Annotated in this window: 53 protein-coding genes and 3 tRNA genes (2 of these 56 running past the window's edge); 15 read left to right on the top strand and 41 right to left on the bottom strand. The window is 54.7% G+C overall.

Features of this window, described 5'->3' with window-relative positions; translation table 11 throughout:
• From ACX5K5_RS04560 to ACX5K5_RS04505, 12 genes are all read right to left on the bottom strand, one after another.
• Window positions 1-425 carry the start of an NAD(P)/FAD-dependent oxidoreductase gene (locus ACX5K5_RS04560; protein WP_096257868.1) on the bottom strand. The gene continues 1,366 nt to the left of window position 1, outside the view, so the window shows 425 of its 1,791 coding nt (coding positions 1-425); it begins with the start codon at window positions 423-425; the stop codon falls past the left edge of the window.
• A gap of 113 nt (window positions 426-538) precedes the next feature.
• Window positions 539-1,651, bottom strand: coding sequence for a GAF domain-containing protein (locus ACX5K5_RS04555; RefSeq protein ID WP_459175093.1), 1,113 nt, complete (start codon window positions 1,649-1,651; stop codon window positions 539-541).
• 243 nt (window positions 1,652-1,894) lie between these two features.
• Window positions 1,895-2,629 carry a hypothetical protein gene (locus tag ACX5K5_RS04550; protein WP_346059635.1) on the bottom strand — a complete coding sequence of 245 codons (735 nt, stop codon included), beginning with the start codon at window positions 2,627-2,629 and terminating at the stop codon, window positions 1,895-1,897.
• Window positions 2,630-2,921: 292 nt separating this feature from the next.
• Window positions 2,922-3,656: a hypothetical protein gene (locus ACX5K5_RS04545; protein WP_459175092.1), complete on the bottom strand. Its 735-nt coding sequence runs from the start codon at window positions 3,654-3,656 to the stop codon at window positions 2,922-2,924.
• A gap of 72 nt (window positions 3,657-3,728) precedes the next feature.
• The gene (locus ACX5K5_RS04540; protein WP_459175091.1) at window positions 3,729-4,430 is read right to left on the bottom strand and encodes a VCBS domain-containing protein; all 702 of its coding nucleotides are present in this window, start codon (window positions 4,428-4,430) and stop codon (window positions 3,729-3,731) included.
• A gap of 88 nt (window positions 4,431-4,518) precedes the next feature.
• Window positions 4,519-5,334 (bottom strand): GNAT family N-acetyltransferase, encoded by an 816-nt coding sequence (locus ACX5K5_RS04535; protein WP_229677048.1) that lies wholly within the window; start codon window positions 5,332-5,334, stop codon window positions 4,519-4,521.
• Between the two features lie 25 nt (window positions 5,335-5,359).
• Window positions 5,360-6,526 (bottom strand): flavodoxin-dependent (E)-4-hydroxy-3-methylbut-2-enyl-diphosphate synthase, encoded by a 1,167-nt coding sequence (gene ispG, locus ACX5K5_RS04530; protein ID WP_096257874.1) that lies wholly within the window; start codon window positions 6,524-6,526, stop codon window positions 5,360-5,362.
• Between the two features lie 128 nt (window positions 6,527-6,654).
• Entirely contained in the window at window positions 6,655-7,209 is a 555-nt protein-coding gene (locus ACX5K5_RS04525) for an NAD(P)H-dependent oxidoreductase (protein ID WP_443449626.1), read from the bottom strand.
• Window positions 7,210-7,429: 220 nt separating this feature from the next.
• Window positions 7,430-7,729, bottom strand: coding sequence for a YciI family protein (locus ACX5K5_RS04520; RefSeq protein WP_096256772.1), 300 nt, complete (start codon window positions 7,727-7,729; stop codon window positions 7,430-7,432).
• 24 nt (window positions 7,730-7,753) lie between these two features.
• Window positions 7,754-9,100 (bottom strand): M50 family metallopeptidase, encoded by a 1,347-nt coding sequence (locus ACX5K5_RS04515; protein WP_459175090.1) that lies wholly within the window; start codon window positions 9,098-9,100, stop codon window positions 7,754-7,756.
• Window positions 9,097-10,320, bottom strand: a complete 1,224-nt coding sequence (gene dxr / locus ACX5K5_RS04510; RefSeq protein WP_459175089.1) for a 1-deoxy-D-xylulose-5-phosphate reductoisomerase — start codon at window positions 10,318-10,320, stop codon at window positions 9,097-9,099. The genes ACX5K5_RS04515 and dxr overlap by 4 nt, the downstream gene beginning before the upstream one ends.
• A 119-nt stretch (window positions 10,321-10,439) precedes the next feature.
• Window positions 10,440-11,594, bottom strand: coding sequence for an acyl-CoA dehydrogenase family protein (locus ACX5K5_RS04505; protein WP_096256769.1), 1,155 nt, complete (start codon window positions 11,592-11,594; stop codon window positions 10,440-10,442).
• Between the two features lie 218 nt (window positions 11,595-11,812).
• On the opposite strand from ACX5K5_RS04505, the gene ACX5K5_RS04500 reads away from it, so the two are divergent.
• Together ACX5K5_RS04500 and ACX5K5_RS04495 are read left to right on the top strand one after the other, a co-directional pair.
• Window positions 11,813-12,427, top strand: coding sequence for a TetR/AcrR family transcriptional regulator (locus ACX5K5_RS04500; RefSeq protein ID WP_346059629.1), 615 nt, complete (start codon window positions 11,813-11,815; stop codon window positions 12,425-12,427).
• 72 nt (window positions 12,428-12,499) lie between these two features.
• Window positions 12,500-12,964 carry a GNAT family N-acetyltransferase gene (locus ACX5K5_RS04495; protein ID WP_096256767.1) on the top strand — a complete coding sequence of 155 codons (465 nt, stop codon included), beginning with the start codon at window positions 12,500-12,502 and terminating at the stop codon, window positions 12,962-12,964.
• 331 nt (window positions 12,965-13,295) lie between these two features.
• Here the strand turns inward: ACX5K5_RS04495 and ACX5K5_RS04490 are convergent, their stop codons facing one another.
• From ACX5K5_RS04490 to pdhA, 12 genes are all read right to left on the bottom strand, one after another.
• Window positions 13,296-13,730 carry a hemerythrin domain-containing protein gene (locus tag ACX5K5_RS04490; RefSeq protein ID WP_205738288.1) on the bottom strand — a complete coding sequence of 145 codons (435 nt, stop codon included), beginning with the start codon at window positions 13,728-13,730 and terminating at the stop codon, window positions 13,296-13,298.
• A gap of 151 nt (window positions 13,731-13,881) precedes the next feature.
• The gene (locus tag ACX5K5_RS04485) at window positions 13,882-15,558 is read right to left on the bottom strand and encodes an ABC transporter ATP-binding protein (RefSeq protein ID WP_096256766.1); all 1,677 of its coding nucleotides are present in this window, start codon (window positions 15,556-15,558) and stop codon (window positions 13,882-13,884) included.
• Entirely contained in the window at window positions 15,555-16,613 is a 1,059-nt protein-coding gene (locus ACX5K5_RS04480; protein WP_096256765.1) for an ABC transporter permease, read from the bottom strand. The genes ACX5K5_RS04485 and ACX5K5_RS04480 overlap by 4 nt, the downstream gene beginning before the upstream one ends.
• 50 nt (window positions 16,614-16,663) lie before the next feature.
• Window positions 16,664-18,181 (bottom strand): ABC transporter permease, encoded by a 1,518-nt coding sequence (locus tag ACX5K5_RS04475; protein WP_096256764.1) that lies wholly within the window; start codon window positions 18,179-18,181, stop codon window positions 16,664-16,666.
• A 165-nt stretch (window positions 18,182-18,346) separates the two neighbouring features.
• Window positions 18,347-20,152 carry an ABC transporter family substrate-binding protein gene (locus ACX5K5_RS04470; RefSeq protein WP_346059628.1) on the bottom strand — a complete coding sequence of 602 codons (1,806 nt, stop codon included), beginning with the start codon at window positions 20,150-20,152 and terminating at the stop codon, window positions 18,347-18,349.
• Window positions 20,153-20,584: 432 nt separating this feature from the next.
• Complete coding sequence (locus ACX5K5_RS04465) at window positions 20,585-22,228, bottom strand: ABC transporter ATP-binding protein (protein WP_459175088.1); 1,644 nt, start codon at window positions 22,226-22,228, stop codon at window positions 20,585-20,587.
• A 2-nt stretch (window positions 22,229-22,230) separates the two neighbouring features.
• Window positions 22,231-23,244: an ABC transporter permease gene (locus ACX5K5_RS04460; protein ID WP_459175087.1), complete on the bottom strand. Its 1,014-nt coding sequence runs from the start codon at window positions 23,242-23,244 to the stop codon at window positions 22,231-22,233.
• Window positions 23,237-24,163, bottom strand: a complete 927-nt coding sequence (locus ACX5K5_RS04455) for an ABC transporter permease (RefSeq protein WP_459175086.1) — start codon at window positions 24,161-24,163, stop codon at window positions 23,237-23,239. The genes ACX5K5_RS04460 and ACX5K5_RS04455 overlap by 8 nt, the downstream gene beginning before the upstream one ends.
• A 187-nt stretch (window positions 24,164-24,350) precedes the next feature.
• Window positions 24,351-25,991, bottom strand: coding sequence for a peptide ABC transporter substrate-binding protein (locus tag ACX5K5_RS04450; protein WP_346059626.1), 1,641 nt, complete (start codon window positions 25,989-25,991; stop codon window positions 24,351-24,353).
• A 198-nt stretch (window positions 25,992-26,189) separates the two neighbouring features.
• Window positions 26,190-27,530, bottom strand: coding sequence for a dihydrolipoamide acetyltransferase family protein (locus ACX5K5_RS04445; protein ID WP_459175085.1), 1,341 nt, complete (start codon window positions 27,528-27,530; stop codon window positions 26,190-26,192).
• On the bottom strand, window positions 27,530-28,531 hold the full coding sequence (locus ACX5K5_RS04440) for an alpha-ketoacid dehydrogenase subunit beta (RefSeq protein WP_096256757.1): 1,002 nt from the start codon (window positions 28,529-28,531) through the stop codon (window positions 27,530-27,532). Before ACX5K5_RS04440 ends, ACX5K5_RS04445 begins: the two co-directional genes overlap by 1 nt.
• Window positions 28,528-29,646, bottom strand: coding sequence for a pyruvate dehydrogenase (acetyl-transferring) E1 component subunit alpha (gene pdhA, locus ACX5K5_RS04435; RefSeq protein ID WP_141392965.1), 1,119 nt, complete (start codon window positions 29,644-29,646; stop codon window positions 28,528-28,530). The genes ACX5K5_RS04440 and pdhA overlap by 4 nt, the downstream gene beginning before the upstream one ends.
• Window positions 29,647-29,798: 152 nt before the next feature.
• On the opposite strand from pdhA, the gene ACX5K5_RS04430 reads away from it, so the two are divergent.
• Entirely contained in the window at window positions 29,799-30,287 is a 489-nt protein-coding gene (locus ACX5K5_RS04430) for an Lrp/AsnC family transcriptional regulator (RefSeq protein WP_459175084.1), read from the top strand.
• A gap of 11 nt (window positions 30,288-30,298) precedes the next feature.
• Here ACX5K5_RS04430 and ACX5K5_RS04425 read toward each other — a convergent pair whose 3' ends face one another.
• Window positions 30,299-30,814: a MarR family winged helix-turn-helix transcriptional regulator gene (locus ACX5K5_RS04425; RefSeq protein WP_170947886.1), complete on the bottom strand. Its 516-nt coding sequence runs from the start codon at window positions 30,812-30,814 to the stop codon at window positions 30,299-30,301.
• Window positions 30,815-30,944: 130 nt separating this feature from the next.
• Between ACX5K5_RS04425 and ACX5K5_RS04420 the strand changes: the two genes are divergently transcribed.
• Entirely contained in the window at window positions 30,945-31,478 is a 534-nt protein-coding gene (locus tag ACX5K5_RS04420) for an NADPH-dependent F420 reductase (RefSeq protein WP_096256754.1), read from the top strand.
• 17 nt (window positions 31,479-31,495) lie between these two features.
• Window positions 31,496-32,539, top strand: coding sequence for an LLM class flavin-dependent oxidoreductase (locus tag ACX5K5_RS04415; RefSeq protein ID WP_096256753.1), 1,044 nt, complete (start codon window positions 31,496-31,498; stop codon window positions 32,537-32,539).
• 96 nt (window positions 32,540-32,635) lie between these two features.
• On the opposite strand, the gene ACX5K5_RS04410 is transcribed toward ACX5K5_RS04415, so the two are convergent.
• Both ACX5K5_RS04410 and ACX5K5_RS04405 read right to left on the bottom strand, forming a co-directional pair.
• Window positions 32,636-34,258, bottom strand: coding sequence for a monocarboxylic acid transporter (locus ACX5K5_RS04410; RefSeq protein ID WP_096256752.1), 1,623 nt, complete (start codon window positions 34,256-34,258; stop codon window positions 32,636-32,638).
• Window positions 34,258-34,602 carry a DUF485 domain-containing protein gene (locus ACX5K5_RS04405; protein ID WP_096256751.1) on the bottom strand — a complete coding sequence of 115 codons (345 nt, stop codon included), beginning with the start codon at window positions 34,600-34,602 and terminating at the stop codon, window positions 34,258-34,260. The genes ACX5K5_RS04410 and ACX5K5_RS04405 overlap by 1 nt, the downstream gene beginning before the upstream one ends.
• Window positions 34,603-34,800: 198 nt before the next feature.
• On the opposite strand from ACX5K5_RS04405, the gene ACX5K5_RS04400 reads away from it, so the two are divergent.
• From ACX5K5_RS04400 to ACX5K5_RS04380, 5 genes are all read left to right on the top strand, one after another.
• Window positions 34,801-35,988 (top strand): sensor histidine kinase, encoded by a 1,188-nt coding sequence (locus ACX5K5_RS04400; protein ID WP_459175083.1) that lies wholly within the window; start codon window positions 34,801-34,803, stop codon window positions 35,986-35,988.
• Window positions 35,989-36,008: 20 nt separating this feature from the next.
• The gene (locus tag ACX5K5_RS04395) at window positions 36,009-36,725 is read left to right on the top strand and encodes a LytR/AlgR family response regulator transcription factor (RefSeq protein WP_443447163.1); all 717 of its coding nucleotides are present in this window, start codon (window positions 36,009-36,011) and stop codon (window positions 36,723-36,725) included.
• Window positions 36,722-37,093 (top strand): hypothetical protein, encoded by a 372-nt coding sequence (locus ACX5K5_RS04390; RefSeq protein ID WP_229677046.1) that lies wholly within the window; start codon window positions 36,722-36,724, stop codon window positions 37,091-37,093. The genes ACX5K5_RS04395 and ACX5K5_RS04390 overlap by 4 nt, the downstream gene beginning before the upstream one ends.
• Window positions 37,090-38,559, top strand: coding sequence for a sodium/solute symporter (locus ACX5K5_RS04385; RefSeq protein ID WP_459175082.1), 1,470 nt, complete (start codon window positions 37,090-37,092; stop codon window positions 38,557-38,559). Before ACX5K5_RS04390 ends, ACX5K5_RS04385 begins: the two co-directional genes overlap by 4 nt.
• Before the next feature lie 554 nt (window positions 38,560-39,113).
• A complete protein-coding gene (locus ACX5K5_RS04380; protein ID WP_459175081.1) occupies window positions 39,114-39,713 on the top strand; it encodes a hypothetical protein in 600 nt (199 codons plus the stop codon).
• Window positions 39,714-39,787: 74 nt separating this feature from the next.
• On the opposite strand, the gene ACX5K5_RS04375 is transcribed toward ACX5K5_RS04380, so the two are convergent.
• The 6 genes from ACX5K5_RS04375 to rpsB all read right to left on the bottom strand — a co-directional run bounded on the left by ACX5K5_RS04375 (window position 39,788) and on the right by rpsB (window position 45,425).
• Window positions 39,788-40,360, bottom strand: a complete 573-nt coding sequence (locus tag ACX5K5_RS04375; RefSeq protein ID WP_382344636.1) for a DivIVA domain-containing protein — start codon at window positions 40,358-40,360, stop codon at window positions 39,788-39,790.
• Between the two features lie 143 nt (window positions 40,361-40,503).
• Window positions 40,504-42,015 (bottom strand): phosphatidate cytidylyltransferase, encoded by a 1,512-nt coding sequence (locus ACX5K5_RS04370; protein WP_459175080.1) that lies wholly within the window; start codon window positions 42,013-42,015, stop codon window positions 40,504-40,506.
• Window positions 42,015-42,572, bottom strand: a complete 558-nt coding sequence (frr, locus tag ACX5K5_RS04365) for a ribosome recycling factor (protein ID WP_096256744.1) — start codon at window positions 42,570-42,572, stop codon at window positions 42,015-42,017. Before frr ends, ACX5K5_RS04370 begins: the two co-directional genes overlap by 1 nt.
• Window positions 42,573-42,686: 114 nt before the next feature.
• The gene (gene pyrH / locus ACX5K5_RS04360) at window positions 42,687-43,409 is read right to left on the bottom strand and encodes a UMP kinase (RefSeq protein ID WP_096256743.1); all 723 of its coding nucleotides are present in this window, start codon (window positions 43,407-43,409) and stop codon (window positions 42,687-42,689) included.
• Between the two features lie 170 nt (window positions 43,410-43,579).
• A complete protein-coding gene (tsf, locus tag ACX5K5_RS04355; RefSeq protein ID WP_096256799.1) occupies window positions 43,580-44,416 on the bottom strand; it encodes a translation elongation factor Ts in 837 nt (278 codons plus the stop codon).
• 142 nt (window positions 44,417-44,558) lie between these two features.
• Window positions 44,559-45,425 carry a 30S ribosomal protein S2 gene (gene rpsB / locus ACX5K5_RS04350; protein ID WP_459175079.1) on the bottom strand — a complete coding sequence of 289 codons (867 nt, stop codon included), beginning with the start codon at window positions 45,423-45,425 and terminating at the stop codon, window positions 44,559-44,561.
• A 407-nt stretch (window positions 45,426-45,832) separates the two neighbouring features.
• Here rpsB and ACX5K5_RS04345 point away from each other — a divergent pair, with 407 nt between their 5' ends.
• Window positions 45,833-46,354, top strand: a complete 522-nt coding sequence (locus ACX5K5_RS04345) for a M23 family metallopeptidase (protein ID WP_096256798.1) — start codon at window positions 45,833-45,835, stop codon at window positions 46,352-46,354.
• Between the two features lie 94 nt (window positions 46,355-46,448).
• Here ACX5K5_RS04345 and ACX5K5_RS04340 read toward each other — a convergent pair.
• The 5 genes from ACX5K5_RS04340 to ACX5K5_RS04320 form a co-directional block, all read right to left on the bottom strand.
• Window positions 46,449-46,522, bottom strand: a tRNA-Ile gene (locus tag ACX5K5_RS04340).
• Window positions 46,523-46,621: 99 nt separating this feature from the next.
• Window positions 46,622-47,803 (bottom strand): glycosyltransferase, encoded by a 1,182-nt coding sequence (locus ACX5K5_RS04335; RefSeq protein ID WP_459175078.1) that lies wholly within the window; start codon window positions 47,801-47,803, stop codon window positions 46,622-46,624.
• Between the two features lie 53 nt (window positions 47,804-47,856).
• Window positions 47,857-48,771 carry a DMT family transporter gene (locus tag ACX5K5_RS04330; protein WP_096256740.1) on the bottom strand — a complete coding sequence of 305 codons (915 nt, stop codon included), beginning with the start codon at window positions 48,769-48,771 and terminating at the stop codon, window positions 47,857-47,859.
• Between the two features lie 91 nt (window positions 48,772-48,862).
• Window positions 48,863-49,702, bottom strand: coding sequence for a phage holin family protein (locus ACX5K5_RS04325; RefSeq protein ID WP_096256739.1), 840 nt, complete (start codon window positions 49,700-49,702; stop codon window positions 48,863-48,865).
• 532 nt (window positions 49,703-50,234) lie between these two features.
• Window positions 50,235-50,307, bottom strand: a tRNA-Asn gene (locus ACX5K5_RS04320).
• Window positions 50,308-50,531: 224 nt separating this feature from the next.
• On the opposite strand from ACX5K5_RS04320, the gene ACX5K5_RS04315 reads away from it, so the two are divergent.
• On the top strand, window positions 50,532-51,500 hold the full coding sequence (locus tag ACX5K5_RS04315) for a methyltransferase family protein (RefSeq protein WP_459175077.1): 969 nt from the start codon (window positions 50,532-50,534) through the stop codon (window positions 51,498-51,500).
• A 54-nt stretch (window positions 51,501-51,554) separates the two neighbouring features.
• Here the strand turns inward: ACX5K5_RS04315 and ACX5K5_RS04310 are convergent.
• The 3 genes from ACX5K5_RS04310 to ACX5K5_RS04300 form a co-directional block, all read right to left on the bottom strand.
• Window positions 51,555-51,627, bottom strand: a tRNA-Asn gene (locus ACX5K5_RS04310).
• Window positions 51,628-51,709: 82 nt separating this feature from the next.
• A complete protein-coding gene (locus ACX5K5_RS04305; RefSeq protein ID WP_096256738.1) occupies window positions 51,710-52,795 on the bottom strand; it encodes a glycosyltransferase family 4 protein in 1,086 nt (361 codons plus the stop codon).
• A gap of 47 nt (window positions 52,796-52,842) precedes the next feature.
• Window positions 52,843-54,114 (bottom strand): MFS transporter, encoded by a 1,272-nt coding sequence (locus tag ACX5K5_RS04300; RefSeq protein WP_459175076.1) that lies wholly within the window; start codon window positions 54,112-54,114, stop codon window positions 52,843-52,845.
• A gap of 318 nt (window positions 54,115-54,432) precedes the next feature.
• Between ACX5K5_RS04300 and ACX5K5_RS04295 the strand changes: the two genes are divergently transcribed.
• The 3 genes in view from ACX5K5_RS04295 to ACX5K5_RS04285 are tightly spaced (at most 13 nt apart) and all read left to right on the top strand, a layout consistent with a single transcriptional unit that may run on beyond the window.
• Window positions 54,433-55,953 (top strand): pyridoxal phosphate-dependent decarboxylase family protein, encoded by a 1,521-nt coding sequence (locus tag ACX5K5_RS04295; RefSeq protein ID WP_459175075.1) that lies wholly within the window; start codon window positions 54,433-54,435, stop codon window positions 55,951-55,953.
• The gene (locus ACX5K5_RS04290; RefSeq protein WP_459175074.1) at window positions 55,950-57,302 is read left to right on the top strand and encodes a lysine N(6)-hydroxylase/L-ornithine N(5)-oxygenase family protein; all 1,353 of its coding nucleotides are present in this window, start codon (window positions 55,950-55,952) and stop codon (window positions 57,300-57,302) included. Before ACX5K5_RS04295 ends, ACX5K5_RS04290 begins: the two co-directional genes overlap by 4 nt.
• Window positions 57,303-57,315: 13 nt before the next feature.
• Window positions 57,316-57,671: the start of a GNAT family N-acetyltransferase gene (locus ACX5K5_RS04285; RefSeq protein ID WP_459175073.1), read on the top strand. The gene runs 1,990 nt beyond the window's last position; 356 of the gene's 2,346 nt are visible here — the first part of the coding sequence; its start codon is at window positions 57,316-57,318; its stop codon lies off the right edge, out of view.

Raw genomic sequence — 57,671 nt, 5'->3', positions numbered from 1 at the left:
CTCATGCTCGAACCGTGCTCCGCCCCCAGTTCACGGCGGGCGCCGGCAGGTTCGGGATGTTCGCGCAGTGACTGCGCGGTACTGAGCAAGGTCCAGCAACGACCATCACGTAAGCGAAGGAGCCCAAGACCTTCAAAGGCATCGTTGTGAAAGGTAAACCAAGCTTCTATGACCCCGTCAGCATCCGCAGCACTGGTGATCTCCAGATTTCGCGGCCAGGCACCGCGTTCGACTCCCAGTAGCATCTTCGCAATGTCTTCCCGCCCTTCGCTGGTGTGCAGGTTCCAAGTCAGGGAGGTGAGGTCTCGCCAGTAGCATTCGTCATCGAACAATTGCACGGCTTCTTGAACATCCCCTGCGTCAAGTGTTCGCTGCAGGTCTTGGCACCACTGTTGAGCCTGCGTTAGCGGATCGTTGTTCGCCATTCTCATCACTTCAATTCTTCGGGAGTCCGGGAAATGATGCGGCAATATTGCCGCGCTGAAGCAAGGCTATGAGCTGGATCACAAAAAGAAAGTGTTGCAATAGGTTGCAACCATCAAATTAGACCCCCCCGAATTACTGGAACTACCAACCGATAAGGTCTGGAGGCGATCAGCCCAGGCAGCTTAGCGCGCAACCGTGAGAGTTCCGCACGAATCGTGACGCTAGCAGTGCCTGCCGGCCATAGATTCTGCAACGTCACGGAACTTACACCCGTTGGACAGGCCGCCAGAAGTTGCACAATTTGCCAATGCTTGGCACTGAGCCCAATACGCGTTGGTCCGCTGGTGCTATGCACAACCGCCTGGTGAATCAGCGAATCGTTGAGTTCCAGAGTGATCTCTTCATGTGCGCGCTGCAACAGCCAACCACCCAAGATACGTTGCACGTCCACGGCACCAACACCAGCAACCCATTGTCGTCCTTCCTCCATTCCGGCGGGGATCGAGATCCTTCCGTCAACGTCATAGCCCCGAGACGTGGCCACTGAGCCCTGAGTATCCACTAACAGATATTCAGTTTCTGGCAGTGAAGTTGTTAATTCGAGACGTTGCATCCGTAACAGATGCTCGGTACGTAGGACCGATTGCGCTTCACGCGCCACCGAGGAAACCAGTGCCAAAGAGTGTGGGTGTGCTGTCCGATATGACCCGGCCAAGGTCACCGCACCGACTAGAGAAGAGTTTCCTGGATTGCTCAGTGGCGCCGAGGTGCACACCCAGGAATGTTGTTCTTCACGGGCATGCTCTGGCCCAAAGATTTGCACTGGCGCCCGCTCAGCCATAGCGGCCCCAATACCGTTGGTTCCCACATCGCTTTCACGCCACCTTGCACCGGCGACAAATCCGATTCCGTCGCTGCGTCGACGAACCATCGAGGGACCAAGTACCCAGAGCACGTATCCTTGGCTGTCGGAAATCACGAGTTGATTGCCAGCCTGCGTAGCAAGCGGAAGGAGCCGATCTTTAAAAAGACCCACTAGCGAACTCAATTCGTCGTTTGATTCCCTCCGCTCCTGCAAGGCAACTGCCGCCAAAGGAACAATGTCGTTTACCTGCGCCCCGGCCCGCCCCCAAGAACGTGCGACCACCGGACGAACCACTGAGGGAATCTGTGTTCCTTCTGCCCACCGCTGATGCAGGGCTTTGAGATCTCTCGCCTTGATCATAGGATCTTCACCGGCAGTTAGCGCTGCTTGATATGTCGCTTCGGAGTGGCGGCGGTTCACAGTCATTTATTGAGAATGTCACGCAGCGCATTGGATGAGAAGGATTTTCTCTAAATTACGTTCTGTAGCCCGGATTCTGTGTGGCGACCGGTGCTATCAACTATTTAGTTAGTTCTCCGCAGACCAAAAATGCCGCCTGAACCCTTCAGCGGGCACAAGCGGCATTCATGAGAACTTTTGTAACTACTGAGCCTTGTTCAGCTCGGCAACAGCCACATTCAATTCTTTTGTTAGTTCATCTAGCTTGGTTTTCTCGTCTTCGACCTCGCCAGAGTAGGCGACAGAAACCATGTTCGGGCCAACGAAGCCCTGAAGCGTCAGGCTGCCCATGGGAACCTCCTTGCCATCCATCGAAATATTCGACTTGGTGGCGACAGTCAGGTCCGCATCCGAAGTAGCATCGAGAATTTCGGCAGTAGCGTTCAGCTTCATGCCCTGCATCTCCATGGAGAACTTATCGCACCCCTGTAGATCCTTAGTTTCCGCAGCCTTCTTGGCCGTCGCCAGCTTAGCGTCATCCTCGTAGGATGCAACGCTGTAGCTGGTTGATTCGCCAGTCTTTTCACCGGCAACGATGGCCGTAGCCATGTTAATGCCCGTGATATCTAGCGAGCTTTGCTGAACAACTAGATCGGCACATTCAGCTGGTTCGATCTTCATGCTCTCGACCAGTTTTTTGGCCTGAGGCAGGGACTCAGCGATCGCGGCACTATCGATGACCTGTGCGCCGGATTCATCAGCCACAAGCTTTTCGACAATCGTCTTGACTGCAGCCGCGTCCAAAGGTTCTGCCGCTACGGCTTCCTGTGTAGCCTGGGCGTCCCCCGAGGCTGCGGGAGCATCCGTGCCCGCATCGGCACAACCCGTTAGAGCGAGCGCGCCAGCAAGTGGAAGTAACCACAGTGAGCGTTTTTTCATGATTCAATCCTCACGTCGAGTAGCTGTCGCTTCCACTGTATTTGAATATTGGTTAGAAATAAAAGACATTCGTGGGTTTATTGCACCGATTTGATTTCGTCAAACGCTTCACTTCACTACAACGACAACGCTTCACGCAAAAAGGCTCTGGAACTTGCTTGAGGAATCCGAAAATTCACACTGGGCAAGTAGGAGTACCCAAAGTAATTTTTCAGGCTCCACACCGTATCCCGAGTTACTGTCTCAATTTCCGCATTTGGACATAGGTTAGAAATAAAGAAGCACTTCGCATTTATTGCAGTGCTTTGATTTCCTCAAATGCTTGATCCGCTAGCTGCATTGCTTCACCGGCAAGTAATGGCGCTTCCACAGTACCGCTAGAAAAAGTCACCAGTACGAAGTTGTTTCCTTCAAGGGCTTGAACCGCGACGGAATTCAAGTGCTGATCTGCCCCGACTTTCATCTGCGTAGCCATGGTCAGTGACTGATTCGCAGTGGAATCAAGCTTCAGGATCTGTCTGTCCGCGTTGACATCCTGCCCAGAAACACTCACCGTGATGGTTTCGCAGCCATCTATATTAGGTAACTTTAAGGCCTCTGAGATCTTTGTGCGCGTGGCGTCATCCGTAATCGAGAAAATTTGGATTACTTTACCGGTAGCGTCACCTTGGACTGTGGCTGAAGCCGCTACAGTCCCCGTCAGGTCGGTGACGCTATATTTTTCCTGCTCTTTGGCACATTTTTCAGGTTTGATTCCGCTCGCACCAGACATGCTCTTAGCCTGTTCCAACTGGGGTTTCATTACCTCGTTGTCCAAGATCTGGGCTGAAGAGTCATCCCCCACCAACTTAGTGACCACGTTCTCAACCTGGTCTGCTGACAGCGTCTTACCTGACTTCGGCTCTTGTTGCTGCGACGGCTGGGAGCTCGGTGCGGAGGATGCCGCATCGTCCCCACCGCTTGAGGAACAACCGCTCAGGGCCAGCATCGCAGCCAGGGGAAGTATCCATAGGGAACGTTTAGTCATTGGTCATCCTTAGAATGTGCCACGGGCTACAGCCGGGCTGGAAGTACAAGATTTTGTGAAGCCAATAAAAGGCTATTCGAGTTGCTCAAACAGCGCGTCTATACGTTCTGCGCCATGTTGAAGTTGTTCTTGAGTCTGTTTCGCCGAGGTTTGCTGCTGGAAACTAATCATGACGTTGCCACGAGCGGCACGGATTACCAGCTGCTGTTGCGTCGTCGATCCGTCACTGCTGGTAACCACATATGCGTCGTTTAGCTCGGCTTTGGTCTTCAAAGACTGTTTCGCCAAATGATAAGCACGTGTTTTTCCATCAATGGTCACCGAGTATCTAGCGCATTCACCACTAGCTTTCGATTCGCTTTCCCACTGGTTTTTTAGTGCTTGGACTTCTTGGTAGACGGCTACCGTTAGATAACGGTCATCAAACTGTACCGCTGCCATTTTTGAATTTGCTAGCTGTTCGGTAACCGGGGCAGCAAAGGTAACACCGCACTTACTCGGCGATACGCTCAGCCCTTCAATCCATGCTTGGGCTTCTGGGATGCTCTTCCGCAATTTCGCGTCAGAAATGACCTCTGCCTTGGAATCATCTTTGACGAATTCCTTCAAATGATTTTCAAGTTCGTCTGCGTTAATTTGCAAAGCGGTGCCGGAAGTTTCTTCGGTCGGTTCAGCCGGTGTGCTGCATCCGCTAAGCAACAGTCCGGCGAGGCAAAGCCCCGAGACAAAGTAGAGTTTGGTGCGTCTGGCTAGAGCCACAGAATTTCCCGTCACGATAGTTACTGTCCTCGAGTCTAGAAGACGGGAGCCTACTCATCGTGGATTGTGACCATAGAAGGTGACAGAAGGCCGTATTTAGGGGCTAGAAGAGGATAGTTGCAAAAGTTCCAACCTGCTCAAAACCAACGCGTTCGTAGGACCTGATAGCAGCTTGGTTGAAGTCGTTGACATAGAGACTGACAGTTGGAGCAAATCGTAGGGCGTAAGCAACCGTGGCCGCCATATATCCAGCGGACATGCCCTGACCTCGATATCGGGGACTGATCCACACTCCCTGAATCTGCACTGCAGCAGTGGTGACCGTGCCCAGATCCGCTTTGAAGATGATCTCACCGTATTCATCAGTGTCGATGAGCGTATGGCCTTCACGAATCAACTGGCGTACCCGGCTGCGGTAGTACCCTCCGCCATTTTCTAACGGAGAATATCCGAGCTCCTCTTCAAACATGGCAGCACTGGCCGGTAAGACGAGGTCAAAGTCCTGCAAAGTAGCCACACGCAGCGAACGTATCGCCACCGCTTCAGAACGGCGGCGGATACTCATCATTGGTTGATTTTCTCGTACGTCAAAAAAATCTTGCGGACCGGTAGCAAGCACTTCACGCATAGCCAAGACGGTTTGCGCTGGTCCGAACACCGAAGCGAAGCGTTGTCTTGTGTCTAACGCATATTGGGCGTAGGCACGAGCATGTTCATTGCTCATGGCGGTAGGCGCAATATTTGCACCCACCCAGCAGGCTGATTCCAACCCGTCCTCGCCGTTAATGCCCAGCAAGTGCGCGAACCCATCTGGGACGGCAGAACGGTGCAGAGCAAGCTGGGAACGAGTAAAGATATTGGCGACAGGGTCTTGATCAAGCAATGCGAGTAGGGCCGCAGTGTCCCTGCGGCCCAACACTCGAACTTCCCCCGGTGGGCTCTGTCTAGCTGACGGAGACCACGGGAGAACCCGAGGTAGGATTCTCGTCATTGTCCAGATCCATCTGTTCAGCTAAACGATTAGCCTCTTCAATGAGAGTTTCGACAATCTGGTCTTCGGGGACGGTCTTGATGACCTCGCCCTTGACGAAGATCTGTCCCTTACCGTTACCGGAAGCAACTCCAAGGTCAGCGTCACGAGCCTCGCCTGGGCCGTTGACAACACAACCCATCACTGCAACGCGCAAGGGAGCCTTCATACCCTCTAGGCCAGCGGTGACCTTTTCAGCCAACGTGTAAACGTCGACCTGTGCACGACCACACGATGGGCAGGAAACAATGTCGAGCTTACGGGGACGCAAGTTCAACGATTCAAGAATTTGGTTGCCCACCTTGACCTCTTCGACCGGAGGGGCCGAGAGCGAGACACGAATAGTGTCACCAATGCCACGCGAGAGCAAGGAACCGAAGGCCACAGACGACTTGATAGTTCCTTGGAAGGTAGGACCTGCTTCGGTCACACCTAGGTGCAAGGGCCAATCTCCAGATTCAGCCAAAAGCTCGTAGGCACGAACCATGATGACCGGATCGCTGTGCTTGACCGAAATCTTAAAGTCGTGGAACCCATGCTCTTCAAAGAGGGAAGCTTCCCAAATGGCTGATTCGACCAATGCTTCTGGGGTCGCCTTGCCATACTTTTTCAGCAGTTTCGGGTGCAGCGATCCACCGTTGACACCGATACGGATCGAGGTACCGTGATCTTTCGCAGCAGCTGCGATTTCTTTGACCTGGTCATCAAACTTGCGAATGTTGCCTGGGTTTACACGAACAGCTCCGCAGCCAGCCTCGATCGCAGCAAAAACATACTTCGGCTGGAAGTGGATGTCAGCAATGACCGGGATCTGCGATTTCATCGCAATAATCGGCAACGCCTCAGCATCTTTATCGGTCGGGCATGCGATGCGCACGATATCGCAACCGGCGGCCGTCACCTCGGCGATCTGCTGCAAAGTTGCGTTGATGTCATAAGTCTTGGTGGTAGTCATCGTCTGTACGCTGATGGGCGAGTTCGAACCGATGCCCACACTGCCGACATTAAACTGACGAGTCTTACGACGTGGAGTAATTACCGGCGGTGGTGCCGCCGGCATGCCGAGTTTGACCGACGTCAATGGATGCCTCCGAAGTGATTGTAGGTTTTTCTATACCAAGTATCGCACCGTCTGGCGTGCTAGTGGTAAGGATGCGAGAAAAGCCACGACGAGGCCGTGGCTTTTCTCGCAAATTCACGAATAAAAACTTAGTTAGCTTCGGCTACCGTGCGAATGTTTGCCAGTACTTCGGCAACCTGCCCAACAACTTCGGCGTCATCCTTCGGGTGAAGTTCAGCAAAACGAACAACAGAGTTAGGGATGGAAAGTTTTACGTCTTCCAAAACGTTTGCTCCGGCGATGGTCAGTGCCTTGCGAGCCTCATCCTGAGCCCATACGCCGCCGTACTGGCCGAAAGCGGTACCAATGACCGCAGATGGCTTGTCCTTCACAGCACCAGTGCCGAAGGGACGGGACAGCCAATCGATGGCGTTCTTTAGTACCGCTGGCATGGTGCCGTTGTATTCAGGGGAAATCAGCAAGAGCGCGTCTGCTTCACCGGCTGCAGCGCGAAGCGCCTGAGCAGCTGCTGGCACAGCACCCTCAACATCGTGGTCTTCGTTGTAAAACGGAAGGCTTTCAAGGCCCGAGTAAACGCTGACTTCAACGCCTTCTGGTGAGTTCAACACGGTTGCTTCAGCAAGCTGCTGATTTGTTGAACCTGCACGAAGGGAACCGACCAGGGTAAGGACCTTAGTAGCCATATTATGTTGCTCCTATTTAGCGAATCGAAAAGTAAATAAAGCTGACGCTTCATCTACTCCAACGAGTGTTTCGATAAATCAATTCCGTCGCCTCGCGTGACATAAAACACTAACCCGGTGTAAGTGGTGCGAAGATGACCAACAATTTGTGCAAGCAGCCACAGACACAAACCTCCACGATGCAGTTCAGTGCCATCGTGGGGGTTGGTAAAAACCTGAGCTAGGAAGCAAATGCGGAGAGCATGCCAATTACCGGGTTCCATTCGGTGATGGTGGTCTTTCCCAGACCGCCGACCTTCTTAAATGGATCGTTGTCCAGCACTTCGCTCAGTACCGCTTCACTCGTCGCGGCAAAAATCAGCAATGCGCCGTCAAGCACCGGGGTGGGACCCGAAGCCAACAGACGAACTTCACCTTCGTCTAAATACTCGGAGAGGAAAGCGCGATGCGCCGGACGGTGTTCGTTGCGCAATTCCGTGGAGTCCTGCGCATACGCGTATTCAACAGCAAAAACAGTCATAGCTACAGCTTAATTCCCTAGGTGCTAGAAGATGCTGATTGGCTTGAAGATGTCTGCGTATATTAAGAGGCCACCCATCAGCAGCATGGCGGCGGCCACGACATATGTCAGCGGCAGAAGTTTGATGGTATCCACCGGGGCCACATTTTTACGGCCGAAGATTCGTGCCACGGTCCGTTTCAATCCTTCATACAATGCACCAATCACATGCCCACCATCTAGCGGCAGAAGGGGAATCAGGTTGAAAGCGAACAAGGCAAGGTTCAAGCCGCCGGCGAGGGAAAGCAGCGAAGCAACCTTGTCCCCAACCGCGATTCCTTCGTGAGCGTTGATTTCTCCGGCGATGCGGCCCACCCCCACGATGGATACCGGACCATTCGGGTCGCGTTCTTCGGTACCAAAGGCAGCCTGTGCGACATCAACCATGCGCTGAGGCAGGTGCAGGATGACGTTGCCAATGGTCAGCAACTGGTTTCCCACCACGCTAGGAACTTCGGTGACTGGTTGGGCTATATTCTCAACCTGCGAGCTCATTCCCACGAAGCCGACCTGTGCAGTTTTCGTGGTTCCATTTTCATCAGTAACCGGGTAACCCTGGTCATCTAGCACCGGGCGTTCGGTCAAATGTGGCTTGAGTGTGGTCTGATGTTCCACTCCCCCACGGGTATAGGCCAGGCTGATGCTCTGACCAGGATGATCGCGAATCACTCCGGTGAGCTCGTACCACGCATCGTTTGCCACCGCGGTGCCATTTACCGAGGTGATGGTATCCCCCGGAAGCAGGCCTGCGGCGTAGGCGGGAGCCTCAGTGTCTTTAGCCGTGCATTCGGTCGCATCCACATTTTCTGCGCTTGCAATACACTGGTACACCTCGGAAACTGTAGTGGTTGTGGTGGGAACACCAAATCCGGTAATCACCACACCAATAAGCAAAAATCCTAGCAACAGGTTTACGAACGGGCCACCGAGCATAATAATAACGCGCTTGTAAATGGGCAGCTGGTAGAACAATCGCCCTTCGTCGCTACTTTCCACATTCTCGTTGGCTTGTGAGCGGGCGTCATCCACCATCTGGCCAAAGATCTTGTTAAAGAATCCTGGTTTCTTCTGCTGACCGGCTTCAGCAACCGGACGTGGCGGATACATACCCACCATGGAGATGTAGCCACCTAGGGGCAGTGCTTTGAGCCCGTATTCGGTTTCTCCACGCTTGAACGAAAAGATCGTTTTGCCGAATCCAATCATGTATTGCGGAACACGCAATCCAAATTTCTTGGCGGGAATCAGGTGGCCCACCTCGTGCAAAGCAATAGATATGGCAATGACAACGACCATGAAGAGCACGCCGCCAAGGAACATTAGTACGTTCATGCTTTTTCCTTCAGCAACGCGGTGGCGTGGGCGCGCGCCCACTGATCTGTCTGGAGAACTACTTCAGCCGAAAGCTCCGCATTAACAGGCGTATATGCGTCAAGCACGCGGTTAATGGTTTCAACGATATCCGTGAAACGAATCCGGCCTTCGTGGAAAGCTTCAACGGCGACTTCATTTGCCGCGTTGTACACAGCCATGTGGGTCCCGGAGGCAGCAGCTGCCTGTTTCGCCAACTTCACCGCGGTAAATACCGACTCGTCCAATGGCTCAAAGGTCCATGAGGACGCGGTGGAAAAATCGCAGGGTTTTGCGGCGCCAGCGACTCGGTGTGGCCAATTGATGCCCAGCGCAATTGCCAGACGCATATCCGGCGGAGAAGCTTGCGCGATCACCGAACCGTCGATGAACTCAACCATTGAATGCACAATAGATTGGCGGTGAACTAAGGGTTCGATGCGCTCTAGTGGCACATCAAAGAGCAGGTGGGCTTCGATAACTTCCAATGCCTTGTTGACCATGGTCGCCGAATTCGTGGTCACCATGCGTCCCATATCCCATGTTGGGTGCGCCAATGCTTGTGCTGGGCTCACCTCACGGAGTTGTTCATAGCTATATCCGAAGAAGGGTCCACCGGAAGCGGTGACAATCAATTTGGAAACTTCTTCTGGGGTCCCGGAACGCAGCGCCTGCGCCAGCGCGGAGTGTTCAGAGTCGACCGGAGAAATCTGTCCGGGCGCTGCGATCTGCTTAACTACCTGTCCACCGATAATCAGCGACTCTTTATTAGCCAGCGCCAGGAGGTGTCCGGCCTTGAGCGCAGCGATGGTTGGTTCTAACCCAATCGCTCCGGTAATACCGTTGAGAACTACGTCGGCTTCGCTGTATCCAGCTATTTGCGTCGCGGCATCGGCCCCACTGAGCAGCTGTGGCGCATAGCCGGTCACTCCTGCCTCTCGCGCGGCTGAAGAAATCGCGGTAGCCAGTTCGTCAACATTATCCACTGCGGCGCCAACCACCTCCGGGCGGAACGTGACTGCTTGCTCGGCCAACAGTGCCAGGTTGTAGCCGCCGCTAAGTGCTGTCACGCTAAATTGTTCTGGCGCATTCTTGATGACGTCTAGGCCCTGAGTACCAATTGACCCGGTAGAACCGATCAGTGTGACACGGCGGGGACCATCCGCAGTTTTAAAAGAAGATTGGGTGCTCACCCAATCCATTATGGGCGCTATAACTGTGAGGTCCCAAAGTGCCAATCCATTGGAGCATCAAAAAACAGTTCGGGCCGGTGAACAACCGCGGATAAGCGTTGTTCACCGGCCCGAGTACTGGGATACTTTTACAGTCCGAGGCTGCGGGCAATCAGCATCAATTGCACCTGGGTGGTGCCTTCACCGATCTCCAAGATCTTCGAGTCTCGGTAATGGCGTGCCACCAAGGATTCGTTGATGAATCCGTAACCGCCGAAGATCTGGGTCGCGTCTCGCGCGTTGTCCATCGCGGCCTCGCTGGCCACGAGTTTTGCGTGTGCGGCTTCGATCTTGAAGTCTTTGCCTGCCAGCATTTTCGCCGCAGCCGCGTAGTAGGCCAGACGTGAAGTGTGTACCCGTGATGCCATGCGGGCAATCATGAAGGAGATCCCCTGATTTTTACCAATGGCCGCGCCGAAGCTCTGGCGGGTCTTCGCGTAGTTTACGGCCTCATCAAGGCATCCCTGTGCAGCGCCGGTTGCCAGAGCTGCGATGGCGATGCGGCCCTCATCAAGGATCTCCAGGAAGTAAGCGTAGCCACGCCCGCGCTCCCCCAGCAGATTTTCTTCCGGCACCCGGGCACCATTAAAGCTGAGCGGGTGGGTGTCACTGGCGTGCCAACCGACCTTGTTATAGGCAGGCTCCACGGTAAATCCTTCGGTTCCGCTGGGAACGATGATTGTGGAGATTTCTTTTTTCCCGGTGGATTCGTTCACCCCAGTCACCGCGCTGACTGTGACCAGAGAGGTGATATCTGTCCCGGAGTTCGTGATGAACTCCTTCGAACCGTCGATAACCCATTGGCCATCCTCAACCTTGGCTCTGGTCCGTGAAGCCGAAGCATCAGAACCGGCGCCTGGCTCGGTTAGGCCGAAACCTGCGAGTTTTTTGCCAGCTGCTAGATCTGGTAGCCAAAGCTGTTTTTGTTCTTCATTGCCAAATCGGAAAATCGGCATAGCACCGAGGGACACACCTGCTTCGAGGGTGATGGCGACTGATTGATCGACTCGGCCTAGTTCCTCTAGTGCTAAGGCTAGAGCGAAGTAGTCGCCACCGGAGCCACCGTATTCTTCGGAGATCGGAAGGCCAAATAGCCCCAATTCACCCATTTGTGCGACCACGTCATAGGGGAAGCTATGTTCCGCGTCGTGCTTGGCACTGACAGGAGCAACGACTTGCTGGGCAAATTCACGCACGACATCGACCAGGTCTTGGTACAGTTCGTCGAGTTCGAGATCAATCACGGGCACTCTCTTCTTTCGAGGTTGTCCTCACCGAGGCGACCCTTGTGATGTCGTCTGCGGTGACGGGTTATACGGAACGCGGACGCAATACCTTGGAAGCTGACAGTCCGGCGCGTATGGTTAATTCTTATTAACTGTGTTTTCTACCTACATTTTGACATTAGTGGCGTAGATCATAGTTGTCCAGTTGTGGGCGGGGTTTCTAAGGAGTAAATGCATTGAGCAGATATCAATCTCTCACTGAGCCAACAGATCGCGAGCGCGCCAAGGCAGAACGCCGTGACGCGTTGTTGCGTGAAGCTACCCGGCTCTTTGCGTTGCACGGATATTCAGGAGTGTCCCTAGAAGATCTAGGTGCCGCCTGCGGTATTTCGGGCCCTGCTGTGTATCGGCATTTCGCAGGTAAGCAGGCTTTGCTTATTGCTTTGCTCGTGGACATGTCGAAAGATATCTACGCCGGCGGGCTGGAAGCTGCTGAAAACGGTGGGGATCCATTTCAGGTCTTGTCACGTTTAGTAGATTTTCACACCGATTTTTCACTTTCTCGGCCCGATATCCTTCAGGTCCAGGACCGAGATTTGAAGGCATTACCAAAGTCGGAACTCGCTTTAGTTCGTAAACTTCAAAATAGTTATATCTCTTTATGGACCGAGCAGCTGGCCAAAATGCACCCCACCGGCAGTCCGCAATCGCACCGATTCAGGGCTCATGCGGTCTTCGGGTTGCTGAACTCGACGGCGCACTCCGCACACTCACCACGTACCAAAAAATCAGGGTTAAAACCGTTACTGTCCAATATGGCACTCGCGGCACTAACATCCCCGGTAGTCTAGAACCTAAGTCCCACACATCTTTGGGCGCGTTCAATCGGGCGCGTACCACCTCACGAAAGAAAGGTCTTTATCGTGCAACTACGTGAAGTCCGCCCTTCCGACTTGGACGCCTTCTTTGCTCATCAGCAAGAGCCCGAGGCGAACCTCATGGCCGCATACCAGGCGCGTAATCCGTCAGATCGTGCGGTATTTGATCACCACTGGAGCTCCATCCTCAACGACGAATCGGTGCTGGTTCGCACCATCGAGCACGAGGGTGAAGTTGCCGGATCAATCTTGGTTTTTGATGGCGCGAAGCCAGAAATCAATTTCTGGACCTCCACCAAGTTCTGGGGTAAGGGAATCACCACCAGCGCGGTAGACGCCTTCTTGGCAGAGTTCACCAAGCGTCCGTTGACCGCTCACGTTGTCCAGGACAATCTTGGTTCGCTGAAGGTCTTGGAGCGTCGCGGATTTAAGCAGGTTGGCACGGAGCAGATCTTCTCCAACGCACGCGCCGCAGTTGTCACCGAGATCGTTTTAGAACTCAACGACTAATTTTCGGAGCTTTCAAACTAGCCGTGGTTCACTCAATGACGAGTGAACCACGGCTAGCTTTTAAGCTGCTTCAGGGAAACGAGCAGCCCGTTCATCGCCCACAATGCTCTGGTGCTCGGTGCAAGGCATTAGCCGTCTGTACATCGCATTCCTCCAGGCCTAGGGAGTTGCTCCTTAGTCCTCTAAAATCAAGAACAAACGGCTACGCACACAGCACTACTCTCACGCGACGATGAGAATCAATACAAATCCCCAAAATCCACTGTTCTAGTGGCGAGCAAACCGTATTAGGCGTCTTGACAGACCCAGCCTTCGGGAAGCGCTCCCCCAGCTAAAGATGGGCAACCTTTTGTTGCTCCTGCACACTGAGCGCGGTATCCATCTGCGGATAGATGATCGGCTCTTCTTTAGAATTATGGTTGTCCAACAAGGACAACAATTCTTGACAGTCCGCCATCAACTGTTCATCGGCACTTCCGCTTTGCAATGATTCTTCTAGGGCGTCCATCCGGCGCCACAGTTCACCGTGTTCCCGGTGCATCACCATCAACGGCATCATAAGCGTGGCGCGAGGTAGGTCGGGAAACACTACCTCTTCTTCAAGATAAATATGTCGTCGCAACGCGCTGACTGCTTCCAGCAACATCTTGGCCCGCTGTTCTGGGCCCTCATGAGTCGAAGCCAGGTAGTTCTCAATCGCCGCATCAATATCATGATGCTCTTTGGTAAAAGCTTCGGCCAATGATCCGTCGGGAACACTCGACACGTTTACAGGCCAAACAACCTCACTCCAGTATTTAGCCAGTGGCCAGCGAATTCTGCTTCAACTCTAGGCAGACAGAGACAAATACGAAAGGGACTGGCTTGTCGAGTAATGCCTCGGCAAACCAGCCCCTTATCCACGCACAGCTCTTCGGCTACTTAGTGCTGTTCAAAATTCTCCATGCATCACGACGTACGGCCTGCTCGATCGGGTCTGGCACCGGAGCGGCGGCCAACAAGCGACGAGTGTAATCGTGGGTAGGTGCGTGCAATACGGTATCAACACGCCCTTGCTCTACGGCCTTGCCGTTTTGCATGACGACCACTGAATCGGCGAGCATATCCACCACGGCCAGATCATGGCTGACGAAGAGGCACGCAAAATTGAAGTCGCGCTGCAAATCTTGGAGCATCTCCAAGACGACTGCTTGAACAGATACGTCCAAGGCACTGGTTGGCTCGTCAGCGATTAGCAATTCTGGATTCATGGTTAGCGCACGAGCGATACAAATACGCTGGCGCTGACCGCCGGAAAGCTCATGTGGGTAACGGTTGATCACGTTGCGTGGCAGCTTGACCGCATCCAGCAGCTCCAAGGCACGCTTGGTCCGAGAGGCCTTGTTTCCGACCTTGTGCACCACCATGGGTTCGGTAATGCAGTCACCAATCGGGAAACGCGGATTTAATGACGCGGCAGGATCCTGGAAGATCACACCGATGTCCTTACGCACAGCACGTGCCTGACGTGTCGATAGCTTAGGCAGGTTATGTCCCTTGACCGCCAGCGTGCCTGCGGCCACCGGAAGCAGTCCGAGTACTGCCTTAGCAATGGTCGACTTACCCGAGCCGGACTCGCCCACGATACCCAGTACCTCGCCCTTAGCGACGTCGAAGCTGACGTTTTCCACCGCACGGAAGATCTTGCCACGCATGTTGTATTCCAACACCAGATCTTTGGCTTCCAGCACCAGCTCGCGTTCCGCCGGGACGGTCGGCTCACTGCGTGGGGCGTTCTCATCGATGATCACCGGAGAAAGCCGGGGTACCGAGGAAAGCAAGCGCTGAGTGTACTCGTGTTGCGGGTGGAGCAAGACTTGCTGAACGTCGCCGGTTTCCACCAAGTTGCCTTGGAACATCACCGCAACTTGGTCTGCCATATCTGCCACGACACCCATATTGTGGGTAATCAGCAAGATACCAGTGTTCAGTCGGTCTTTGAGCTCACGCAGCAGGTCAAGAATTTCTGCCTGCACGGTGACGTCCAACGCGGTGGTTGGCTCATCGGCGATAATCACCTTCGGATCACAGGAGATCGCCATGGCGATCACGATGCGCTGACGCTGACCACCAGAGAACTGGTGTGGGTACTGCTTAATACGTTTGGCTGGATCTGGGATGCCTACCAGGGTGAGCAGCTCGATTGCCCTGTCGGTAGCTTCCTTACCGTATGCCACGTCATGCAGTTCTAGTGCTTCGGTGAGCTGGCGTTCAATGGTCAGCACCGGGTTCAATGCCGTCATAGGTTCTTGGAACACCATGGCGATGTCGGTAGCACGCATCTTGCGCATCTTGCCTTGGTCCAGGCCCACCACGTTTACGTTTCCAACTCTGGCTTCGCCAGTGATGTACGCGTTCTCCGGAAGCAATCCCATGGCGGCGGTGGAGGTGACGGACTTACCCGAACCGGACTCGCCCACCAAGGCAACAACTTCGCCGGGGCGTACAGCTAGGGACAAACCCTTCACCGCGTGTACGTCAGGTCCGGCGGTTTCAAAGGTGACCTTCAGGTCGGTGAAGCTCAGTGCATAATTTTCTGCTGCTTCGGTGCTCATGGCTTCTCCTTACGAGTTGGCAGGGCGAAGAGCCCAGCTCGGCGGCGGCGCTTCTTGCCAGTGTGGCGTGGGTCAAAAGCATCTCGCAGGCCATCGCCGAGGAAGTTCACGCTCAGCGCGATGGCAACGATAATCATGCCTGGCCACCAGAAGAGCCACGGACGAGAGGTGAACGCATTCTGGTACTGGCTGATCAGTAGACCCAGTGAGGATTCCGGTGGCTGGACACCGAAGCCTAGGTAGGACAGCGAGGATTCCAGCAGGATCGCGCCGGCGATCGCGAAGGTCGCGTTGACCACGATCACACCGATGGTGTTTGGCAGCAAGTGTTTGAAGATCACACGCGAGGTCTTGGAACCCATGGCTTGGGCTGCCGCCACGTATTCGCGTTCACGTAGCGAGAGGATCTCACCGCGAACCAGACGGGCCAAGCCCGTCCAGGTGACCAGACCCAAAACGAAGGCCAAGGTGATAATAGAGCCTGAGCTCGCACCGGCGATCTGGCCCAACACAGCGGCCAGCACCAACAGTGGGATCACGATGAACAGATCGGTGATGCGCATCAGTACTTCATCAACCCAGCCGCGGAAGTAACCGGCAACCGCGCCGATGACTGCACCGAGGAATGTGGAGACCAATCCGACTACCACGCCGATGATGATGGACTTCTGTGTTCCTGTCATCACCAGTGCAAAGTAATCTTTGCCAATGGAATCCTGGCCGAAGGGATTTTCTCCCCAGCGGATTCCTTCGCCACCTAACCAGGTAGGCACCAGGCTAAGCGTTGGCTTGCCACCATTGATTACTGCACCAGCGTCTAGATAAGACTTGTCCCACCATCCGGGGATTACTCCCCACCCTACGGAGCTGAAAGCAAAGATGGTGATAAAAACTAGGATCACGCTGGAGGTCATGGCGAGCTTATGCTTGACGAACCGTCCAATGACGATGCGGCCTTGGCTCTTTGAATCTTCGGACTGGCGAGCCAGCTTCGCGTCCTCTACCTCGGCTACGGAGGTGAGGTTCTGCGGCAGATTGTCGTTGGTGTTACTCATCGTTTGTCCTTAATGTCCCAGACACGATTGCTGATGATTGTCATGGCCGCCTAGACGCGAATGCGTGGGTCGAGCATGGCGTAGACAATGTCTGCCAGCAGGTTGAAAATGATCGCTGCGGTACCGGTGACCAAGAAGAAGGCCATTACCGGGTTGGCGTCCACATGGTCCAGGCCGGTGGCGAACATTTCGCCCATGCCCTTCCAACCGAAGACGCGCTCGGTAATCACCGCACCACCGATGAGCCCTGCGAAGTCGAAGGCCGCGATGGTGGCGATAGGGATCATCGCGTTGCGGAATGCGTGACGGAAAATCACCGTACGTTCGCTTAGTCCCTTAGAGCGGGCGGTACGAATGTAATCCTGCTGCTGTACTTCCAGCATTGAAGAGCGGGTGTAGCGCGAGTAGCTTGCCAGCGAAATGATTGCCAACAAAATGGTGGGCAGCAGCAACTGGGTGCCGTTATCCAAGAAGTGATCCCAATAACCGCCCTCAAAGTTCGCGGTAGAGGAACCAATAGTGGAAATTGGGCGGCCCTTGTTGTCCAAGAAGCCCGGCCAAGCACGGAATATGTGGTCGATAACGGTGAGCGCGGCGCCGACAAAACCTGTCACCATTGCTACGCTGGCCGCGTTCTTACGAAGTCGTCCACCCATAAGGCGTCCAACAAGCGCCGGGATCGCTACGGCGAGGATCAGCCCGCCCAAGAGGATCCAGGTGTTCGGTTCGGACATCAGGTAGAAGGTCGCGTAGTAGGCGGCAAGCACGAGCACCACGGTGATCAGCGCCGGATAAAGTACACGTTTTTCCTTCAGGCCAGCCGTCATCGAGGTGGCGGATAGTGCCACCAGCAAGGTCAAGACGACCACGATTGCTGGGCCCATTTGCGGGAAACGGTAGAAGTTCAGCCAGAGCGAGTATTGCAGTACCAAGGGCACAAAGATCGCTACAGCGACGAAGGTCAGAGCACGACGTTTGAGCGAGCCGGCTAAGAACATCTGCATAATCAGGCCCAAGACTATGCCGATGAGTATGGAGGTACCCAAGGATATGTCTGGCGAGGCTATCCAGTCATTAAATCCAATGGCCAGGTATTCCTTCAGCAATACAGCTGCCCAGAAGACTGGAAGTGAGAAGAAGAGGAAGGTCAGGAAGGTGACGATGTAGTCAAGGCCGGAGTATTGACGCACCGCGGTGAGCACACCGATGGCGATACCGAGGATTGCGGCGATCACCGTGGCGATGAGCACCAGGCGCAAGGTCGAGGCGGCAGCGTTGGCAAGGAGTCCCGAGACTTCCACGCCGTTGATATTACGGCCTAAGTCGCACTGTCCAACGAAGCACTTGGAAACGCCGGTCAGCCAGTCCCAGTAGCGAAGGTACCAGGGCTGATCTAGCTCCATGTATTCGATACGTTGTGCCATCAGGTATTCGCGGTTATCTGCGTTACTTTCACGCAGGTCTTTCAGCGGGTCACCCGAATTAATGACCAGGATGTACAGCAGCAGCGAAGCTGCAAAGAGCACACCGATGGCCGATCCAAGTCGTTTGGCGATGAATTTCAACACGGCGTTTATGTCCTACTTTCGTTTCTCACCGGACGATTCGCTTACCTTGGGTGGTGGCGTCAACGAATCATTGTGGGGATGTGGTGGACACACTGCGGGGCCCGACGGTCTATCGGGCCCCGCAGTCGTTCACTCACGGTGTCTGAGCTCAGTGCCTAATGGCAGCTACTCTGCACGTACCCACTGCTCGGCGTTCCAGACGATTCCATTCTGGGTCGCGGTGTGGCGGACATTCTGAATATCTGCTCCCGAAGCGCTCAAGCCCGGGTGGGCGAATACTGGGATGCCGTACAGGTCATCCCACAAGAGCTTCTCAATCTTCTTGATCTGCTCCTGGTGTACCGCTGGATCCAGCGACCTTGCCAGGGTCTCCCATTCGGCGTCCACCTGCTCGTTGGAGTACTGTCCGTAGTTCTGTGGCTTGCCGGTGGCGTAGATGTTCTGGCCCGAAGAAATCTGGCCCGAACCGGCCCAAGCGAACAGTGCTACGTCGTAGTCGCCGCGTTCCTGGGTTCCGCCCGGTGCGAAGAACTTCGGATCTCCGGCATCTTCCACCTTGAATCCGGCCTCATCACAGGAGGACTTGATGGCAGCAACTTCGTTGGTGCGACGCTCGTTTGGTGCTGAGTAACCAATGCGCACCGTGGTGCCCACGGCGTCCTCGGCTTCGAGGATCTTCTTCGCGCCTTCGAGGTCGACCTGATCGTAGCGTCCATCATATGAAGCTGAGACAACATCTTCGTAGTTGTCCTGGAATGGGAATACTTCGCGAGCATTCATGACCACTGCTTCTGGGTTCAGTGGCTTGACCAAGTTGTCAACGATGTTCTGACGTGGAACACACATGGCGAAGGCCTTGCGCAATTCCAGGTTCTTGAAGGCATTCTTGCCGCGGAAGTTGAAGTCCAGGTGCTCCCAGGTCAGGGTGTCACCCTGCTGGATGTTCACCTGATCGCCTAGGGCTTTAAGCTGAGCCAAGGTATCAACCGTTGGCTGTGGGCCGATGACGTCGATGTCCTTGTTCTGCAGAGCCTGAACCATGGCTGCGTCCTCAACGAAGCGGAAGTTCAGTTGTTTGGTGGCGGCAGGAGCTCCGTAGTAGTCCTCGTTCGCTACCAGGGTGACCGATTCTCCGGCCTTCCAGGAGCCGAGCTTGTACGGCCCGGAGACAGGCATGATTTCTTCCTTTGGAAGGGTGCCCGGGTTAGTGGTCCAGCCTTCGTTCCAGAACTTCGCGGCCTTCTTCAGCTTGTCTGATTCACCAGCGAGAATGGCGTTGGCCAGTTCTTCGGTGCTCATGCCAGCTTCCTTGGCAACCACGTGTGCCGGCTGCAACATCCAGGACTGCAGAGCCCAGTCCGGGTCCGGATCCGAGAATTCAACGGTGAATTCCTTGCCGGCAACGTCACCCTGTGGGCCCTTTGGCACGGTGTCACCGAGGTCAACGGAGACCGAGTTGAAAAGTGGCTTTTCCTTGGAACCCTCGTTGAGGTTCAAGTTCTGTACACCCCAGGCCAAGACCGAGTCTGCCACGGTGATTGGGGTGCCATCTGACCATTTGGCGTTTTCACTGATGGTGTACTTGATCGTCAGCGGATCGTCGCTGATCTTCTCGTAGGAGCCGAGATCTTCGTTCGGGTACAGTGCTCCGTCAGTACCGAAGTACGAGAAGCCTGCGAACATGCGGTCCGTGATGGCGGAGTTGTAGGTCGAGTAGGTGTTCGGGGTGAACCCGTTGTAGCTGATGAATTCTGGGGCGCCCACAGAGACGGCAATGGTGTCGTCCTTCGTGGTGATGTCACCGAGATCTGCGAGACCACTGTTGGTTACCTCGGCCGAGCCGTTGCCGCCTTCAGCGCCGGACTCCGAAGCTTTCGGATCGGTGCCGCTGCCGCCTGGTGCACATGCCGACAGGGCCAAAGCCATTGCAGCACCTACTACTACTGCCTTCGAAACACGTTGGAATCGCATTTCGCCTCCTTGAGAATATGAACGATACGAGTTCTGAACCATGCGGTCCACTGTGGAACACATCACACGATGGAACCATTGAGCAATAGACTAACTGGCTTTTGTCATCTTGGATATAGAAAGATGCGCTTCATATCTCTAAGGAACGCTTCCAAAACTTTCGATTCACGGTCCGCTTGTTACCGGCGAGTTTAGCGATCCTGCTCACGTCCCCCGAGATTTCAAGGATTTCTTTCACATTGGGTTTTTTCAATCAGAAGCGGTGGTTGGCCCCGGTGTCTGTCAAACGCGTTTATAACGTTTTTGCAACATTTATTTCAGATCTGAAAAAACTGAAACATTTCTTGAATAAGTCACTTTTTAACGCACTCAGGGCAGTGACTCTATGAAGGAATCACTGCCCTGAGTTGGCGGCAAAAAGCCGTAGAATACTTAAATTAAGCTGGCACCTGGGATGGCCGACAGCAGGTTTCGGGTGTAATCACTCTTCGCATTATCGAAAATCTCATCCACCGTTCCCTGCTCCACAAGCTGCCCATGCTCCATCACACAGACGTTGTCTGCGATCTGGCGCACAACAGCCAAGTCGTGAGTGATGAACAGGTAGGTTAGCCCCAGCTCACGCTGAAGCTCATCGAGCAGCTCCAATACCTGAGCTTGAACCAACACGTCCAACGCCGAGACTGCCTCATCACAGACGATCATTTCAGGCTGAAGAGCTAACGCTCGCGCGATTGCAATACGCTGTCGCTGACCGCCTGAGAGCTCGTTCGGGAAGCGGTGCATGGTCGAGGCCGGCATGGATACCTGATCCAGCAGTTCCTTGACCTTCTTCTCCCGTGATCCCTGATTTCCGATACCGTGGATACGCAGTGGCTCCTCGATGGTGCGGTAAATCGAGTACATCGGATCCAAGGAACCATATGGGTCCTGGAAGATAGGTTGCACACGACGTCGGTACTTAAACAGTTCGCGTTCGCTGAGCTTGCCGATAGCTTGCCCGTCGAAGACGATGTCTCCGGAAGTTGCATCCAGCAGGTTCAGCACCATCTGGGCAATAGTCGACTTGCCCGAACCGGACTCGCCGACCACTGCGGTCGTCGTGCCCTTGGGAATCTCGAAGGATACCTTGTCCACCGCGGTGAACTTATCCTTACGCCCGAAGCCCTTACGAATGTCGAAGACCTTCGTCAAATTCGAGATCTTCAATAGCGGTTCGGACTTTTCCGCCACTACTTCGTCCACTGCCATCTCATGCTTGTCACCACGCTGCGCGGCCAACGACGGCGCAGAGTTGATCAGGCGCTTGGTGTACGGATGCTGCGGGTTGCGTAGCAGTTCCAAGGCGGGGCCCGACTCGACAACCTGCCCCTTGTACATCACGATGACCTTCTCGGCGCGCTCTGCTGCTAAGCCCAAATCGTGGGTGATCAGCAGGACGGCGGTACCCAGTTCGCTGGTCATGGTGTCCAAGTGATCCAGGATCTGCTGCTGCACCGTCACATCCAACGCGCTGGTGGGCTCATCAGCGATCAGCAGGCGTGGACGACAGGCCAAACCGATAGCAATCAGCGCACGCTGTCGCATACCGCCAGAGAACTCGTGCGGGTACTGATTCATCCGAGTTTCCGGATCAGGCAGGCCAGCATCAGCCAAGACCTGCGCTACGCGCTGCTTGGGATTGTTTCCAGCCAGTCCATTGGCTTTCAAAGTCTCCTTGACCTGGAAACCAATTTTCCACACAGGATTTAAGTTGCTCATCGGGTCCTGAGGGACCATGCCGATGTGGTTACCGCGCAACTCAACAAACCGCTTTTCGCTGGCTTTGGAAATATCCTCGCCATCAAAAAGAATCTGGCCAGCGGAGACTTCGCCGTTGCTTGGCAAGAGGCCGATGGCCGCCAGCGCGGTAGTGGACTTGCCCGAGCCAGATTCGCCCACAATGGCCACAGTCTCGCCGGGCATCACCGTCAAGTTGGCGTTGCGCACGGCGTTAACGGGACCATCGGGAGTACTGAAGGTGATGGCCAAGTCTTTGATTTCTAGCAGGGGCTTGGGTTCTGAATTCTGTACCACAGTTAGTTCCCCTTTCGAGACTTAGGATCCAGCGCATCACGCACTGCATCGCCGAGCATAATGAAGCTCAAAACAGTGACTGACAAGAACATTGCAGGCCACATCAACATCATCGGGTTATTACGCAGCTGATCCTTAGCCGCGGAAATATCGTTACCCCAGCTCATCACGGTGCCTGGAAGTCCCAGACCAAGGAAGGATAGCGTCGCCTCGGCGACAATGTACACACCAAGGTTTACGGTCGCGACCACGATCACCGGTGCCATAGCATTCGGGATCACGTGCTTGAGCAATGATTTACCGCGAGACAGTCCCAAAGCGCGAGAGGCCTTAACAAAGTCTGCATTGCGGGCTTCGAGCACCGCACCACGAGTAATACGAGCGACCTGCGGCCAACCAAAAATGGAGAGCGTGATGATAACTGTCCATACACTTTTATTGTCGCGGAATGCGGGAAGCTGCATCACAATGATGGCTCCAAGCACCATTGGAAGTGCAAAGAAGATGTCACCTAGACGAGCGAGAATAGTATCCAACCAGCCACCGTAGAATCCGGCGAGGGCGCCGATGGTGCCACCGAGCAGAACCACAAAAAGCGTGGTGAAAATACCGACCATCAGCGAGGCGCGCGTTCCGTGGATGGCACGTGCGTAGACGTCGCAACCTTGGAAGTTATAACCCATCGGGTGGCCGGCGCTTGCGCCTTCATTAGAAAATTGAAGGTCACAGAATCGCGGATCAGCCGATGAGAATACCCCAGGAATCGCCGCAATAACGACCACCAAAACAATTAACACGGCGGAAATGATAAACAGCGGGCGTTTGCGTAGCGAACGCCAGGCTTCTGCCCACATGGATAGTGGCTTACCGGTTTCCTTGACCGCATCGACACCGTGTAGCGGCGTCTCATCAAGTGGTGCAACGAAGTGCGGAATAGCGTATTTAGAAACTTTTCCGGCACGGATCTTGCTGATAGGCAATCCGGCCTCAGGATTTTGATTCTGGTTCTCAGGCATAACGGATCCTTGGGTCAAGCAGGGCGTAAAGCATGTCTACGATGAGGTTGGCGAGCACGAAGACGATCACGAGCACACCGACCACTGCGACCACCGTGGGGGTTTCACCCTTCAGGATTGCGCGGTACAGCAGGTTACCGACTCCGGGAACGTTGAAGATACCCTCGGTCACAATCGCGCCACCCATGAGCGATCCCAAGTCGGCACCCAAGAAGGTGACGACCGGAATCAGCGAGTTTCGCAGGATGTGTACGTTAATTACACGTCCGCGGCTTAGTCCCTTGGCTGTTGCGGTGCGGACGTAGTCCGCGTGTTTGTTCTCGATAATCGAGGTACGGGTCAGACGCAGGACATAGGCGAAGGAGACTAGACCAAGTACCACGGCGGGAAGAATGAGTTCGCCCCACGTTGCTCCACCGGACACCGTTGGCTTGGCCCACTCAAGCTTCACACCCACAACGAACTGCAACACAAAACCGAGGACGAAGGTAGGAATTGCGATCACAATCAGCGAAAGAATCAGCAATGTGGAGTCAAAGGCCTTGCCTTTGCGCATGCCGGCGATAACACCGAAGAAAATGCCGAAGACTGCTTCGATGGCCAATGCCATCACTGCCAGTCGTGCGGTAACTGGGAATGCACGGGCCAGGAGGTCTCGGACTTCCTGGCCAGAGAAGGACATACCCAGATCCAGGGTAACCAAGTTCTTCAAATACAAACCGTATTGAACCCAGAATGGCTGATCAAGGTTGTACTGGGCACGTAGCGCAGATTCGACGGCCGGCGTCATTGGCTTGCCACCGGATAGTGCGGAGATTGGGTCTCCGGGGGTCGCGAAGACCAAGAAGTATACGAGCAGCGTGGCACCGATAAACACCGGAATCAGCTGCAAGAATCGCTTGAGCGTAAAAGCTAGCATGAGTGCGTCTCACCTCGAGACGTTGCAAGGCACGTGGCCATTTTTATTTCCTCTTTCCGTCGGAATTAACCAGACGTTCAGATAGAGAGGGAGGACTGACACGCCAAAGGGAGACCCTGATGTTGCCGGGTCTCCCTGAGACATTTTCAACTGAGTCGGACCTAACTAGGCGACTTAGCTAGTGAATCTATTTGCCGGTGATGGCGTTGTAGATTGGAACACCGTTCCAACCGAACTCGACGTTTGAAACATTCTCGCTCCAACCGCCCTGGACTGCCTGGTACCACAGTGGGATAGCTGGCAGATCCTTGAAGAGGATTTCCTGCGACTCGTTGAAGATCTTCGCGCCCTCGGCCGGATCGGTTGCGGCAAGACCTTCCTTGAGCTTGTTGTCGAAGTCCTTGTTCGAGTAATCGCCATCGTTGGAACCTGCACCCGTGCCGTAGAGCGCACCGAGGAAGTTGTACATCGATGGGTAGTCTGCCTGCCAACCGGAGCGGTGTGCGCCGGTCATCTTCTTCTTGGTAACGTCATCGCGCAACGCCTTGAAGGAGGTGTAAGGCTTAGCTACAGCATTGATGCCCAAGGTGTTCTTGACCTGGTTAGCTACAGCTTCAACGAATTCCTTGTTACCGGCTCCGTCAACGTTGTAACCGATGGAGAACTCTTCTGAGTCATCCCAGCTTTCAATGGCGTTGGCTTCATCCCACAGCTTTTTGGCTGCGTCGGCATCGAAGTCGAGAACTTCGCTACCTGGAATGTCGGCACTGTAGCCTTCAAGCACAGGTGCGGTGAATTCTTCGGCCTTTACCTTGCCACCGAAGTAGACCTTGTCGATGATCTGCTGACGGTCAATGGAACGTGAGATCGCTGCACGACGCAGGTTACCTTCTTCGCCCTGCTTGAAGTGATCCAAGTAACCAGAGATGGTGATGGTTGCGTTACCTGCATATGGAGCGTTGACCGAACGGTCACCCAGATCGGACTGGTAGTTCGCCAGTGCTGATGGTGGAATCTGGTCCAGTACGTCCAAGTTACCGGCCATGATGTCCTGGTATGCGGATTCCGTGGACTGATAAACCTTGAAGTCGATACCGCCGTTGGCAGCCTTACGAGGTCCTTCGTAGGACTCGTTAACTTCAAGCTTCAGGTTGACGTCATGGTTCCACTCGGTCAACTTGTATGGTCCGTTGCTGACAGGCGCTTCGCCGTATGCCTTTGGATCCTTGAAGGCTGCTTCTGGAAGAGGCATGAAGGCGGTGTAACCAAGACGTAGCGGGAAGTCAGACTCCGGCTGGCTCAGTTCAACGGTGAAGGTATTGTCATCGACAACCTTCAACCCTTCCATCTCCTCGGTCTTCGCATTCTCAGCGCTGACTTCGTCGTAACCCTTGATGGATTCGAAGAAGTAGGAGTTCAACTGCGCGTTTTTAGCGGCTGCACCGAAGTTCCAGGCATCTACGAATGAAGCAGCGGTGACTGGGGAGCCGTCGGAGAAGGTGTGACCTGGAACGAGCTTGATGGTGTAGTTCTGGGAATCTGTTGTTTCAATCGATTCCGCGATCTCATTAACAGGCTTGCCCTTGGCGTCATAGCTGACCAGTCCGGTGAAGATCAGGTCCATCACACGGCCGCCACCAACTTCGTTGGTGTTTGCCGGCAATAGGCCGTTCTGTGGTTCGGTGGTGTTAGCGGTGATGACCTTGGTGGCATCGCCCTCGGAACCGCCGTTGGCAGATTCCTCCGGGGTCCCTCCGCCACAGGCGGTTAGTGTCAATGCCAAGGCAGCGGACAAAACCAGCGCCTTCGATGCGTGCGAGTATCGCATCTTTCTTCTCCTCAAAAGTTCGTTGCTGCTTCTGCAATTCACAGATGCCGTGCGCCTCAAAAGTGAGCTATAGCACGTAGTGAACGAGATTACATCAAATATTGCGAAACAACCAATGAATAAATATGAAAGTAGTACTTGAGGTTGATCTGATCAACCAGATATTTTAATTTTCATCACATGAAAGGTCAGGAGGAATTAAATAAAAATATTCATCATCCCCGGGTCCTCCAGCACTGCGCCGAGGCCAGCGAGGAACTCGCTAGCTTCCTTGCCATCGACTACTCGATGGTCGAAGGACAACGCCAACGTTGAGGTGTGGCGTAAGGCCACTTGATCCTCGAACTCCCACGGACGGCGCTTGACCTGTCCAAGGGCAAGAATTCCGGACTGCCCCGGAGGTAAAATCGGGGTGCCGGCGTCCACGCCAAACACTCCAACGTTCGTAATCGAGAAGGTTCCGCCGCTAAGTTGCGCCGGAGAGAGCTTCCCTGCCCGGCCCAATTCAATAATTTGAGTTAGCTCTTCGGCTAAATCATGCAAGGATTTTGACTGCGCATCCTTGACCACCGGCACTAGCAGTCCACGATCACTGGCCACAGCCATACCCAAATGCACCGAGCCGAACTCGATAATCTCTGCGTTTGCTTCATCCCACCGTGAGTTGAGCGCGCGGTAGGTGCCCAGCAAGCGGGTCACGATCAACGAAGTCAAGGTCGTGATGTTGAGCTTCACGTCTCTGAGCAAGGGGTGCCTGCGCAGCTTCTCGACAAGCTTCATTGACTCGGTCAGATCTACGGTTAGAAATTCGGTGGCATGCGGAGCAGTGAATGCCGACTCCACCATCGCCTTTGCCGTGGCACGGCGCACCGCGCTAATTTTTATTCTTCGGTCCCCAGCCAGAACTGCAGTAGCTTCAGCTGGCTGGGACGCAGCCTGCTCAGGCATTCCAATCAAGGCTTCAATATCGCTGCGCAACACGGCGCCGTCGGCACCAGTACCTGCGACGGATGAAATCTCGATGCCATGATCCCTGGCAAGCTTGCGCACCGGCGGAGTACTGCGCGTAGCAGTCCGGCGAGCGCCTGTATCCGCCGACTTCACCTGTTGCGCCGTATCCGGGCTCGCGGTGGCCTGCGACTCCAGCGTGACCGGCTGATTCCGTACCGGGCGTGATCGGCGAGACGGGCGGCTTCCGCTGCTTGCTGGTGCTCCGTAGCCCACAAGTGTCGGGGTCCTGCCGCTATCCCCGGTGACATCCTTATCCGCATTTGGAGTATCGGTCTCCGCGTCGGGTGCCTCATCTCCAAAAGTCACCAATGGTCCACCCACAGGGACTACCTCACCGGCGGAGGCATGCAATTTCTGCACGATTCCGGCAAATGGCGAAGGAAGCTCGACGACGGCTTTCGCGGTTTCTACCTCGGCGATGATCTGGTTCAGCGTGACATGCTCGCCGACCTGAATTTTCCAGTTCAAAACTTCGGATTCGGTTAATCCTTCACCTAGATCTGGCAACTTAAAAGTATTGGGAGCCATCACTTGGCACCTCCGGTGTGTGTCTCGTCGCGGCGCATGACCTTATCCACGGCATGCATTACCTTGTCCAGGTCTGGCAAATGATGTGATTCAAGCCGTGAAGGTGGATACGGAATATCAAATCCAGTCACGCGCAATGGTGCATGTTCTAGGTAGTCGAAACAGGTCTCGGTGATTTGTGCACAAATCTCCGCACCAATTCCCGAAGTCCTGCTCGCTTCGTGGACCACCACAAGTTTTCCGGTGTGCTTGACCGATTCGGCTACGGTGTCCATGTCCAATGGGTCCAGGCAACGTAGGTCGATAACCTCTAGGCTCACGCCTTCATCTTCGGCTGCTAACACCGCATCGTTGAGGGTATAAACGGTGGGGCCATATCCCACCACGGTGACGTCTTGTCCCTGATGAAGCACCTTTGCCTTGGGCGAACCGGTCTTCTCCGGGGTCTTTAGGTCAATGTCTGCTTTTTCGTGATACCGGCGTTTTGGTTCAAAAAAGATCACCGGATCATCGCAAGCAATCGCTTGACGCAACATCACGTAGGCATCTTCCACGCTGGACGGCGCAAAAACTCGCAATCCTGCGGTGTGGGAGAAATAAGCTTCCGGAGATTCCGAGTGATGTTCCGGAGAGCCGATTCCGCCGCCATATGGAATACGCACGGTCACCGGCATTTTCACCCGGCCCCGTGAACGGAAGTGCATCTTTGCCAGCTGTGAAACCAACTGATCAAAGGCGGGGTATGTGAATCCATCAAATTGGATCTCCACCACTGGACGGTAACCACGGTAGGCCAAACCGATGGCGCTACCGACGATCCCGGATTCGGCAAGTGGTGTGTCAACCACCCGATGCTCGCCAAATTCGTCTTTCAGCCCGTCGGTAATGCGGAATACGCCGCCGAGGGTGCCAATGTCTTCGCCGAGCAGTATGACCTTTTCGTCTTCGGTCAGCGCGTCACGCAAGGACTGGTTTAGCGCCTTCATCATTGAAACGCTCATAGTCCACCATCCTGGAAATTTGTTAGGTACTGCAGGTAGGTGTCCCGCTCCCTGCGGCTTGGTTCATGCTCTTCGGCATACACATGATCAAAAAGTTCATGTGGTTCAGGATCGGGCATCGTGGTGATGGCCTCACGTAGCTCGGCAGCTAGTTTGTCCGCTGCATTCTGGGCTCGCTGCTGGTAGGACTGCACATCAGCGCCGAGCACCGTCAGGTGATTGACCAATCGATCAATAGGATCCTTGGCCCGCCACTCTTCAACCTGCTCATTTTTTCGGTAACGAGTGGGATCATCGGCGGTGGTATGCGAACCCATACGGTAGGTCACTGCCTCGATAAAGGTTGGGCCTAGTCCATGACGAGCGTGTGCCAGCGCGGCCTTGGTGGCTGCATAAACCGCGAGTACGTCGTTGCCGTCCACCCGCCAGGTCTTGACGCCAAATCCACTGGCACGGTCAGCAATCTGCGTGCGGCTCTGCAAGCCGACCGGCTCGGAGATGGCCCACTGGTTGTTCTGGCAGAAGAACAGCACCGGCGCCTGGTAGCTCGCGGCGAAGACCAGCGCTTCGTTGACGTCGCCTTGGCTGGTCGCCCCGTCCCCAAAGTAGGCCACTGCAACTTCTTTACCACCATCAAATTTGATGCCCATGCCATACCCGGCGGCGTGCAACGCCTGAGATCCAATGACAATCTGCTGGCAAGCAATATTTACCTCATGAGGGTCCCAACCGCTGGCGGTGGCACCGCGCCAGACGCTGAGCAGATCTTCGGCTTTAACGCCTCGGGCCCAGGCAACTCCGTGCTCACGGTAGGAAGGGAAAATGAAGTCGGTATCTTCGGTGGCGCGGATTGAACCAATTTGGGCAGCTTCTTGGCCAAGCAATGGCGCCCAGAGGCCCAACTGTCCTTGGCGTTGCAGCGCCGTGGCCTCATTATCTAGGCGACGCAAGACAACCATGTCGCGGAGGAAATCTGCCAGGTCTTGCTCGGTGAGCCCGGTCAGATGATGGTCTAGTTCTTCGTCTGGAGTTCGTTCTCCAGAGACGTTGAGCAGCTGGTGCGTGGGTAGGCATCCGGCGGCTACGTCGATGTGCTGGGTGGACACGATCGGCATCCTTACTCTCGCGTAGTCAGTGGTGGACGGCTAATTCAGCGCGACCACTTACCTGTGATGCTACTCACATGGCGCAAGTTGCACAATGGCAAGAAAGTAAATAAAGCAAAACGCACTATCCAGACCCGTGAGCGGGTGCTAATGTGCGCATTATGCAACCTTTAGACACCACTGATCGACGAATCCTGCTCTCGCTATCAAAGCTCACCCGAAGAACCGCTTCATCGCTGGCAACAGCGCTTGGCTTGGGCAGAAATACCGTGCAGTCAAGACTCAATCGTTTAGAAACCGAAGTCCTCTCCCCCATAGATCGACGGATCCCACCGACGGTTCTGGGCTTTGGCTTGTTGTCCTTTATTGAGCTGCACGTGGACCAACGTCATTTGGAGGAGATTGCCAAGAAGTTGGCGCAGATCCCCGAAGTTTTAGAAGCTCATGGGCTGACCGGTTCGGCCGATGTTTTAGTGCGTGCCGCAGCCGCAAACGCCGAGGAACTTTTCCGCGTGCATGGGTTGCTGTTGAATATCGAAGGAGTCAACCGCGCCGATTCGGCCCTATCCATGGCTGAGCTAGTTCCTTATCGCACCACTAAACTCATTGAGCTCTCGCTGGCCCAAGATTTGGAGGGCAAGCGCGGCTAAGAAGGCACTAGTTACCCCAGCGCATCCATCGCTTCGCAAGGGTTCATCCCCGGTTGCGCCCGATGAATACTTGTCGAAAGCTCCGAGACCAGATGCGCTAATTGCGCGGATTGCTCTACATTCAGGCCTACCAAAAGTTCTGCCTCCGCCTCACGCACTTTATTTTCGAGTTCTTTCAACCGCTCTTTACCGTGTGGTGTTGCAATAATCTTGCGCGCTCGTCGATCACTCGGTGCAGGCACTCTTTCCACCAGCAGGGCCTCAACGAGGTCATCGATGAGATAGGTCAGCACTGTGCGGTCAATTCCAAGATGGGCACCGAGCGCCTGTTGGTTGGCGGGGTCACGATGGACCACCGTGGAGAGCAGCTGAAACCCACGCACCGAACCTGGCAGATCCCCCACGCAGTGCGTAAGCGCCAGTTGGTGTCCACGCAAGATCATTCCGAGATGCCACCCAAGGTCTCCGGGCAGGAAATCGCCGAGGGCGGTGTCGTTATGGTGCGCGGCAGTGCGTGAGGTACTCATGATCACCAGCATATCCGAATTTACGGGGTTGCACAGATGTTCTGTTATCAATATAGTCTGCTTTACAGAACAAATTGCTGAAAGGCGGCTCAGCTCGTCATGCAAGAAACCGGTCGATCAACACAAACCATTGGCATCCTCGGCGCCGGGCGCGGAAGCGGTCTCGGCAGGCGAAGTAGCCTCCACCGACATAGTGATTATGGCAATGCCGCTGCATAAATACACGCCGCTCGATGCCCAAGCGTTGCATGGGAAAACCGTCGTAGACGCCATGAACTACTGGGCTGGAGCCGACGGCCAGATTGCAGATTTTGCCCAGCCACTTTTGCCTTCCAGCCAGGTCGTCGCAGGACATCATTCCGGCTCCCACGTTACAAAGTCCTCTCACCACGTTGGTTACCACGAGCTGGAACCTGATGCCTCGCCTGCGCACACCACAGGCCGCCGGGCTCTTGCCGTCGCCGGAGATAATGCACAAGCTAAAGCTAATGTCCTGGACTTCATCCACCGACTCGGATTCGACTGCGTTGATGCCGGAGCGCTCAGTGCTGGCCGCCAATTCGAACCGGGCAACCCACTGTTCAACGGCCGCGTTGATACGGCGCAGTTATCCGCACTGTTCGCGGACTCAAAATCTCAATCTGATGACCAATTCGGCGAGTAACCAAGGACGGCAAACTTATGGAAATCGGCTCTTACAGTTTCGGTGATACTCAACGAAACTCTGACGGATCATTAGGTTCAACAGCCCAAGCCATCACCAACCTTTTCCAAGCGATCAAGGTGGCTGACCAAAGCGGACTGGATTACTTCGGTATTGGTGAACACCACACCACTACGATGCCAGCTTCTTCTCCTGGCGCACTGATCAACGCCGCCGCGGCAGCAACTAAGCAGATTATCCTAGGAAGTGCCGCCAGTATTATCAGTACCGATGACCCGGTGCGCGTATACCAACAGTTCGCCACGGCAGATATCATCTCCGGCGGCGGACGCGTTGAAATTACCGCCGGCCGTGGCTCTTCGGTCGAGACGTTTCCGCTCTTTGGATATGACCTCCAAGAGTATGACGAGCTCTACGCTCAGAAGCTTGACCTGCTGATGACCATCAACAATTCAACGAATGAAAATGTCACATGGTCTGGCAGTAAACGTCCGGCGTTAGCCGACCTCGCCGTGGTACCTCGCCCAGTTCAAGGAACGCTGCCCATCTGGCTAGCCACCGGCGGAAACGCGGCATCTTCTGCTCGCGCCGGTCAATTAGGTCTACCCATCTCCTACGGAATTATCGGCGGGGCACCACACCGGTTTGCCCCGCTCGCTGAGCTCTACCGGAAGTCTGGTGCTGCTGCCGGACGCAATGAACAAGACCTGAAGATTTCCGTCGCTGCCTTGGGACTTGTCGCACCCACAAAACAAGAAGCGCTGGATCGTTTCTACCCGGGTTGGTACAACTTGAACGTGGAAATGGGCAGACTACGGGGCTGGCCGGCACCGGATAAACGCGCCTATGATTCCCAAGCCGAAGCCCCGGGCGCCTACTACGTCGGGTCCCCCGATGAGGTAGCCGAACGAATCGTGCATTTGCACGGCTACCTCGGACATATGCGCCATTTCTTACAGACCGACATTGGTGGCCTACCGCAAGAACACCTCTTAGAATCCATTATCTTACTGGCCACCGAGGTTAAACCACGGGTCCAACGCTTATTGGCCCAAAAGTAGATTTTCTCCACAGCACAAAGCAGTGGCCGGGACCGGTCTTGACGACTGGTCCCGGCCACTACCGGTTGTTCACCTACAAACTAGATTGTTGATCGTTTAGTGATCAACTGCCTTCTCGGCACCCACACCGGTCAGCGAACGAACTTCCATTTCTGCCTGCTTGGTGATGTCTTCGGTACCTGGATCGGTAATCGAACCCAACCAACCGAGAATGAAGGCCAATGGGATGGACACAATGCCCGGGTTAGCCAGCGGGAAGATGGAGATATCGATGCCTGGAACCATCGCAGTTGGCGATCCGGAGAATACTGGGGAGAAGATGATCAGCAAGATTGCCGAACCCAAACCACCGTACATGGACCACACCGCGCCACGCGTCTTGAAGCCCTTCCAGAACAGCGAGTACAGAATCGTTGGCAGGTTTGCCGAGGCTGCTACGGCGAAGGCCAGCGCCACCAAGAAGGCGACGTTCTGTCCCTGAGCACCGATACCACCGGCGATAGCGAAGATACCGATCACGATCACCGTGCGACGGGCAACCTTCATTTCCTTTTCCGGGGTCGTCTTGTCCTTGGCAATCACCGAAGCGTAGACATCGTGTGCGAAGGATGCCGCGGCGGTAATCGTCAGACCAGCGACCACTGCAAGGATCGTCGCGAATGCGACCGCGGAAATCAGACCCAGCAGCAGGGTGCCGCCCAGTTCATAGGCCAGCAATGGAGCCGCGGAGTTCACGCCGCCCGGAGCGGCCTTGATCTTGTCTGGGCCGATCAGCGCGCCGGCGCCGAAGCCAAGAACCAGGGTGAACAGGTAGAAAGCGCCGATCAACCAGATCGCCCAAACTACGGACTTGCGAGCTTCCTTCGCGGTAGGAACCGTGTAGAAGCGCATCAGCACGTGCGGCAGGCCAGCGGTACCAAGCACCAGGGCCAAGGCCAAGGAGATGAAGTCGAGCTTCGAGGTTTCGGACTTACCGTACTGCATACCCGGGTTCAGAATTTCTGGGTTGCCAGCTACCTCGGCGGCTTTGCCCAGCAGAGCTGAGAAGTTGAAATCGAATAGTGCCAGAGTCCAGATGGTCATGACCAATGCGCCGGCGATCAGCAGGCAGGCCTTGATGATCTGCACCCAGGTGGTGCCCTTCATCCCGCCGATCAGTACATACATGATCATCAATGCGCCCACGACGATGATGACCAGTGACTGGCCAAACTTCTCATCGATGCCCAGCAACAGCGAGACCAGCGCACCGGCGCCAGCCATCTGTGCCAGCAGGTAGAACACGCATACGGCAAGAGTGGAGATCGCCGCGGCAATACGTACCGGACGCTGCTTGAGGCGGAAGGAAAGCACATCAGCCATGGTGAACTTACCGGTGTTACGCAGTAGTTCGGCCACCAGCAGCAGTGCGACAAGCCATGCGACGAGGAAGCCAATGGAGTAAAGGAATCCGTCATACCCGTTGATCGCGATCGCGCCAACAATGCCCAGGAAGGAAGCTGCCGAAAGGTAGTCGCCGGCGATGGCGGTACCATTTTGGGTTCCGGTGAAGGAACGACCACCGGCATAATAATCCGCCGCGGTTTTGTTGTTCTTACTTGCCTTCAGCACAATCACCAGAGTGATGCCGACAAAGGCTGCGAAAATCGCAATGTTTACTAGCGGGTTACCCACCTGGGTAGCCTCGGCCGCTTGGGCCAGGATCAGCGAAGAATTCATTAGTTCACGCCCTCTTTTTCAAGGCGCTTACGAATTTTCGCTGCCTTAGGATCAAGCTTTTTGTTGGAGAAGTGCACATACATGCCGGTAATGACGAAGGTTGAGACAAACTGCAACAGGCCAAGAAGGATACCCATGTTGACGTTGCCGAAGACCTTGATGGACATGAAGTCGTGGAAGTAGTCGGCAAGTAAGACGTAAGCGAAATACCAGACGAGGAAAAAGATTGCCATGGGGAAAACGAAGCTGCGGTGAGTCTTGCGCAGTTCCTGGAATTCTTCCGAATCCCTTTCCGCCACAAAATCAATGTCCTCTGAGACATCGGGTTGCGGTTCAGCACTCATTGGTGCCCTCCTTGAGCGAATTGCAAAATAGTGATGATGCACACATGTGCGTTGTGACTAAGTTCACTATTGGCTATTTGTGTCCAGCTCACTAGGGGTTGCGTAACATACGTGGCCTAACGGATAAATTCTTGCGCCCAACGGCAGGTTGCCTAACGACGAACGGTTAGCGGTATTGGGTGGCTTTAGGATGGGCTTATGTCTCCCGCGTTGCAGATCACCCTCATCGTCACCATCGTGATTGTTGGCATCGCCATTGTTGGCTACCTTGGTTTTAAGATTTCCCGCTCCACTAAGGAGCTGGGTACCTACGCCGAAGAAGCTACCTTCCAGGCCCTGCACCATATGTCTGTAGCGGTACCGCACCTAGGACGCGGCCTCACCGAAGAAGGGGCTGCAAAAAGTGCCAAGGCGTTACGTAAACTTCTGGGCTGCTCAGCATTTGTGATTAGTGATTCCCAACAAATTCTCGCTACCGACTCGGCTATTGACTTTACGCCCGGGCTTGAAGAGCGCACTCAGGCTATCGGCATCTCGGCAATCACTAGTCAGAAAACGCAAGTTCATCGCACCCCCGGCTTTGATCTTGTGGCCGCCCCCATATTGGCCGGTGGGCAAGCAGTAGGCACCGTGACTGCGTTGTCCGAACGCGCTGGAGCAAGCTTCGTACGCGCCGTATCTGAGGTAGCGGTTTTCGTTTCTGCCCAGGTCAGCACCGCAGAACTCGACGAGTCAAAAGCGAAGTTGCTCGAGGCGCAGATGCGTGCGCTACGTGCGCAAATCTCCCCACATTTCATCTACAACTCGCTGAACGCCATTGCCTCATTTATCAACACCGATCCGGCCAGGGCACGTGAGCTAGTGATTGAATTTGCTGACTTCACCCGGTATTCGTTCCGCCGGCGTGGTGAATTCACTACTTTGGCCGAAGAGCTCGAGGCAATTGACCGGTACCTGCTGTTGGAAAAGGCGCGTTTTGGGGACCGCATCAAGGTCTCCTTGCAAATCGCTCCCGAAGTACTTACCACCCAAATCCCCTTCCTCTGTCTACAGCCATTAGTGGAGAACGCCGTCCACCACGGATTGGAAGCACGCCCCGATGGCGGGAGAATCTCGATTACCGCCACCGAGGACGGACTACACGCGGTGATCAGCGTCGAAGACGACGGGGCAGGTATGGATCCAGAGCAGCTAGCCTCTGTTTTGGCCGGAACTACCGTCAATATGCATGTGGGACTGCGTAACGTGGATGTCAGGCTACGTCAGCTCTATGGCAACGCCAATGGCCTGATTATCGATACCGCGCCAGACGAGGGAACGCTTATCACCTTAAGAATCCCGAAGTTCCGCCCCCCACAGACCTTAGAACCAGACGTAATGCCCTAAGCAAAGGTAGAGTTTTAGGCATGATTAATGTGGTCGTTGCCGATGATGAACTTCCAGCGGTAGAAGAAATATCTTTTCTGCTCGGACAAGACTCGCGAATCGGAAAAATTCACCGAGCAACCTCCGGCGCCGCAGCGCTCAAAGCCTTAGAAGAAAACGATGTAGATGCCCTGTTCTTGGACATCCACATGCCAGCACTGTCTGGACTGGACATTGCCCGAGTAATCTCCCGTTTCACTCATCCGCCACTGATCGTATTTGTCACCGCAGACGAAGACCAAGCCTTAAAGGCCTTCGAACTGGCGGCTATCGACTACGTGCTTAAACCCATCCGCCCGCAGCGACTGGCCGAATCCGTCCGCCGCATCTGCGAATTGGTTGAAGACGAACCGGCAAAGCCGGAAATGATCACCGTTGATCAAGGTGGCATCACCAAGCTCATACCGCGTGACGAAATCGGTTTTGTACAGGCTCAAGGTGATTACGCCCGGCTACACACTCGCGAGTCCAGCTACCTGATTCGTGTACCGCTCAACGATTTGGAACAGCAGTGGGCAGAATCCGGTTATGTGCGCATTCACCGCTCCTATTTGGTCTCCATGGACAAGATCGAGACTGTGCGGTTGCAAACCGGTAAGGCTGCGGTAGTGGTCAACGGCGTTGAACTGCCGATTTCGCGCCGGGCGCTGCCCTACCTTCGCGAACGCCTAGCCGCAAACCGGGTTCGTCCATTGTGAGCGAACCTTTAGGTCGCTTTGCCCAGCAACGTCCGCAACGTGTGCGGGTACAGGCTCCGCAGGACGCAAGCCTAGACATCCCCGCTACGCGGCCCGAGCAGAGCGCCGAGAACTTTTATGTACGCCAGTTGATCAGCTCCCAGCTACGTCTGGCGGTGGCCGTAGCTGCTGGGTTACTGATCATGCTGGTGGGGATCTCCGCGATCTTGGTTTTTTGGCCTGTGGTCTCGCAGATCATGCTCTTTAATATTCCACTGCCTTGGTGGATTTTGGGTGTAGGTATTTACCCATTGATCATCATTGCCGGCTTGCTTTATAACCGGGCAGCAACACGTAACGAACGGCGCTACCGGAGTATCTCTCGATGACTAACTTGTTTTCCGTGTTGGCTTTGGTTCTTGTCAGCCTGACCACCATGCTGATCGCCTTCTACGGGCTGCGACTATCTCGCACCACCAGTGACTTTTATGTTGCTTCGCGTACCGTGCGACCGTGGTGGAATGCGTCTGCCATCGGTGGCGAGTACCTCTCGGCCGCCTCATTCTTGGGCGTCGCAGGACTGATTGTGCTCAGTGGACAATCCGGGCTGTGGTTCCCGATTGGCTACACAGCCGGATATTTGATGCTCTTGTTATTCGTTGCTGCACCGTTGCGCCGGTCGCAGGCTTATACGATTCCGGACTTTGCCCAGATCCGCTTCGAAGATTCGATCATGCTACGTAAAATCACCACCTACTTGGTGGTGATCATCTGTTGGTTATATATCGTCCCCCAGATGCATGGGGCGGCATTAACGCTGTCCATTACCACCGGGCTCCCTGGCTGGATTGGCCCACTTATTGTCGCCGCGGTGGTGTGTCTGACGGTGGTATCCGGTGGCATGCGTTCGGTGACGTTTGTGCAGGCATTCCAATACTGGTTCAAACTTGCGGCCTTAGTGATCCCCACACTTTTTGTACTCTTCCAAGTCTTGCCCGAGTATTCGGTCCCCGAGCGAGCCGCGGCGGTTGCTGGGCAATTAAAATCGATCAGTTCGATGAGCCTGTATGAAACCATCTCGATTATCCTGGCTCTGCTCTTTGGCACGCTCGGTCTACCGCACGTTCTGGTGCGCTTCTATACAAACCCGACGGGACACGCGGCACGCACCACTACGGCGATAGTGCTCTGCCTGCTCTCTGTTTTTTACCTGTTGCCGACCACCTTGGGTGTCTTGGGAATTCTCTACACCAAAGATCTTTCGGCATCCAACGCTGATGCCACCATCTTGCTCTTACCGCACAGTGTCTTTGACGGGGTCCTTGCAGATTTATTGACCGCCGTGGTGGTGGGGGGCGCGTTTGCCGCGTTCTTGTCTACCACCTCCGGGTTGGCAGTCTCATTGGCCGGAGCACTTTCACAGGAGTTCTTCAATGGCACCGTGCGCGGTTTTAGGATCTCCACGGTACTTGCCACAGCGATTCCGGTAGTTGTGGCCTTACTAACTAGCTCGTTGGCGCTAGCCGGTGCTATTGGCAACGTCTTCGCGTTTACCGCGTCGACGATCTGCCCGCTGCTACTACTGGGCATCTGGTGGCGTTCTTTGACTGCGCGCGGGGCGATTGCCGGCATGTTGGCAGGTGCTGCAAGCTGTGGGCTCGCTCTGCTCGGTTCAAGCATGATGCCGAACAACGACTCGTTCTGGGTGTTGATGCTCCGCCAGCCGGCCGCATGGAGCGTCCCACTAGCCTTTGTGGTGATGATCTTGGTATCCAAAAAATCCACACGGAAGATTCCCACGAATGTCGACCGCGTCATGGCATTACTGCACGTGCCAGAACGCAGCTACAAGTAGCCTGTTTCAGACCCAAAAGTTCGCCCAGACCAGCCGGTACGAGTCGCTAACGAGCTTTCCGTAGTGCAACCAAGCAGGCATCGTTACGCCCCCCTAGTACTTAAGGACGATGTACTGATTTCAGTGAGACTGTTAGCCTCGAATAAATAGTTCATCTAACGAAAGTTCGCGTAATCCGCATGTCGAAGTTGAGATGTAAGAATCTGCTTTGAGCGTTGCTCACGTATCGGCTGTCAGAGGGAGAGGACAGGAATGTACGTTTTTATTGGAATTTTTTTAATGATAGTCGTTGCCTTTGGGAGCCCATATTTTTGGAATTCCTCTGCTGATCCTTCACTGTACTCAGCGATCACGACCTCAGTTGCTTCGGTACTGTTCATTGGAACAGGGTGGCTCATTGACCGGCGGATACAGCAGAACAAGGCCAAACGCGCAGCGGCTGAGATTTAGGGGGCCACGGCCCCGTTTTGATGGCTATGTACTAGCGCAGTCAGATCTCAGGGATCCTAAACTGAAACCAGAAAATCTCTACTGACTCACAGGGAGGATCACCGATGCCCACAGAACACCCTGTTAACGACCCCGCATGGACTCCGCCCCGACTGATCCACACATTCACCGGTCATTTGTTCACCGGAACACTGAAACTATTGGTTGTTGCGCAGCTTTTCTGGGTGTCCACCCTATTCGGTGACTCTATGACCGCAAGTTTGGGAACTAGCATAGGCGTGCTGGTGGCGACTCTGCTCCTCGGAGAGCTTCTCGCCGTAGGTATTGAACGTCCCTTTGTGATTCGAGGAAGACTCAACGAACCTGGCGGCTGGGGTTATAGCGTACTGCCGTTGCTCGCATACCTTCTGACCGGGGCCGTGTTTGCCTTCATTGCGTGGGGCAATTCAGTCACCGCAGTGGTCTTTGGAATTATTCATGCGGCGGTGAACATGGGTTTATTTTTCCTGATTAGGCCCTGGCAGGCAGGTGAAACTCAGCAGGAGACCGACGCGAAGTTGGCCGAGTTCAAAGCCATGACTAAGGAGCACTTCGCAGAGGACATCGTGGAAATCAAAACACGAGCCCGGGAACGAACTAAAAACGCCTACTACGCTACAAAAGACAAAAAACGACGCCAGTCAAAATCTGAAGACCAAGACTAAACGCTTAAACTACATCGCGGCCGCTACGGAACATCTGTTCCCTAGCGGCCGCGGCGTGTTTTGTGCGTGAAAATCTAGTCTATCGAGGCCATCAGCTCGACCACACGGTCCAAGAAGGCATCCACCTGCGACTCTTCATAGCCTTCTGTACCCACCGCAGAGCGGAACTCCACGCGACGTACCGAGTCGACTGCCATAGGCACGTCACGCTCGAAGTAATCGATGAGCTGATCACACAAGCGGTCAACGTCCTCAATGTTGTAGCTCGCTGCGTTTGCTCGAGAAGGGCGACGGAAACGCTCACCCTTAGAACGGTGCAAACGTCCGCGTAAGATCGCTGCGAGGCGGCCGACCTGTTGCAGCCACACTTCTTCACCTTGGTGGGCAATCAGGTCATCACGCTCGCGCTTAGCAAAGACGTCTTCTAGACGGTCCAATGCACCATCAACTTCGCGGGCCTGGTAGCCGCCCTTTTGCGGCGCAAAGGTAGTGCGACGGATTAGGTGGCTAGTCACCACGGCATCATCGTTTCCGCCGCCGTTGAAGGTGGCACGCGCCCGGCTCAGAAACGCATCAACCTGCTTAACGTTGTAGCCGAAGTCCTTTTCCGGGACCCGGGAGAACGGAGCATCTTGTTGCTGCGACACGACTATTCCTTAGTTCTAGACGAAAAGTCATCAGGCGTACCGCGATGACGCGGCACCCTTCAATCTTATGTGTTGTGAAATATTTTGGTGCCATAGGCACACCGAATGGTGCAGATCCGTGTGCGGGTCCACACCATTCGGGTTTAGAAGACTGCGACGCTCCACTCCAAGAAGTGCGAGACAAGGTAGGCCAACGGGATAGCGAAGAGCAACGAATCGAGTCGATCCATAATGCCGCCGTGACCCGGCAACAGGTTACTCATATCCTTGATCCCCAGTTCACGCTTAACCATCGACTCGGCGAAGTCGCCAGTTGTCGCTGCGATGGTCGTGAAGCAAGCGAGAATGACACCAGACCACCAAGGCATGTCCAGCCAGTAGTTCGCGGCCAGCGCGCCAATGACCATGGAACCAACCATGGATCCGGCAAAGCCTTCCCAAGACTTCTTGGGAGAAATCTTTGGAGCCATAGGATGTTTACCGAAGAGCACGCCCACCGCGTAGCCAAAGGTGTCGTTACTGACCACAAGCAACAAAATGGTGGTAATCAGTAGGTTGCCGTTATCCCCGCGCATCACCAGCAAGGCGAAACTAAGTAGTAATGGCACCCAACTGATAATGAAGACACTGCTCATCACCGAGGCCACGGCGCCCTTGAGTCCATCCAAAATTCGGAAGACCAAAGCAAGGACCAGACTACCTAAGTAGGCAAAGCTCAACGCATCTAGTCCCCCGAGGATCGCGCTTACGGGAAGGAGCACAGAGGCCAGATACAGCGGGAACTGCTGCACCTCAGTTTTCGCATAGGTTGTCGCACGAGCGACTTCCCACGAGCCGATGCCCGCCAAGACCACGATGAGGGCAACCAGTAAGGCAGGTACCCAGAAAAGTCCCACCATGGCCAGGCCAAGCATGCCCAAACCTACGCCGATGGCAGCTGGCAGGTTTCGTCCCGCCCGCGACTTCTTCGGCGGTCCACCGATGAGTAGTTCGGCTGGAATCTCAGCTTCTTCAGGCTCGGCATGTCCAGTTTCGGCTAAGTCTTTGCTATCCGAGTGCGGCGGAGCCGGTTGAGCTTCTGCCGGTGACTTTGAAGCCTGAGTTTTTTCAACGGACCGTCCGGTGGCCGGTACCGGGGCGAGAAGTTGAGCTTTCGCCTCGGCCTTCGCCTTCGATTTGGACGCATCACTTGCCGGTGTCGGAGCCTGAACCGGCTCCGGCGTTGCTACTGGCGTTGCTGACTGCTGCGTCTTTCCTACAGGCTTGGATGTACCTGGCGTATCAACCGGCGCCTTCACATTAGCCGGACGGATCACCGGCACCGGCTTTGGTGCGACGTGATCCATCGGCTTTGACTTTTCCCCTACCGGGATCTTTGCCTTGGCTTCTGCCTGAGGTTCGATACTTTTTGGGGTCGCCACAGGAGTTTGAGGCGGCACTGTCTCGGGGGTGTTCGGTGCTGAAGCCTGTGGCTGCACGCTCTCGGACTTCTCCCCCGACAAAGCACGCTTAAGTTTCGAGGCGCGGGAATTTCCGCGTTCGGCGGCTTCGCGCTGTGCGCGAGCTTCTCGCCGAGTCATAGGCTGGTTTTCGCCGGATGCCACTGAGGGCACCGCCGAAGCGTTGCCCTCAGTGTTGTCTGTCGAGCCTGGCATTAGACTTCCAGCAGCTCTGCTTCTTTTTTCTTCAGAATCTCATCGACCGAATCAACGTGTGACTTGGTCAGTGCGTCGAGTTCCTTTTCAGCGCGGCTGCCGTCATCTTCACCAATTTCGCCATCCTTGACGAACTTATCGATGCTGTCCTTGGCCTTGCGACGGTGGCTACGCACCGCAACCTTGGCATCTTCGCCCTTGGAGCGAGCCAGCTTGACGTATTCTTTACGACGTTCCTCGGTCAGTACCGGAAGCGTAACGCGAATCATCTTGCCATCGCTCGATGGGTTAGCACCGACCTCTGGGTCACCCAAGGCCTTTTCGATAGCTCGCATTGCGGAGATATCGAACGGGCTGATGGTGATGGTGCGTGCTTCAGGCACAGCAAAGGATGCCAGCTGCATCAGTGGGGTTGGGGAACCGTAGTAGTCCACCATGACCTTGGAATACATGCCTGGGTGGGCGCGACCGGTACGGATCGTCGCGAAGTCCTCCTTGGCGGCTTCAATGGTGCGGTCCATCTTTTCGGCGGCTTCCGCCAACGTTTCGTCAATCACCGGTACTCCTCAGTACTTTTACCTTGTGTTCCACGCTCCCCGACCCCCGCAGCACGGGCGATCCTAGGAGCGCAGAACAACTACATCTAATTCAATCCTATGTCACGAACACCCTTATGGGGTGACGGTGGTGCCAATCCGCTCGCCGCGAATGGCGCGGGCCACATTTCCTTCGCCTTCCATGCCGAAGACCAGCATGTTCAAGGCATTGTCTTGGCACATGGTCATAGCGGTCTGGTCCATCACGCGGATGTCGCGTTGTAGCGCCTCGGAGTAGGTCAGGGTGTCCAGCTTCTTAGCGTTTGGATCCTTCTTTGGGTCTGCGGTGTAGACACCATCTACGCCGCTCTTGGCCATCAGCACCTCGTCAGCATCAACTTCGAGGGCACGCTGAGCGGCCACGGTGTCGGTGGAGAAATATGGCAGGCCGGCGCCGGCACCGAAGATGACTACGCGGTCTTTTTCCATGTGGCGGATGGCGCGACGTGGAATGTAGTTCTCCGCCACCTGAGCCATGGCAATGGCGGACTGGACGCGAGTTTCTACTCCGCACTGTTCCAAGAAGTCCTGCAGCGCCAGACAGTTCATGACGGTGCCAAGCATGCCCATGTAGTCCGCGCGGGAGCGATCCATACCAGCGGCTGATAGCTCGGCGCCACGGAAGAAGTTTCCGCCACCGACAACGATGGCTACTTCTACTTCACCAACGGTCGCTGCAATCTGTTCTGCAATTCCGCGCACGGTGGTCGGGTCAACACCGACGTTACCTCCGCCGAAGACCTCTCCGGAAAGCTTTAGCAGGACGCGGCGTCGTTTAGTTTCTGGACTGGTAGGCATGGAATCTATCTCCTGAGGGTTGAGAATTCTATTTCCGGATCTCAAAACTATCTTGCCATCCGGGCTCAAGAAAAGGGAGGTGAGTCACCGAGTATGCTCGGTGGCTCACCTCCCTTATCTTGGTTAGCCGCCGTTCAACGGCGACTGTCGCTTACTGTGTGGCTGAACCCTTAGGCACCAACACGGAAACGTGCGAAGGCAACTGGCTTGGTGCCAGCTTCTTCGAAGACCTTGGCTACGGACTTCTTTGCGTCCTTAGCGAATGCCTGGTCAACCAATACGATTTCCTTGAAGAAGCCGGTCAAACGGCCTTCAACGATCTTGGTAAGGGCAGCTTCTGGCTTGCCCTCTGCGCGTGCGGTCTCATCAGCGATGCGACGCTCGTCAGCAACCTTGTCCGCAGGAACTTCTTCGCGGGACAGGTAGATTGGCGACATTGCTGCGGTGTGCACTGCAACATCGTGTGCAACGGTTGCTGCAGCTTCGCTGTCAGCGTCAACAGCCATCAAAACGCCAACCTGTGCTGGCAGGTCCTTGCTGGTCTTGTGCAGGTAAGCTGCAACCTTTGCACCCTCAATGCGGGCGACACGGCGGACAACGATCTTCTCGCCGAGGATTGCGCCCTCTTCGATAACGATCTCAGAAACAGGCTTGCCGTCTAGCTCGTAAGCCAACAGGGCTTCGGCATCTGCCGCGCCGGAAGCCACAGCGGCATCCAGAACCTTGTTTGCCAGCTCGATGAACTTCTCGTTCTTGGCGACGAAGTCGGTCTCGCAGTTGATCTCGACCATGACACCAACGGTGCCATCGACCTTGGCGGCGACAAGGCCTTCTGCGGTCGAACGGCCTTCGCGCTTGGTAGCGCCCTTCAGACCCTTGACGCGGATGATCTCGATGGCCTTCTCGGCATTGCCGTCAGCCTCGTCGAGAGCCTTCTTCACGTCCATCATGCCTGCGCCGGTACGTTCGCGCAGAGCCTTGATATCAGCAGCGGTGTAGTTTGCCACGTGCATCCCCGTTCACTAGGAGGTTTCAAGTTTATGTCGCTCGTGGGACGGGTCGGATAACCAACCCGTCCCACGAGACTTTTTGAGTATCCTTCCGCCCACGCTAGCGCGCGGAAGCAAACTCTAAGAGATAGTCAGATGACTACTTGGCTTCTGGAGCCTCTTCAGCAGCAGCCTCGGCTGGCGCTTCGGTTGCAGCCTCGGTTGCGGCTTCGGCAGGAGCCTCAGCCTTTGCCTTTGCCTTTTCGCCTTCGAGAAGCTCGCGCTCCCACTCAGCCATTGGCTCTGCTGCACCCTCGGTCTTGCCGGTTGCCTTGTTGTTCTTGGCGATGAGGCCTTCAGCAACGGCGTCTGCAACAACGCGGGTCAACAGGTTGACGGAGCGGATTGCGTCGTCGTTGCCTGGGATTGGGTAGGTTACTTCGTCTGGATCGCAGTTGGTGTCCAAGATGGCAACAACTGGGATGCCCAGCTTGCGAGCTTCGTCGATAGCCAAGTGTTCCTTCTTGGTGTCAACGATCCAGATAGCGGAAGGGGTACGGGTCAGGTTGCGGATACCACCGAGGTTGTTCTGCAGCTTGGTCAGCTCGCGCTTGAGCAGCAGAAGTTCCTTCTTGGTGTGGCCCGAACCGGCAACGTCCTCGAAGTTGATCTCTTCCAGTTCCTTCATGCGCTGAACGCGCTTGGAGACGGTCTGGAAGTTGGTCAGCATACCGCCGAGCCAACGCTGGTTCACGTATGGCTGGCCAACGCGGTTAGCCTGCTCAGCGATCGATTCCTGAGCCTGCTTCTTGGTACCGACGAACAGTACGGTGCCACCGTGGGCAACGGTCTGCTTGACGAACTCGTAAGCGCGGTCAATGAACGACAGCGACTGCTGCAGGTCAATGATGTAGATGCCGTTGCGCTCGGTGAAAATGAAGCGCTTCATCTTTGGGTTCCAACGACGGGTCTGGTGGCCGAAGTGGACGCCGCTGTCTAGCAGCTCTCGCATGGTTACGACTGGCATGTCGCAACTCCTCTCAGCAGTGGCGGACCGGACGCGTGCGCGTCCGCGGTAACTGCTCTTAGTTGTTTGGGTTGTACGCAGATTTTCATTTTGAATATCCGCCCTAGTGCGCGATCCTGACTGCTTAGCAGCCTGTCTAAGTCCACCGATTCTCTCGGACCACTGGAACTTATGACCACTTCCTCAAAAAGGATGTGGAACCTCGCACGCGAAGTCAATCCCTTGGGAGGTGAACCAATTTTGGACACACCTCTGACAAGAAACTGCAGTTTCAAGTGTACTACACCGACTTCGCTCCAGAGACCGTGATCTATGGTGATCTAGCGCCTAAAACCCGACCAACGAAGTTACCCACATCTTGCGGTCAATCACCAAAATTCCGCACCTCGTTGCCACAGGCTGAACTTATGAAACCCAAACGACTTTTATTGCTACTCCCGGCACTACTGATTCTGACTTTGGCCCCGCTGGGTGCCCGCGCAGAAACCACACAGAACTATGCGCAACCTGCAGCCGCAGCTCAGTGGCGCTGGCCGCTAGCCGGAGAGCCGAAGATCCTCAAGGCTTTTGATAAGCCGGCCGAGCAGTGGTCGGCCGGTCATCGTGGTGTGGATCTGGCGGCATCTGTTGGTAACCAAGTCGTTGCCCCGAATCGTGGACGTATCACCTTCCGGGGTGTGGTCGTTGACCGCCCCGTGGTTGTGATTGACCACGGATATGGGTTCAAGACCAGTTTGGAACCTGTGACCAGCGAGCTCTCGGTGGGTAGCTGGGTGGAATCTGGAGCCAAGCTCGGAACCGTGTCGACGGGTGCTCATTGCTCAAATCGCTGTATTCACTGGGGCGTCCGGTTAGATGGAGAATATATCGACCCAGCACTTCTCATCGAAGATTTGCGCCCCTCGATCTTGCTGCCGTTGAACGACTGAATGAGTGAAAACTATGGTTAAACCGTGATCTGAGATTTAAATAGAAGAACGCCGGGTCACTTGTTCATACAGGTGACCCGGCGTTTTCATACTGTAGGGCGTGTCGGACTTGAACCGACGACCAAGGAATTATGAGTTCCCTGCTCTAACCAACTGAGCTAACGCCCCACTATGAGAATTACCGCCGAAGCAGTAACCACACTCGAAATATTCTAGGGCATGACCAGCCAAAATCTCGATTCGAGGTCCTTGCGGCGTCGCCAAGTGCTAATGCGTAGTGACGCTCTGCCCACGATAGAGCGCTTCGAAGGAGTTCATGGTTTTCTCCTGCGCATGATTCATGACCTTTCGGTGCCCCGCAGATCCTAGGCGTTCACGTTCCTGAGGTTCGAGACTTAACACCTTGTCCAGCTTCTGCGCCAGATCTTCTCGGTTACCAGGTTCAAACATATAACCGTTCACACCGACGTCGACAAGGTGTGGCAACGCCATCGCGTTGGCTAGGATCACGGGCTTCGAGGCTGAAAGCGCTTCGAGCGTCACCAAGGACTGCAATTCCGCGGTTCCTGGTTGGCAGAAGACGTCACAGCGCAGATAAGCCTCGCGAAGCTCCTCTTCGCTGACATGCCCAAGGAATCGAACACGGTCACGCACACCTTTTTCATTGGCAATCTTCTCCAACAGTGAACGTTGCTCGCCACCGCCAACAACTTCGAGAATCGAGTTAGGTACCTGCTTCATCAATGCCAGGGCCTCGATTAGCTCGTTTACGTTTTTCTCGACGGCTAGTCGACCAACAAAAAGTATGGTTGGTGCTTCGTTGCGAACAATTTCTTCCTCGTTGCCCAGCTCATAGTTGCCAACTTCGATTCCATTGGATAAAGGCAGCACCTTCGTCAGCCCCGCGTGCTCCTTCATGGCTTTCGCAGCCAACGGAGTCGGAGTGGTCACCGCATCCGCTCTTCCGAAAACCTTCCCCATATCTCGCCACGAGTTGCGGGCAACGATCTTCTTAAACCACTTAGGAAAGGGTAAGAAAGGATCAAGATTCTCCGGCATAAAATGGTTCGTCGCGACGGCTCGCACCCCATGTTTACGTGCGTAAGCCAAGGTCTGCTGGCCAATCATGTAGTGGCTCTGCGCGTGCACGACGTCAGGTTTGATGTCTGCCAAGATCTTGTTGATTTGCGAATTAACTTCCCAAGGAAATGCGATACGGAAATACTCGTGGGTTGGTACCCCGTGTGATTGCAGTCGGTGCACGATGGCTTCGGGGCGAACCTCAGTGTAGGTCTTGCCCTTTTCGCCGCGTACCGCCAATACGTGCACTCGGTGTCCGCGTTCTTTCATGGCACTAGCCAATCGGTAGCAGAACATTGCCGCACCATTAATATCAGGCAGGTAAGTATCGGCGGCGATGACTATCGTCAGCGGTTTTTCCTCGGCCACGTATTGTCCTTGTTCGTTCAACATATTGTCTTGTGGAAGATTTTCTACTGCTTTTATGCATCTTTATGAGACATTTTTTGTGAATGTCTTGCTTTAGCTTTGCGTTCTAGAACATCCGGGTGGTGGCGAGATAACGCCACCACGCCGATGATGGCCAGCACGGCGGCTACCACCATCAAGATCGCCAACACCGCAGGAACATCTGGGCGAAGCTCTCCAAGAATAGAGATGCCGATGGCAATGCCGACCATCGGATCGATCACGGTCAGTCCGGCGATCACCAAATCTGGTGGCCCCTTCGAATAAGCCGTTTGTACAAAATATGACCCGAGTAAACCTGCCACTACCACTGCGGCCAGTGCAATCCACGGTAGCGACTTCCAATCTTGTACTTCGAAATTCAATATCGCAATCGCGATGGTGCGCACGAGCACCGCTACAAACCCAAAAAGTACGCCCGCCCCGACGATATAAAAGAAGGCTCCCAGTTTGTGCCGGAAGAGAAGCACAAGAATTCCAAAGAGCACAACCACGACGGCCAGAATCATCTCAATGAGTAATGCCTCGGCGTTATTTACAAGGTGCTGCTCGCCAGTGACGTTGATAGCCATCAAAACGAATGCGGCCGAACCGACCATGCAACTAATAATTGCCAGCACCGTCGGCCTGTTCATGGTGAGCTTGTGTTCTCGCGAATTCACCACGGTGGTTACCACCAGGGCAATAGCCCCAATGGGTTGCACCACGGTCAACGGGGCGCTTGCCAGAGCAAATACGTTAAGCACCATACCCAGCCCCAGCAAGAGCAACCCGCTCATCCACCGCCTGTTGCCCGCCAGCTTCCCCAAGTTTTTCAGGGTGAGCTCTAGCCCGCCCGAAGCTTTCCTCACCGCGCTCGATTGAAATTGAGCTCCAAAGGCAAGGCAAAAGGCACCGCATAGTGCCGCTGTAATAGCGATCCAAACCATGTCAGTGCCTTTCCCAAGAGTTCTTTATTGTCCGAGAGGTCATGCCGCCGGATGGCGTGAAGTCTGCGCGTCACCTCATCGGTTCAGGAACCTAGGAACGCTTGATCCACTTACGGATAATTGCAACAAGCGCAGCCGCCGAGGCAGCGATGATCGCGAAAGGCTTAGCTTTTTCTGCCCGTTCTTGGCCTGCCCGACCAGCCTCGTTATTTTCTCCGGTATTTGCGGAAGGTGTGACGAAGCTACGTGCCTTAGCAGCAGCGTTGGTCACTGATTCTCCGGCATTCTCGGCAAAATGACGTGCTTTATCCAATTTTGCTTTGGGACCCAGAACGCTCTGGCCCAAGTTGTCACGCAGTGCCTGAATCTGACGGCGGCGACGCTTGGTACGAAGAATCAGTTCGTCCGCGCTTGGAGCAGGAGGTTTAGGCTCCTTCTTCTTGTCCTTCGCGTCCTTGTCTTCCTCGTCCTTCTTACGCATAGGCTCATCCAAGGTGCTGACGTCAAAGTTGCTACCGTCCTTGAGCACACCAATATCGTGGCGGATGCCTCGAATTGCTGCATCAGGAGTCAGTGGCAAGGCCTTCTTGATCTTCAGGTACATCACTAGCGCCAGAATTAATGCCACGATCAGGAAGAACCCGGCAACTATCAATCCTGCGGCCCAGCCAAGGAACCAAATTTCTAAAACATTCACTAGAGTGACGACTACCGCAATCACGAATAGTAAAACAACGACGAGCGCGCCAGCGCCCAAACCCGCTGCCATGCCCAGGCTGATGCCTTTTTTCTTGAGCAGGGTGGTGCCAAGCTTGAGCTCGTCCGTCAGCTGCTGTGGGACAAGCTCTTTGAGTCCATCAACTTGAGCCTTGGCACTCTTCACGCTTGACTTCAGGCTTTCATCTGCTTGCGTCGATTCAGCTTCAGACATGGTTTCTCCATATTCTCGATCGCTCGGCAACCGGTGTTTCCACGCTAGCACCCCGGTTACCGTCTACGTATCAGTCTTCAGGCGTAAACCCCACAGCTCTATCTCATGCCACGGGTGTAAGTGTTAACGATTTGAAAGTCTATCGTCTATTCACTTGAGCTTATAGGAAGCGACCCAATCAATATGTGCGCTTCATTGTTCATAAGCTGTTCATGGCTAATCTGCAGACTAATCGTGTTGTAGAGAAGACAAGCTTTCACCTGATCAATACCTTCATCACGCTGAATGAAGGAAAGTATTAGTACTATTCCCATCAGTCGTCTCCACCTAGCAAGCGGATCAACCAAAACCCACGTGCACTGAAACTGGCGATTATCTAGTAAATATCCTAGCCAACTCGATATGGGCAGTGATATCCGGGTTCCCCCTGATTTTTTGCGGGAAAACCCTAGGCAGCCGAACTCTGAGCTACGCTGCAGCGTTAAGAAAAATAAAACCCCAACCGTTCGAAACGGTTGGGGTTTTACGAGAGCTCCTCCAACTGGACTTGAACCAGTAACCCTTCGATTAACAGTCGAATGCTCTGCCAATTGAGCTATGGAGGAATGCAACGTGTAATACCTTAGCACTGGCCAAGATGGGTTTTCAAATCGACCAACTTCTACGCTTGAAGACGTAAATAGCCCCGACGTTCAAGGGGTTCGGCAGCGATTTTGGACGTTTGGTTCCGCAACACCTCAGTAATTCACTTAGTGATGCGCAGCATAAAAAGAAACGATCATATAGGTCAAGAAGTTGCACCAGCCATGGTTCATCTAGGCTTGTCTCCATGTCTAACAGACTGGTGAACTCCTCAGCTACAAACGAACCACACTTGCAGCGCAATAATCAGTTAATGCTCGCCAGGACGTATTTCGCGGTTCAGGGGGTTGGCGGGTTGTTATGGTGGTTCGCGGTTTTCGTAAGCCCGACCGTCACCATGTTGACGCTTGGCGATCTGCCGCCGCTCTTATTGGCATGGTTCGACATCCCTTTGTTTGCTCTCGCCTCACTGCTAATCGCCTGCAATATACGTGCGGCATTATGGGTGGCGATACCGTGGACCTGGCTCATGACAGGGTTGATGCTTGTCTACGCCCTGATATCCACCAATGCCGGCTGGGGCGCCTTGATCATGCTGGCCGCAAGCTTTGCTTCCGGAGCAGCCGGTCTGGTCTTATGGTTCGGGCGGTTTCCCTCGCAGTGGTTTGCATCTGGCCCTTTTCGCTTCAGGACTGCACGATCCAAACGTACCCGAGCCCACATACGTCAGACCTTCGCCCAGCTACTTTGTTTTTGGTTTGTGTTCCTTGCGCTCTTTCCTTCGCTCATAATCTTTGCTGAACACCGATTCGCAGTGCACGTGAGCTTTGCTGACTGGGTTCGTTTGACTGGTTATGTCTTGCTCTTACTCGCCAGCGCGTTGGGTGTTTGGTCGGCAACCATTATGGCCAAATTGGGACAGGGCACTCCCCTGCCCTCTGCAATGCCACAGTATCTGGTGGTCCGTGGCCCTTACCGATATGTTCGCAATCCTATGGCGGTTGCAGGCATCGTACAGGGAGTCAGTGTAGGGCTGATCGCAAATTCATGGCTCATAATCCTCTATTCTTTGAGCGGCTCAATCATCTGGAATTTGATTGTACGCCCACTGGAGGAAAGGGACTTGGAAGAAAAGTTCGGTGAAAGTTTCACTCGCTACTGCGCAGAGGTTTCTTGCTGGTTGCCAAAGTTCAGACATACTTCAAAACGAGGATAAACAAAATCACCCTGTTGCTAGCTTTCACAAGCTGACAACAGGGTGATTCTTCGGCTCCTCCAACTGGACTTGAACCAGTAACCCTTCGATTAACAGTCGAATGCTCTGCCAATTGAGCTATGGAGGAATGCTACGAGAACAACCTTAGCACTAGCCAAGTCCCGTTTTGAAATCCACTCTTAGGTGCTGCTCCAGTTAATGCTTGAAGGCTAGTTTGTGGTCTTTGCTGAGTTGTTGATGGCAAACTGTGCCAGCTCAATCAACTGGTGCGCAGAGGTTTCCCATGAGTAGTGCGCGGCACGGCGCAGTGCACGCTCTGAGTACTTCCGCCATTCTTCTGGTGCTGAGAGCTGGTGCACCCGGTCTGCGAAGGCCTGGGCGCTATCGGGATGCGCGTAGAGCGCCGCGTCCTGAGCTACTTCTCTAAAAATGGGCATGTCGGTAACGACCACAGGTGTTCCCATGCTCATCGCTTCAACCAGTGGAAGACCGTAGCCCTCTTCGCGAGAAAGCGTCACCAGCGCGGTGCACTCGCCGAGCATCTTCGCATACTGCTCGTCGCTGACCCCATTGTGGAAGATTATTTGGGTACTATCAGGGGTTTTCGCTTCCAACTCCGCGCGACGCTCCGCGCTGATACCGCTAAGCAAATGCAGCTGATATTCAGGAAGCAAACTCATGGCTTGAATCAAGGTCTCGACATTTTTGTATTCCATGAACGAGCCCATATATAGCAACGTCTTGGCCGCGACACGATTTTGGTCACGAACAGAGGTTTGTGCCGAGGCGGCATTTGAAACTAAACCAATATGTCGTTTAGTCAACCGATGCTCTCGCATGAGTGTGGCCGTGGTATTTGAAACTGTCGCGACGGCGTCCGCGCGGTTCAGCAACAGTCGTTGAGGGAAGTAGACCTGATGAAACAGGAACCATCCCCATCGAATCGGGGCAGGCAAGAATTTTGGCGCATTCGGGTGCGAATAGTAGATCAGATCATGCAGGGTGAGGATTACCGGAAATTTTCGTCCCAGTGTTCCCATGGTCTGCATCGGGGAGAAAACCACGTCTGGTTGCAACTTATTAATCTGCAGGGCAACGAAGGGTTCTAGGACGCTGGTCGGACCGGAAATTTTTAGGTACGGGACCTCTGGCAGGAGTGCAAGCTGTCGCATGTCATTGATCAGCATCGTTACATCGGCAATTTTCGAGGTAGCCTCAATGAGTCCTGCGGTGTAACGGCTAATTCCATCGTGATGGGTGACCCTGGTATATCGGGCATCAATGACGAGTTTCACGGGCGTATTAGCCTTCTGTTGAGGACGTAGTACTCCAAGCCTATCGGTTACCGCCGGCGCACTTGCGCTACCTCGAGCTGCACTTTGCTGGGCCGAACAATCAAGTAACCGATGAGTCCTACGGCAATAGATAGTGGCCACAGCGCGAGCGCAGCCGGCAGCCCGAACGCTGAACCAATGGCGCCACCAGCCAAGCTTCCTATCGGAACCGCGCCAAAGGTAAACAACCGGCGAGCGCTACTAACCCTACCTAGCAGGTACTCGGGAGTAATATCAGCAACCCACGCAGTGACCGCGACGTTAAAAATGATCAAAGCAACGCCCCAAAATACTGATTGCACCGCGAGCAGGGTCATAGAAATTGCAGGAGTGGTAAAGGCCGCCAAAAATACCATTGTGGCCAACGCAAGTTTGATCATCATGGTGACCGTAGTCAGTTGGGTCGTACTGAAACGAACAGCGATCCGCGTGGCTAGTGCAGCTCCGAGTAGTCCCCCAGCACCGCCAAGACCAGCGAGGATACCAAAGCCGAAGGCTCCAAAGCCTAGATAGTTGATAATGAACAGCGCTTCAACCGCACTGCCTAAGGCCAAACCGAAGTTTGAGCACATCATTGCCAAAGTTACGGCGATCAATATTCGGTTATGGCGAAGGTATGTGAGGCCGGAGCGCCAATGGGTGTCGTGCTCGGCGTTCTGCCCCGTATCTTCCTCCCTCCGCTGGCCGTCTTGGCGAGGAAGTTTGACCAGACAGGCCAAACTCAGCGCGATCAGCGCCAAGACTGCGCTCACGGTCAAGAGTGCTGAGGCCCCGAGGAGAGTAAATGCGGTGCCTGCGGCCACTGGAACGATGATCGCCAATGACTGATCCGCAGCCGTCAGCCGGGCGATCAACGCGCTGATGGAGCTGGAGCGCTGGGCACCCGAGACCGCATTGAGTTGTGGGACTGCGGAAACTTGAGCGGTTTCCCCTACGACATTGCACATTCCCAGTATCGTCACCAGCAAAAATCCGTAACCGATACTCAACGTGCCGGTGACGGTCAGCAGGAAAAGGCAAACGGTGAGCACGACCTTCACTGCGAGTCCAATGCGCAACAGTCGCAAAGGTCGATAACGGTCCACCAAATAGCCGATGGGAATTGTCGCCACGAGGAAGGCCAGGGAACCCAAGGTGTTCAGAAGCCCCATTTGCCATGCGCTCGCACCCAAGGTGGTGACAAAAATAAGGTCCACAGTGAAATCCGTCAGTGAACGGCTGGCCGCATCACCTGCATTCGAATAAAGGAAACGACGCTCGCTTCGCACATTAGATTTCACCACAGCTCCTGAAAAAGTGTTAGGAAGCTCACCTGAGCCGAGATTGGCAACGATACCGCATTTCCTCTTAAGCGAATAAGAGTTTTGGTAGGTCACTAGTTGTTTTAGGTTGCATCTGATCAATAATTCTAAAAACTTTTCCCCCTCGAGCGCTGAACCCACCCTGCCGAATTCTCGGTTTTTTTGAATTACTTCAACAGCGTCCACCGGCCAGTCAAATACACACTGGGGTTGCAATACATTACTTACTTGTGATGTTAATAGTCTGCAGTTAGGGAAGACTAACCAAACTACATAATTACCATGCGAGGAGTATCCGTGGGAACCTCACTTGAGACCCTGCACATCCCCCAGTCTGAATCACAGCTTTTTGATAATTCATTACTCTGCTCAGACACCTTAGACCACTACGAAGCCGAAGCACGCGAAGCATTATTGCGCGTCACCGACCAACTGGCAGCCGTCGAGTCTCCCACCACGGGACCGAGTCCACACGACCTTCAGAAGCTGGTGTCGGGGATTGACCTCGACGCACCGTTGGGAAACCACGCCGACTCCTTTGATGAACTGAAGAAGATTTACCTCCGTGACGCCGTCTACTTCCATCATCCGAAGTACGCCGCTCATTTGAACTGCCCGGTGGCCATTCCCGCAGTCGCTGCCGAAGCGTTTGTCACCAGCTTGAATACCTCCATGGATACCTTTGACCAGAGTGCCGGAGCAACATTGATTGAGCGCCGACTCATCGACTGGACCACACGGCTCATCGGATACTCAGCAAACACCGCCGATGGTATCTTCACCTCCGGCGGAACCCAGTCCAATCTGCAAGCGATGCTCATTGCGCGCAATATCGCGGTATCCAAAATGACAGGTTCGCTACCGCAACGCCTACAGAATTTGCGTATCTACACCTCCCAGGACGCACACTTCAGCATCTCCAACGCAGCGATGATGATGGGTCTCGGCCATGAAGCCGTGATCGCTATCGGCACCGATGCGTGGCACCGCATGGACGCAGACGCACTTCGCACACAGCTCACCAATGACTTACAGGCCGGCCTGGTCCCCATGGCCATTTCTGCCACCGCGGGAACTACCGACTTCGGTTCCATCGACCCGCTTGCGCCGATAGCTGCCTTGGCTAAAGAAACCGGCGCCTGGTTCCATGTCGATGCCGCTTACGGTGGCGGACTGCTGCTTTCGGCGGTGCATCGCCAGCGATTAGACAATATTGAACTGGCAGACTCGGTCACCGTGGACTTCCATAAGTCCTTCTTCCAGCCCATCGGCTCCAGCGCACTGCTCCTCAAGGACGCGCACTCTTTTGAATCAATCACGCATTACGCTGAATACCTCAATCCGCGGTCGCAAGCGCAACAGACACCGAACCAGGTAGATAAATCGCTGCAGACCACCAGAAGATTTGATGCGCTGAAACTTTGGGTCACTCTGCGCACCCTTGGCGCGCAACGCCTAGGTGCCATGTTCGACCAAGTCCTCAAACTCGCAGAAAGTTTGGAGGCTGAAATTTCGCTGAGACCACAGCTAACGCTGGAAGCCCCGGTGCAGCTAAGCACCCTAGTCTTCAGATTCGCTGTCCCCAATGCCCAGTTGAACCAAGCCGAGCATAACGAGCTGACAAATCAGATTCGTCACCGGCTCTACCAAACCGGTGAAGCAATGATCGCGGCAACCACCGTCCGCGGGGAACGCATGCTCAAACTGACCTTGTTGAATCCAAACACCACTATGAAAGACCTCACCGAGATACTCGACGCGATCTGCCGGGTCGGCAACGACCTACTGTTCGAACGCACAGAAGGAGCCCGCGCATGACCCGTGCACTAGCCCAAGAACACTTTGACGTCATTGCCATTGGCGCTGGGCCGTTTAATCTCGGATTTGCTGCCCTCACCGCTCCGCTCCCGGAGCTGAAGGTCGCGGTATTAGACGCCAGCGACCACTTCGTCTGGCACCCCGGCATGATGCTCGATGGTGCACATCTTCAGGTGCCGTTCATGGCAGACCTCGTCACCCTCGCAGACCCCACCAATAAATTTTCCTTCCTGAACTATCTGAAGGAACAGGGGAGAATTTACCCGTTCTATATTCGCGATAATTTCTACGCCTTACGCAACGAATATAGTAACTATCTCGCTTGGGCTTCGCGCCTACTGCCCAGCGTCCGATTCGGACATCGCGTGCTCTCGGCCGAATACACGGACGGGGCTTACCAGCTATCGGTGCTCACCGCTCAAGGGGTTACCCATTTCAGTGCAGACAAGCTAGTCCTTGGCACCGGATCCAAGCCTTACCTCCCACCGATTATTGACGAAGCAGCCCAAGCAACGGGCAAGGTCATGCATTCAAGTGATTACATGTTCCATCGCGAAGAAATCTTCGCTCCACGCCAACAAGCATCCCGCCCGCAGATCGCCTGCGTGCTGGGCAGCGGACAGAGCGCAGCCGAGATCTTTTTGGACCTGCTGCGTAATTTGCCCGAGGAAGACCATCTAATTTGGGCCACCCGCTCGGAACGCTATTTTCCACTGGAATACACCAAACTCACCTTGGAAATGACATCCCCGGAATATATCGACCACTTTCATGCGCTGCCCGTGGAAAAGCGTGACGCGCTCAGCGCCGAACAAAAGGGACTCTACAAGGGCATCAATGCGGATCTGATTGATGAAATCTACGAAGAGCTCTACCAGCGCAGCATCAGCAAAGCGGCCAATGTCCACCTGCGTACCGGCTGCAGTGCAAGCGGTATCGGTGCACTAGGCAAGGGCCTGTCGGTCAGCTTGCGCCACGAACGTACCGAAGAAAACTTGGAGTTCTGCGCCGATACTTTGGTAATGGCTACCGGCTACCGCTCCCGAACCCCTGACTTCCTCAATGGAATCACCCAGCGGATAACATACCTCGCCGACGGGCGGGTCGACGTGGACCGTGAATACTCCATCGGGGCCTGTGAAGATATTTTTGTGCAAAACGCGGAACTGCATACTCATGGGTTTACGGCCCCTGATCTGGGTATGGGCGCCTACCGAAACTCGGTGATCATCAACCGAATCACCGGCCGTGAGGTCTACCCGGTCGAAGAGCGCATTGCTTTCCAACGATTCGGCGCGGCAAAACTGACCGACCTGCCGACCGTAACCAACTCCAGCTCGCGCGACTAAGGAAAGAAGAACCATGACCACCTACACCTTCCGCACGCTCATCCTGCCCGAAGATACCGCGTTGCTCCACGCGTGGATCGCTACCGAACATGCCACCTACTGGGGGATGCCCACCGCAACCGCGACAGAAATAGCTGCCGAATACCGTGGCCTGCTGTCCACAGCGGACTACCAAGTATTGCTGGGCCTTGATGAGACCGGCACCGAAAAATTTCTGCTCGAGCTTTACAACCCGGAGAGCGCTGCGTTGGGCGAAGCCTACAATTACGTTCGCGGAGATCGCGGCTTGCACTTCTTAGCGCCGCAAACCAGCGAACCGCAACCGGGCTTCACATTGGAAGCACTCACCCAAGCAATGCGCCACGCCTT

It is taken from the genome of Glutamicibacter bergerei, from assembly GCF_054495185.1.
The sequence above is the reverse complement of the archived record's forward strand: the minus strand, read 5'-3'. Positions and strand labels throughout refer to the sequence as shown.

What these genes read in the sequence shown, in the direction of transcription:
- ACX5K5_RS04520 (WP_096256772.1), bottom strand. Translation starts at nt 7,729, where the DNA reads ATGACTGTTTTTGCTGTTGAATACGCGTATGCGCAGGACTCCACGGAA.
- ACX5K5_RS04370 (WP_459175080.1), bottom strand. Translation starts at nt 42,015, where the DNA reads ATGCCAGGCTCGACAGACAACACTGAGGGCAACGCTTCGGCGGTGCCC.
- ACX5K5_RS04525 (WP_443449626.1), bottom strand. Translation starts at nt 7,209, where the DNA reads ATGGCTACTAAGGTCCTTACCCTGGTCGGTTCCCTTCGTGCAGGTTCA.
- dxr (WP_459175089.1), bottom strand. Translation starts at nt 10,320, where the DNA reads ATGGATTGGGTGAGCACCCAATCTTCTTTTAAAACTGCGGATGGTCCC.
- ACX5K5_RS04550 (WP_346059635.1), bottom strand. Translation starts at nt 2,629, where the DNA reads ATGAAAAAACGCTCACTGTGGTTACTTCCACTTGCTGGCGCGCTCGCT.
- ACX5K5_RS04345 (WP_096256798.1), top strand. Translation starts at nt 45,833, where the DNA reads ATGAAACCCAAACGACTTTTATTGCTACTCCCGGCACTACTGATTCTG.
- ACX5K5_RS04290 (WP_459175074.1), top strand. Translation starts at nt 55,950, where the DNA reads ATGACCCGTGCACTAGCCCAAGAACACTTTGACGTCATTGCCATTGGC.
- ACX5K5_RS04325 (WP_096256739.1), bottom strand. Translation starts at nt 49,702, where the DNA reads ATGTCTGAAGCTGAATCGACGCAAGCAGATGAAAGCCTGAAGTCAAGC.
- ACX5K5_RS04430 (WP_459175084.1), top strand. Translation starts at nt 29,799, where the DNA reads ATGCAACCTTTAGACACCACTGATCGACGAATCCTGCTCTCGCTATCA.
- ACX5K5_RS04460 (WP_459175087.1), bottom strand. Translation starts at nt 23,244, where the DNA reads ATGCCTGAGAACCAGAATCAAAATCCTGAGGCCGGATTGCCTATCAGC.
- ACX5K5_RS04450 (WP_346059626.1), bottom strand. Translation starts at nt 25,991, where the DNA reads ATGCGATACTCGCACGCATCGAAGGCGCTGGTTTTGTCCGCTGCCTTG.
- rpsB (WP_459175079.1), bottom strand. Translation starts at nt 45,425, where the DNA reads ATGCCAGTCGTAACCATGCGAGAGCTGCTAGACAGCGGCGTCCACTTC.
- ACX5K5_RS04545 (WP_459175092.1), bottom strand. Translation starts at nt 3,656, where the DNA reads ATGACTAAACGTTCCCTATGGATACTTCCCCTGGCTGCGATGCTGGCC.
- ACX5K5_RS04385 (WP_459175082.1), top strand. Translation starts at nt 37,090, where the DNA reads ATGACTAACTTGTTTTCCGTGTTGGCTTTGGTTCTTGTCAGCCTGACC.
- ACX5K5_RS04445 (WP_459175085.1), bottom strand. Translation starts at nt 27,530, where the DNA reads ATGGCTCCCAATACTTTTAAGTTGCCAGATCTAGGTGAAGGATTAACC.
- ACX5K5_RS04485 (WP_096256766.1), bottom strand. Translation starts at nt 15,558, where the DNA reads ATGAGCACCGAAGCAGCAGAAAATTATGCACTGAGCTTCACCGACCTG.
- ACX5K5_RS04470 (WP_346059628.1), bottom strand. Translation starts at nt 20,152, where the DNA reads ATGCGATTCCAACGTGTTTCGAAGGCAGTAGTAGTAGGTGCTGCAATG.
- ACX5K5_RS04410 (WP_096256752.1), bottom strand. Translation starts at nt 34,258, where the DNA reads ATGAATTCTTCGCTGATCCTGGCCCAAGCGGCCGAGGCTACCCAGGTG.
- pdhA (WP_141392965.1), bottom strand. Translation starts at nt 29,646, where the DNA reads ATGCCGATCGTGTCCACCCAGCACATCGACGTAGCCGCCGGATGCCTA.
- ACX5K5_RS04480 (WP_096256765.1), bottom strand. Translation starts at nt 16,613, where the DNA reads ATGAGTAACACCAACGACAATCTGCCGCAGAACCTCACCTCCGTAGCC.
- ACX5K5_RS04330 (WP_096256740.1), bottom strand. Translation starts at nt 48,771, where the DNA reads ATGGTTTGGATCGCTATTACAGCGGCACTATGCGGTGCCTTTTGCCTT.
- pyrH (WP_096256743.1), bottom strand. Translation starts at nt 43,409, where the DNA reads ATGCCTACCAGTCCAGAAACTAAACGACGCCGCGTCCTGCTAAAGCTT.
- ACX5K5_RS04400 (WP_459175083.1), top strand. Translation starts at nt 34,801, where the DNA reads ATGTCTCCCGCGTTGCAGATCACCCTCATCGTCACCATCGTGATTGTT.
- ACX5K5_RS04405 (WP_096256751.1), bottom strand. Translation starts at nt 34,602, where the DNA reads ATGAGTGCTGAACCGCAACCCGATGTCTCAGAGGACATTGATTTTGTG.
- ACX5K5_RS04555 (WP_459175093.1), bottom strand. Translation starts at nt 1,651, where the DNA reads ATGATCAAGGCGAGAGATCTCAAAGCCCTGCATCAGCGGTGGGCAGAA.
- ACX5K5_RS04395 (WP_443447163.1), top strand. Translation starts at nt 36,009, where the DNA reads ATGATTAATGTGGTCGTTGCCGATGATGAACTTCCAGCGGTAGAAGAA.
- ACX5K5_RS04455 (WP_459175086.1), bottom strand. Translation starts at nt 24,163, where the DNA reads ATGCTAGCTTTTACGCTCAAGCGATTCTTGCAGCTGATTCCGGTGTTT.
- ACX5K5_RS04380 (WP_459175081.1), top strand. Translation starts at nt 39,114, where the DNA reads ATGCCCACAGAACACCCTGTTAACGACCCCGCATGGACTCCGCCCCGA.
- ACX5K5_RS04415 (WP_096256753.1), top strand. Translation starts at nt 31,496, where the DNA reads ATGGAAATCGGCTCTTACAGTTTCGGTGATACTCAACGAAACTCTGAC.
- ACX5K5_RS04315 (WP_459175077.1), top strand. Translation starts at nt 50,532, where the DNA reads ATGTCTAACAGACTGGTGAACTCCTCAGCTACAAACGAACCACACTTG.
- ACX5K5_RS04440 (WP_096256757.1), bottom strand. Translation starts at nt 28,531, where the DNA reads ATGAGCGTTTCAATGATGAAGGCGCTAAACCAGTCCTTGCGTGACGCG.
- ACX5K5_RS04425 (WP_170947886.1), bottom strand. Translation starts at nt 30,814, where the DNA reads ATGAGTACCTCACGCACTGCCGCGCACCATAACGACACCGCCCTCGGC.
- ACX5K5_RS04515 (WP_459175090.1), bottom strand. Translation starts at nt 9,100, where the DNA reads ATGAACGTACTAATGTTCCTTGGCGGCGTGCTCTTCATGGTCGTTGTC.